The organism is Listeria grayi DSM 20601 (assembly GCF_000148995.1).
Classification (GTDB): Bacteria; Bacillota; Bacilli; order Lactobacillales; family Listeriaceae; genus Listeria; species Listeria grayi.
This window is the reverse complement of record NZ_GL538352.1, coordinates 807,258-864,806: the sequence shown is the minus strand read 5'-3', so window position 1 is coordinate 864,806 and position 57,549 is coordinate 807,258. Positions and strand designations below refer to the sequence as shown.

General features: G+C 41.4%; 59 protein-coding genes and 1 riboswitch (2 of these 60 running past the window's edge). Of the genes, 8 read left to right on the top strand and 51 right to left on the bottom strand.

Annotated features, from left to right (window positions below; genetic code table 11):
* A protein-coding gene (locus HMPREF0556_RS04370; RefSeq protein ID WP_003755903.1) for a quaternary amine ABC transporter ATP-binding protein crosses the window boundary here: on the bottom strand, window positions 1-176 show its beginning. It extends 1,039 nt beyond the left edge of the window; the window shows 176 of its 1,215 coding nt (coding positions 1-176); it begins with the start codon at window positions 174-176; its stop codon lies off the left edge, out of view.
* 167 nt (window positions 177-343) lie between these two features.
* Entirely contained in the window at window positions 344-781 is a 438-nt protein-coding gene (locus HMPREF0556_RS04365; protein WP_040486467.1) for a universal stress protein, read from the bottom strand.
* Between the two features lie 223 nt (window positions 782-1,004).
* Here HMPREF0556_RS04365 and HMPREF0556_RS04360 point away from each other — a divergent pair, with 223 nt between their 5' ends.
* Entirely contained in the window at window positions 1,005-2,402 is a 1,398-nt protein-coding gene (locus HMPREF0556_RS04360) for a 6-phospho-beta-glucosidase (RefSeq protein WP_003755900.1), read from the top strand.
* Between the two features lie 31 nt (window positions 2,403-2,433).
* Here the strand turns inward: HMPREF0556_RS04360 and HMPREF0556_RS04355 are convergent, their stop codons facing one another.
* Window positions 2,434-3,102 (bottom strand): ArsR/SmtB family transcription factor, encoded by a 669-nt coding sequence (locus HMPREF0556_RS04355; protein ID WP_050776987.1) that lies wholly within the window; start codon window positions 3,100-3,102, stop codon window positions 2,434-2,436.
* Window positions 3,103-3,183: 81 nt separating this feature from the next.
* Between HMPREF0556_RS04355 and HMPREF0556_RS04350 the strand changes: the two genes are divergently transcribed.
* On the top strand, window positions 3,184-3,777 hold the full coding sequence (locus HMPREF0556_RS04350) for a flavin reductase family protein (RefSeq protein ID WP_040486466.1): 594 nt from the start codon (window positions 3,184-3,186) through the stop codon (window positions 3,775-3,777).
* Window positions 3,778-3,784: 7 nt separating this feature from the next.
* Here HMPREF0556_RS04350 and HMPREF0556_RS04345 read toward each other — a convergent pair whose 3' ends face one another.
* Genes HMPREF0556_RS04345 through murB form a run of 3 tightly spaced genes read right to left on the bottom strand, consistent with a single transcriptional unit; the run spans window position 3,785 to window position 6,232 of the window.
* Entirely contained in the window at window positions 3,785-4,237 is a 453-nt protein-coding gene (locus tag HMPREF0556_RS04345) for a GNAT family N-acetyltransferase (protein ID WP_003755894.1), read from the bottom strand.
* A gap of 43 nt (window positions 4,238-4,280) precedes the next feature.
* Entirely contained in the window at window positions 4,281-5,312 is a 1,032-nt protein-coding gene (locus HMPREF0556_RS04340; RefSeq protein WP_003755892.1) for an AI-2E family transporter, read from the bottom strand.
* Window positions 5,309-6,232: a UDP-N-acetylmuramate dehydrogenase gene (gene murB, locus HMPREF0556_RS04335; RefSeq protein WP_003755890.1), complete on the bottom strand. Its 924-nt coding sequence runs from the start codon at window positions 6,230-6,232 to the stop codon at window positions 5,309-5,311. Before murB ends, HMPREF0556_RS04340 begins: the two co-directional genes overlap by 4 nt.
* Window positions 6,233-6,439: 207 nt before the next feature.
* Between murB and HMPREF0556_RS04330 the strand changes: the two genes are divergently transcribed.
* Both HMPREF0556_RS04330 and HMPREF0556_RS04325 read left to right on the top strand, forming a co-directional pair.
* Window positions 6,440-7,423, top strand: a complete 984-nt coding sequence (locus tag HMPREF0556_RS04330) for an ABC transporter ATP-binding protein (protein WP_003755889.1) — start codon at window positions 6,440-6,442, stop codon at window positions 7,421-7,423.
* Window positions 7,420-8,934, top strand: coding sequence for an ABC transporter permease/substrate-binding protein (locus HMPREF0556_RS04325; RefSeq protein WP_003755887.1), 1,515 nt, complete (start codon window positions 7,420-7,422; stop codon window positions 8,932-8,934). The genes HMPREF0556_RS04330 and HMPREF0556_RS04325 overlap by 4 nt, the downstream gene beginning before the upstream one ends.
* Before the next feature lie 36 nt (window positions 8,935-8,970).
* Here the strand turns inward: HMPREF0556_RS04325 and HMPREF0556_RS04320 are convergent, their stop codons facing one another.
* From HMPREF0556_RS04320 to HMPREF0556_RS04290, 7 genes are all read right to left on the bottom strand, one after another.
* Window positions 8,971-9,801 (bottom strand): hypothetical protein, encoded by an 831-nt coding sequence (locus tag HMPREF0556_RS04320; protein WP_003755885.1) that lies wholly within the window; start codon window positions 9,799-9,801, stop codon window positions 8,971-8,973.
* 160 nt (window positions 9,802-9,961) lie between these two features.
* Window positions 9,962-10,633 carry an ABC transporter permease gene (locus tag HMPREF0556_RS04315; RefSeq protein WP_003755883.1) on the bottom strand — a complete coding sequence of 224 codons (672 nt, stop codon included), beginning with the start codon at window positions 10,631-10,633 and terminating at the stop codon, window positions 9,962-9,964.
* Window positions 10,630-11,556: an osmoprotectant ABC transporter substrate-binding protein gene (locus HMPREF0556_RS04310; protein WP_003755881.1), complete on the bottom strand. Its 927-nt coding sequence runs from the start codon at window positions 11,554-11,556 to the stop codon at window positions 10,630-10,632. The genes HMPREF0556_RS04315 and HMPREF0556_RS04310 overlap by 4 nt, the downstream gene beginning before the upstream one ends.
* A 15-nt stretch (window positions 11,557-11,571) precedes the next feature.
* A complete protein-coding gene (locus tag HMPREF0556_RS04305; RefSeq protein WP_003755880.1) occupies window positions 11,572-12,225 on the bottom strand; it encodes an ABC transporter permease in 654 nt (217 codons plus the stop codon).
* Between the two features lie 3 nt (window positions 12,226-12,228).
* The gene (locus HMPREF0556_RS04300; RefSeq protein WP_003755878.1) at window positions 12,229-13,398 is read right to left on the bottom strand and encodes a betaine/proline/choline family ABC transporter ATP-binding protein; all 1,170 of its coding nucleotides are present in this window, start codon (window positions 13,396-13,398) and stop codon (window positions 12,229-12,231) included.
* 183 nt (window positions 13,399-13,581) lie between these two features.
* Entirely contained in the window at window positions 13,582-14,145 is a 564-nt protein-coding gene (gene thiT, locus HMPREF0556_RS04295) for an energy-coupled thiamine transporter ThiT (RefSeq protein ID WP_003755875.1), read from the bottom strand.
* Window positions 14,146-14,207: 62 nt separating this feature from the next.
* Window positions 14,208-14,312: riboswitch (TPP riboswitch) on the bottom strand.
* 58 nt (window positions 14,313-14,370) lie between these two features.
* Complete coding sequence (locus HMPREF0556_RS04290; protein ID WP_040486465.1) at window positions 14,371-14,784, bottom strand: MmcQ/YjbR family DNA-binding protein; 414 nt, start codon at window positions 14,782-14,784, stop codon at window positions 14,371-14,373.
* A 241-nt stretch (window positions 14,785-15,025) separates the two neighbouring features.
* Between HMPREF0556_RS04290 and HMPREF0556_RS04285 the strand changes: the two genes are divergently transcribed.
* Entirely contained in the window at window positions 15,026-16,621 is a 1,596-nt protein-coding gene (locus HMPREF0556_RS04285) for an ABC-F family ATP-binding cassette domain-containing protein (protein ID WP_003755872.1), read from the top strand.
* Between the two features lie 40 nt (window positions 16,622-16,661).
* Here HMPREF0556_RS04285 and HMPREF0556_RS04280 read toward each other — a convergent pair whose 3' ends face one another.
* From HMPREF0556_RS04280 to HMPREF0556_RS04245, 8 genes are all read right to left on the bottom strand, one after another.
* Window positions 16,662-17,330 (bottom strand): DUF4352 domain-containing protein, encoded by a 669-nt coding sequence (locus HMPREF0556_RS04280; protein WP_003755871.1) that lies wholly within the window; start codon window positions 17,328-17,330, stop codon window positions 16,662-16,664.
* 97 nt (window positions 17,331-17,427) lie between these two features.
* Entirely contained in the window at window positions 17,428-19,095 is a 1,668-nt protein-coding gene (locus HMPREF0556_RS04275) for a ribonuclease J (protein ID WP_003755869.1), read from the bottom strand.
* A gap of 20 nt (window positions 19,096-19,115) precedes the next feature.
* Entirely contained in the window at window positions 19,116-19,988 is an 873-nt protein-coding gene (gene dapA / locus HMPREF0556_RS04270; RefSeq protein ID WP_003755868.1) for a 4-hydroxy-tetrahydrodipicolinate synthase, read from the bottom strand.
* 18 nt (window positions 19,989-20,006) lie between these two features.
* Complete coding sequence (gene dapG / locus HMPREF0556_RS04265; protein WP_003755867.1) at window positions 20,007-21,212, bottom strand: aspartate kinase; 1,206 nt, start codon at window positions 21,210-21,212, stop codon at window positions 20,007-20,009.
* A 12-nt stretch (window positions 21,213-21,224) separates the two neighbouring features.
* Complete coding sequence (locus tag HMPREF0556_RS04260) at window positions 21,225-22,265, bottom strand: aspartate-semialdehyde dehydrogenase (RefSeq protein WP_003755865.1); 1,041 nt, start codon at window positions 22,263-22,265, stop codon at window positions 21,225-21,227.
* A 155-nt stretch (window positions 22,266-22,420) separates the two neighbouring features.
* On the bottom strand, window positions 22,421-24,583 hold the full coding sequence (locus tag HMPREF0556_RS04255; RefSeq protein ID WP_040486464.1) for a peptidoglycan D,D-transpeptidase FtsI family protein: 2,163 nt from the start codon (window positions 24,581-24,583) through the stop codon (window positions 22,421-22,423).
* A 139-nt stretch (window positions 24,584-24,722) separates the two neighbouring features.
* Entirely contained in the window at window positions 24,723-25,124 is a 402-nt protein-coding gene (locus HMPREF0556_RS04250; protein ID WP_003755862.1) for a hypothetical protein, read from the bottom strand.
* 131 nt (window positions 25,125-25,255) lie between these two features.
* The gene (locus HMPREF0556_RS04245; protein WP_003755860.1) at window positions 25,256-25,864 is read right to left on the bottom strand and encodes a superoxide dismutase; all 609 of its coding nucleotides are present in this window, start codon (window positions 25,862-25,864) and stop codon (window positions 25,256-25,258) included.
* A gap of 345 nt (window positions 25,865-26,209) precedes the next feature.
* On the opposite strand from HMPREF0556_RS04245, the gene HMPREF0556_RS04240 reads away from it, so the two are divergent.
* Window positions 26,210-27,001 carry a DUF1189 domain-containing protein gene (locus HMPREF0556_RS04240; RefSeq protein ID WP_040486611.1) on the top strand — a complete coding sequence of 264 codons (792 nt, stop codon included), beginning with the start codon at window positions 26,210-26,212 and terminating at the stop codon, window positions 26,999-27,001.
* A gap of 155 nt (window positions 27,002-27,156) precedes the next feature.
* Here HMPREF0556_RS04240 and HMPREF0556_RS04235 read toward each other — a convergent pair whose 3' ends face one another.
* Window positions 27,157-27,588: a Fur family transcriptional regulator gene (locus tag HMPREF0556_RS04235; RefSeq protein WP_003755854.1), complete on the bottom strand. Its 432-nt coding sequence runs from the start codon at window positions 27,586-27,588 to the stop codon at window positions 27,157-27,159.
* A gap of 118 nt (window positions 27,589-27,706) precedes the next feature.
* Here HMPREF0556_RS04235 and HMPREF0556_RS04230 point away from each other — a divergent pair, with 118 nt between their 5' ends.
* Complete coding sequence (locus tag HMPREF0556_RS04230) at window positions 27,707-28,405, top strand: tryptophan-rich sensory protein (protein ID WP_003755852.1); 699 nt, start codon at window positions 27,707-27,709, stop codon at window positions 28,403-28,405.
* A 58-nt stretch (window positions 28,406-28,463) separates the two neighbouring features.
* Here HMPREF0556_RS04230 and HMPREF0556_RS04225 read toward each other — a convergent pair whose 3' ends face one another.
* The 13 genes from HMPREF0556_RS04225 to recO form a co-directional block, all read right to left on the bottom strand.
* Window positions 28,464-28,958, bottom strand: coding sequence for a cysteine hydrolase family protein (locus HMPREF0556_RS04225; protein ID WP_003755850.1), 495 nt, complete (start codon window positions 28,956-28,958; stop codon window positions 28,464-28,466).
* A gap of 14 nt (window positions 28,959-28,972) precedes the next feature.
* Window positions 28,973-29,899, bottom strand: coding sequence for a manganese-dependent inorganic pyrophosphatase (locus HMPREF0556_RS04220; protein ID WP_003755847.1), 927 nt, complete (start codon window positions 29,897-29,899; stop codon window positions 28,973-28,975).
* Between the two features lie 16 nt (window positions 29,900-29,915).
* A complete protein-coding gene (locus HMPREF0556_RS04215) occupies window positions 29,916-30,809 on the bottom strand; it encodes a deoxyribonuclease IV (RefSeq protein WP_003755845.1) in 894 nt (297 codons plus the stop codon).
* A gap of 12 nt (window positions 30,810-30,821) precedes the next feature.
* On the bottom strand, window positions 30,822-32,129 hold the full coding sequence (locus HMPREF0556_RS04210; RefSeq protein WP_003755843.1) for a DEAD/DEAH box helicase: 1,308 nt from the start codon (window positions 32,127-32,129) through the stop codon (window positions 30,822-30,824).
* A gap of 127 nt (window positions 32,130-32,256) precedes the next feature.
* Entirely contained in the window at window positions 32,257-33,378 is a 1,122-nt protein-coding gene (locus HMPREF0556_RS04205) for a Nif3-like dinuclear metal center hexameric protein (RefSeq protein ID WP_003755840.1), read from the bottom strand.
* On the bottom strand, window positions 33,375-34,079 hold the full coding sequence (locus HMPREF0556_RS04200; protein ID WP_003755838.1) for a tRNA (adenine(22)-N(1))-methyltransferase: 705 nt from the start codon (window positions 34,077-34,079) through the stop codon (window positions 33,375-33,377). Before HMPREF0556_RS04200 ends, HMPREF0556_RS04205 begins: the two co-directional genes overlap by 4 nt.
* A 78-nt stretch (window positions 34,080-34,157) precedes the next feature.
* Complete coding sequence (rpoD, locus tag HMPREF0556_RS04195; protein WP_040486463.1) at window positions 34,158-35,288, bottom strand: RNA polymerase sigma factor RpoD; 1,131 nt, start codon at window positions 35,286-35,288, stop codon at window positions 34,158-34,160.
* 71 nt (window positions 35,289-35,359) lie between these two features.
* Entirely contained in the window at window positions 35,360-37,207 is a 1,848-nt protein-coding gene (dnaG, locus tag HMPREF0556_RS04190; RefSeq protein ID WP_003755835.1) for a DNA primase, read from the bottom strand.
* Between the two features lie 4 nt (window positions 37,208-37,211).
* Window positions 37,212-37,667 (bottom strand): YaiI/YqxD family protein, encoded by a 456-nt coding sequence (locus tag HMPREF0556_RS04185; RefSeq protein ID WP_003755834.1) that lies wholly within the window; start codon window positions 37,665-37,667, stop codon window positions 37,212-37,214.
* A gap of 104 nt (window positions 37,668-37,771) precedes the next feature.
* Entirely contained in the window at window positions 37,772-38,593 is an 822-nt protein-coding gene (locus tag HMPREF0556_RS04180) for a pyruvate, water dikinase regulatory protein (RefSeq protein WP_003755832.1), read from the bottom strand.
* 70 nt (window positions 38,594-38,663) lie between these two features.
* On the bottom strand, window positions 38,664-40,733 hold the full coding sequence (gene glyS, locus HMPREF0556_RS04175; RefSeq protein ID WP_003755828.1) for a glycine--tRNA ligase subunit beta: 2,070 nt from the start codon (window positions 40,731-40,733) through the stop codon (window positions 38,664-38,666).
* Window positions 40,726-41,616, bottom strand: a complete 891-nt coding sequence (gene glyQ, locus HMPREF0556_RS04170; protein WP_036104058.1) for a glycine--tRNA ligase subunit alpha — start codon at window positions 41,614-41,616, stop codon at window positions 40,726-40,728. Before glyQ ends, glyS begins: the two co-directional genes overlap by 8 nt.
* A gap of 290 nt (window positions 41,617-41,906) precedes the next feature.
* On the bottom strand, window positions 41,907-42,674 hold the full coding sequence (gene recO, locus HMPREF0556_RS04165; protein WP_003755824.1) for a DNA repair protein RecO: 768 nt from the start codon (window positions 42,672-42,674) through the stop codon (window positions 41,907-41,909).
* Between the two features lie 126 nt (window positions 42,675-42,800).
* On the opposite strand from recO, the gene HMPREF0556_RS04160 reads away from it, so the two are divergent.
* The gene (locus tag HMPREF0556_RS04160; RefSeq protein WP_003755822.1) at window positions 42,801-43,436 is read left to right on the top strand and encodes a hypothetical protein; all 636 of its coding nucleotides are present in this window, start codon (window positions 42,801-42,803) and stop codon (window positions 43,434-43,436) included.
* A 27-nt stretch (window positions 43,437-43,463) separates the two neighbouring features.
* Here the strand turns inward: HMPREF0556_RS04160 and HMPREF0556_RS04155 are convergent, their stop codons facing one another.
* The 16 genes from HMPREF0556_RS04155 to hemW all read right to left on the bottom strand — a co-directional run.
* A complete protein-coding gene (locus tag HMPREF0556_RS04155) occupies window positions 43,464-44,006 on the bottom strand; it encodes a DUF2812 domain-containing protein (RefSeq protein ID WP_003755820.1) in 543 nt (180 codons plus the stop codon).
* Entirely contained in the window at window positions 44,007-44,321 is a 315-nt protein-coding gene (locus HMPREF0556_RS04150; RefSeq protein ID WP_003755819.1) for a PadR family transcriptional regulator, read from the bottom strand. It lies immediately after the preceding gene.
* 98 nt (window positions 44,322-44,419) lie between these two features.
* Entirely contained in the window at window positions 44,420-45,325 is a 906-nt protein-coding gene (gene era / locus HMPREF0556_RS04145; protein ID WP_003755817.1) for a GTPase Era, read from the bottom strand.
* A 29-nt stretch (window positions 45,326-45,354) separates the two neighbouring features.
* Window positions 45,355-45,747, bottom strand: coding sequence for a diacylglycerol kinase family protein (locus HMPREF0556_RS04140; protein WP_003755814.1), 393 nt, complete (start codon window positions 45,745-45,747; stop codon window positions 45,355-45,357).
* Window positions 45,725-46,210, bottom strand: coding sequence for an rRNA maturation RNase YbeY (gene ybeY / locus HMPREF0556_RS04135; protein WP_003755812.1), 486 nt, complete (start codon window positions 46,208-46,210; stop codon window positions 45,725-45,727). The genes HMPREF0556_RS04140 and ybeY overlap by 23 nt, the downstream gene beginning before the upstream one ends.
* Window positions 46,211-46,231: 21 nt before the next feature.
* Window positions 46,232-48,397 carry an HD family phosphohydrolase gene (locus HMPREF0556_RS04130; RefSeq protein ID WP_003755810.1) on the bottom strand — a complete coding sequence of 722 codons (2,166 nt, stop codon included), beginning with the start codon at window positions 48,395-48,397 and terminating at the stop codon, window positions 46,232-46,234.
* Window positions 48,398-48,424: 27 nt separating this feature from the next.
* Window positions 48,425-49,381 (bottom strand): PhoH family protein, encoded by a 957-nt coding sequence (locus tag HMPREF0556_RS04125; protein WP_003755808.1) that lies wholly within the window; start codon window positions 49,379-49,381, stop codon window positions 48,425-48,427.
* A gap of 164 nt (window positions 49,382-49,545) precedes the next feature.
* Entirely contained in the window at window positions 49,546-49,992 is a 447-nt protein-coding gene (locus HMPREF0556_RS04120) for a GatB/YqeY domain-containing protein (protein ID WP_036104054.1), read from the bottom strand.
* Window positions 49,993-50,010: 18 nt separating this feature from the next.
* Window positions 50,011-50,184, bottom strand: coding sequence for a 30S ribosomal protein S21 (gene rpsU / locus HMPREF0556_RS04115; protein ID WP_003755805.1), 174 nt, complete (start codon window positions 50,182-50,184; stop codon window positions 50,011-50,013).
* Window positions 50,185-50,341: 157 nt separating this feature from the next.
* Complete coding sequence (locus HMPREF0556_RS04110; protein WP_003755803.1) at window positions 50,342-51,100, bottom strand: 16S rRNA (uracil(1498)-N(3))-methyltransferase; 759 nt, start codon at window positions 51,098-51,100, stop codon at window positions 50,342-50,344.
* The gene (gene prmA / locus HMPREF0556_RS04105) at window positions 51,101-52,042 is read right to left on the bottom strand and encodes a 50S ribosomal protein L11 methyltransferase (protein WP_040486462.1); all 942 of its coding nucleotides are present in this window, start codon (window positions 52,040-52,042) and stop codon (window positions 51,101-51,103) included.
* An 86-nt stretch (window positions 52,043-52,128) separates the two neighbouring features.
* Entirely contained in the window at window positions 52,129-53,268 is a 1,140-nt protein-coding gene (dnaJ, locus tag HMPREF0556_RS04100; RefSeq protein ID WP_003755799.1) for a molecular chaperone DnaJ, read from the bottom strand.
* A gap of 99 nt (window positions 53,269-53,367) precedes the next feature.
* Window positions 53,368-55,200 carry a molecular chaperone DnaK gene (gene dnaK / locus HMPREF0556_RS04095; RefSeq protein WP_003755798.1) on the bottom strand — a complete coding sequence of 611 codons (1,833 nt, stop codon included), beginning with the start codon at window positions 55,198-55,200 and terminating at the stop codon, window positions 53,368-53,370.
* Between the two features lie 18 nt (window positions 55,201-55,218).
* Window positions 55,219-55,794: a nucleotide exchange factor GrpE gene (gene grpE / locus HMPREF0556_RS04090; protein WP_003755796.1), complete on the bottom strand. Its 576-nt coding sequence runs from the start codon at window positions 55,792-55,794 to the stop codon at window positions 55,219-55,221.
* A 42-nt stretch (window positions 55,795-55,836) separates the two neighbouring features.
* A complete protein-coding gene (gene hrcA / locus HMPREF0556_RS04085; protein WP_040486461.1) occupies window positions 55,837-56,874 on the bottom strand; it encodes a heat-inducible transcriptional repressor HrcA in 1,038 nt (345 codons plus the stop codon).
* A 122-nt stretch (window positions 56,875-56,996) separates the two neighbouring features.
* On the bottom strand, window positions 56,997-57,549 hold the 3' end of the coding sequence (hemW, locus tag HMPREF0556_RS04080) for a radical SAM family heme chaperone HemW (protein ID WP_003755793.1). 575 nt of this gene lie beyond the right edge of the window; only the last 553 of its 1,128 coding nucleotides appear in the window; the start codon falls outside the window, past its right edge; the stop codon is at window positions 56,997-56,999.

The window sequence follows — 57,549 nt, the reverse complement described above, 5'->3', positions numbered from 1 at the left end:
ATGATGACAAATATTTCTCCCTCTTCCACTTCAAAGCTGACATCGTATACACCAACGGATGCACCTGTCTCTTTCAAAATTTCTGATTTCGACTTTTTGGCCTGGATCATTTCCAGTGCCTGCTTTTTACGTTTGCCGAAAATCTTAGTTAGATGTTCTACTTTTATTTTAGTCAACTTAGCTATCCTCCTTTTCTAAAGAAACAACTTCTCATTTACAACAAGTTGCCTCTTAAACAGACAATCCAATACTATCATTCGAGTTGTATGTTGTCAAACAGCTTTTTATATTTACATACAAAAAAACAGCGTTTCATTAGGAAACGCTGTTGGTAACATTCGTATCATTTTTTGACGATAAAGACATCGCACTGGGCGGTTCGGGTAACATAATCCGTGACACTTCCTAAAAGAGCCTGTTCGGTCTGCGTTAATCCAGTAGCTCCTACAACGATCAGATCGGCTTGGAAATTTTTTAATATTTTACGGACTAATGTGGATTTAGGGGTTCCAAAATGGACGAAGGTTTCGATATGTTGGACGCCAAAGCGAAGTGCTTCTTGCTTATAGATCTCTACCAACTCTTCGCCGTATGCCTTTGCTTTCTTTGCATATGTTTGTTCATAATCGATCAACGGGGCTATTCTGCGAACATCTGCAACAAAACCAATTCCCAGTACAGCATCCTCTTCTGCTTTGACAAATTGTACCGCGCGTCTGAAAGCTGCTTCTGCTTCATTAGACCCGTCAACACCAACTAAGATACGTTTATAAAGAGACATCTTCCCCCACCCTTTCCCATTACTAAAATAACTTTTCATTCTCCATATACCCTTTTTTCATTGTTTAAGACCAATCAGATAGAAACAGAATCGAATGGCTTTATTCCTAATGTTTGAAACATGTTTCAACTTGTCGGAAAAGCGTTTACAGTGGGGAACCCTAGTGCTATATTTAACTAGAAAATTGCTAGAGAAGTAGGCAAACGAGAGGAGCACGAAAATAGTGGACAAAAAATTTTTATGGGGCGGCGCAGTAGCTGCTCATCAAATCGAGGGTGCTTGGAATATAGACGGAAAAGGCCTCAGTATTGCAGATGTCATGACGGCAGGCGCAAATGGTGTAGCACGCGAGATCACTGAGGGCGTGATACCGGGCAAAAACTATCCGAATCATGAGGCGATCGATTTTTATCATCATTATAAAGAAGATATTGCATTATTTGCGAAATTAGGATTAAAATGTTTTCGTACCTCCATTGCCTGGAGCCGGATTTTCCCAAATGGCGACGAGACCGAACCAAATGAAGCGGGTCTTCAATTTTATGATAACTTGTTCGATGAATTGTTAAAATACGATATTGAACCAATTATCACGCTATCTCACTTTGAGATCCCTTATCATCTTTATACCGAATATGGTGGTTTTCGTAATAAAAAATTGATCGACTTTTTTGTCCGCTTTGCAGATGTGGTCATGAATCGCTACAAAGACAAAGTTAAATACTGGATGACATTTAATGAAATCAATAATCAAGCAAATGGATCCGAACGCTTACACAATTGGACGAACTCTGCAGTGCAGATCAAAGACGGCGAAAATGCGGAAGAAATCATTTATCAAGCATCTTTGAACGAACTGATCGCCAGCAGCAAAGTCGTAAAATTAGGTCATAAGATCAATTCAGATTTCCAAATCGGCTGTATGATGGCCTATGTTCCTGTGTATCCTTATTCTTGTAAGCCAGAAGATATGTTGGCTTCTGTCAAAGCAATGAACGAACGTTTCTTCTACAATGACATCCATGCCCGTGGCGAGATTCCTGCTTATGCTCTGAATGAATGGAAACGTAAGCAATATCATATCGATTACTCGGAAGAAGAGTTGCAGTCTCTTCGCGAAGGAACAGTCGATTACATTGGCTTCAGCTATTATATGTCGCGTACGGTTGCAGAAGAAAATGGCGAGATCGTCACGAAGAAAAACCCAAATGTGAAAGCGAGCAACTGGGGTTGGCAAATCGATCCAATCGGCTTACGTTATACAATGAATGTTGTCTATCAGCGTTATAACCTTCCGCTTTTCATTGTTGAGAATGGTTTCGGCGAATATGATAAAGTCGAAGAAAACGGCGAGATCCATGATGATTATCGCATCAGCTACATGAAAGAACACATTATCCAAATGAAAAAAGCAGTCGAAGAAGATGGTGTAGATCTACTTGGCTATACGCCATGGGGAATCATTGATATCGTCAGCTTCGGGACCGGCGAAATGGAAAAACGCTACGGCTTCATCTATGTAGATAAAGACAATGCCGGTAATGGTACACTAAAACGTTCTGAGAAAAAATCGTTTGGTTGGTATCAGCAAGTGATCGCAAGCAACGGCGAAGAATTATAAAATAAAAAGAGGCGCACCATGCGTCTCTTTTTTATATTAAAAATGGGAGCCTGTTTCTACCCTTAACTGAGAGCGTAACAGAGCGATCTGTTGGGTGACTTTCGATCCAGCCATTATCTCGAAACGTCTGATATATTGCATTGCCAAGTTTTCCAGCGAGGTGGAAATCTCTTTCCGTCCAGTCTAAGCAATCTTTACATAGCGGATCCTGCAGTTTTTCCACCTCGATCCCCCAGTTGCGGAAAAACAACAGGCCTTTTTCGGTAACTATTAAATGTCCTTTTTGACGGGAAATCAGTTGCTGCTCGCATAGATACTTCAGTAGCGCTACTCCTAACTTTCCCGCGAGATGATTATAGCAAGTCCGCGCTTCTATCAGCCGCTCCATTTCCAAACTTTTCATCAAAGTCGTATGTTTTTTTACAGGAGCTAAGATAAGGAGCTGCTCCAATAGACCAGCCAACTGCTCATCCACTAGCCGATAATAACGATATCTCCCCTGCTTATGGGTTTCCAGCCAACCTATTTCCAGTAGCTTTGTCATATGAAAGCTTGCAGTGTTGGTTTTTACTTTGCAGTATTTAGCTAATTCACTGACGGTATGGAAACGACCGTCCATAAGTATTTCCAAAATCGCGATTCGAGTTTGATCATTTAATAATCTAGTAACAGCATAAAGATCTGCCTCTTTGATTTCCAAAAAAAGCCCTCCTTTTGACACTTCGATGTGCATCGATTCATTGAGATGATATGGTTGAGTTAGAAAGTGAGGATGATAGTTATGAAACATCAAGCAGTAAAAGCAAACAGTCTATACTATGGTTTTCCGGTCCTTTTACTAACGACCATTGATCCAATTACCGGCGTAGCCAATATCACCCCTTTGTCTTCTTCGTGGACGCTGATCGATAAGATCGTTATCGGGATCGCCCAGCAAAGCCAAGGTTTCCGTAATATTCAGGCCGGATCGCAGGCAGTAATCAATGTGCCGGCAAGTCATCAGTGGAACGAGGTCGAAAAAATCGCCCAAAAGACAGGAATGCTTGAAGTGCCGGCGTATAAACAAAAAATGGGCTATACCTATGATGCCGACAAATTTGCAACAAGTGGCTTCTCGCCTAAACATATTCCTGATACAGCTGTACCGGCAATTGCTGAGTGCCCGCTACAAATAGCTGCGGATATCGAAAATATAACGGAGAGAGAGCAGTTCGCGATTGTCGAACTTTCTATCTCGCAGGTCCTAGCTGCTGAATCCATTCTAGATCAAAACGGCCAAATCAATAGCGAGGCTTGGTCGCCGCTGATCTATCAATTCAGAGCTTACAAAGCTGCTGACACCTTGCTTGGTTATAATTTTCGATATAACAAGTAGCTGGTTTCTAAATATTTTTTGCCATTGTATGATCCGTATACTGAAAGCCAGCTTTTTCATAAACATGAACCGCCTGCTTATTATGCGCAAAAACATGTAGGGATAGCTTCACCGCACCTATCTGTTTAGCTCTTTGTTCTAGGCAGGTCATGGCTTCTGAACCGTATCCTTTGTTTCGATAATCGGCGAAAATCAAGAAGTCATAGATAAATGCTGCTTGGTCTTTGTAATGTAGCCATATGTGACCAATTGGAATATTGGAGCGGTGGATCGTATATAAATACTCGTTAGGTGTATCGATTCCTTGAGGTAATAAATCAGCAAATGCATCGTTTGCTAATCCAATTGCCTCGTCTTTCGTCCAAGTTCCAGCTGTTATTTTATCAGCCGCATAATCAATAACCGCATTTGATAGGTAATTCGTATATTCTTCTCTGGACATTTGTTGTAACGTCAGCATGACGTAGCCTCCTTTTCTGTATGAAAAATGACTTAGGGATGTCCTAAGTCATTTTTTTATTTCCACCAAGCTTTCCTTCCTGCCCTGTCACTTCTAAAACATCTAAGAAGAACATTACCACAGGGATGCCGACAATCAATCCCCATATCCCAAAGAAATGTTCACCGAAAATCAAAATGATGAACGTATAAAATACAGGCAGGTTTGTCTTTGCCGACATCAATTTTGGGTTAAGGATATACGATTCGATCGCGTGGATCACCACGATCAAAATAATCACATAAATAATATATTTGATACCACCGATCGAAAACCCAACGATTGAAAGCGGGATCAATGATAAAACTACGCCGGCGACAGGTATCAATCCGAGTAAGAAGATCATGATCGATAGTGTAAGCAGTTGCGGGAAGTGAAGGAACCATAAGACGATCGTTGTCAGCACACAGTTGACTAATGCGATCAAAAATTGTGCTTCGATGACTTTTCCAAACGTCCGTACAAATTTCACGCCAAAGAATTTCATTTCTTCATAAATAAAAGCGATCTTGCTCGTTTCAAATTGTTTTGTGAATACTAATAGGTGTTCTCTGCCAAGTGAAAAGAACAGGCTCAACATCAGTGCGATAAAAATGTTCATCATTACCGTTCCCGTGCTTTTCAGCGAACTGAGCAGGAATGTAAAACCTTTATCTGTATATTTGGTGATATTGAAATCATTCCCCATTTTTACGATGTAATCAATGATTTGGTTATTACTTTTAGTTGTAAAGAAAGCATTCCCGAATTTAATCAGCTGATTCAGTTGTTCAATGATGATCGGAACATATTTGACAAGCAGCAACGTCAGACACACAACGATCAGTGCATACAAAATAATAACGATGATCGGTCTGTAGATCGACACGCGCTTTAAAATAAAGTTTTCTAACCGCGTGATCAAATAAGAGAAAATAAAGGTCATCAAAATAATATCAATCATGCTCCTAACTAGATAGAGCACGAATACTAATAGTAAAAACACTAAAACACGTGTAACACTTTTCTGCTTCACAAATCGAATTAAATCATTCACTCATTTGGCCTCTCTTCTCCGATGATTTTAACTTCCGTTTCTAAAATAACGTCAAATTTTTCTTTTATTACTTTTTGAACGTGATGAATGACATCCATATAATCTGTGGCGGTCGCATGGTCTACGTTCACGATGAAACCAGCATGCTTTTCGGAAACTTGCGCTCCGCCGATTTGCAAGCCTTGCAAGCCGGCATCTTGAATCAATTTCCCGGCAAAATAACCAGGTGGCCGCTTAAAGACGCTTCCACACGATGGATATTCTAGCGGTTGCTTGGCTTCACGCAGTGCCGTTAATTCGTCCATTTGTGCCCGAATGACAGCCATTTCGGCAAGCTCCAGCTGGAAAACAGCTTCCAAAACTATATAATTTTTATTCGCGATCGTACTGTTCCGATAACTCGCCGTCAAGTCCTCTTTCTCCAAATGAAGCAGGTTCCCAGATTGATCAAGCACCGTTGCTTCCACTAAAACTTGACTGATCTCGCCGCCGTATGCCCCAGCATTCATATAAAGTGCTCCGCCGACTGAACCAGGGATCCCACAGGCAAATTCTAGGCCGCTGAGACTCTCATTGCAGGCAAATTCCGATACAGCAATGATTTTCGCACCACTACCGGCAATGACCTTTGTCCCTTCTCTTTTGATAGAAGAAAGCAAGTCAAAATGAACCACGATCCCTCTGATGCCTCCATCTCGAATAACAAGGTTAGAGCCATTGCCGATGACAGTAAGCGGGACATCATGCTGATCGATCAAGGCAATCAATGCTTTTGCTTCTTCCATATCACGCGGCATCGCAAAAAGATCTGCTTGTCCACCTGTTTTTGTATAACTATATTTAGCCAATGATTCCTTCTCTTTCAAAGGCATTAAAGGAAATTTCGATTGTAGCATTTCCGCAAATTTTTTCATATCCATTTGTTTATTTCAAACCTTTCTTTCTAGTTGCTATGTAGCTTAGTTTATTGTAACATGTAAAATTATAAATAAAAAGAAACATCAATGGTTTACCTCGCGATTCTAGGTGTAAAAACTAAAAAAGAGGGTAAAAGAACGAAGTGACTTACGCGCACGACACGCATTCGTTTTATACGAATAAAATCCATTCCATACAGGAGGTGCAGCATGATTAAATTTGAAGATGTTTCTAAAACCTACAAAGATGGCTTAGAAGCAGTAAAAAACATCAATCTTGAGATCAAAGATGGTGAGTTTTTTGTGTTTATTGGTCCTAGTGGCTGCGGAAAAACGACGACACTGAAAATGATCAATCGACTCAATAAACTGACAAAGGGAACCATTTACATAGACGGCAAACGAATCAGTGATTATGATATTCACGAATTACGCTGGAATATCGGATATGTATTGCAGCAAATCGCACTTTTTCCACATATGACCATCGAAGAAAATATCGCGATCGTTCCAGAGTTGAAAAAATGGGATAAGAAAAAAATCCAGGAACGCATCACAGAACTGCTCGACAGCGTTGGCTTAGAACCGGAAAAGTACCGTCACCGCAAGCCAGCAGAATTATCTGGTGGCGAACAGCAACGTGTAGGCGTGGTTCGCGCCCTAGCAGCTGATCCAGATATTATTTTAATGGATGAACCATTCAGCGCGCTTGACCCGATCTCTCGTCAAAAGTTGCAGCAAGATATTTCTGATCTGCAAAAACGAATCAAAAAAACGATTGTGTTTGTTACTCATGATATGCAGGAAGCAATCGCGCTCGGCGATCGGATCTGTTTGATGCAAGATGGCGAAGTAGTACAGATCGACACGCCCGAAGAGATCTTACGTCATCCGGAAAATGAGTTTGTTCGTAATTTCTTGGATTCCGGTAATGCACATAGCCAATCTGTCTTGGGAAGTAGCTATACGGTTCAGGATCTATTAGATGAAAACCTGCATTTATCCTACCAAACAGATGACGGTAGCTTGTATGTGAATGCTTCTGATAGCCTTGATTCACTGATTCAAACTTTAGCAGACACAAAATCGATTCCTGTAAAAGATGCAGATGGCAATTTTATTGCCACTGTTACAAATCAGCACGTCTTGCGCTTCCTATCGATCGTGATGGAAAGGCAAGGTGAGCATGTATGAATACCTTTTTAAATACGTTAGCGGATCGTAAAGGAGAGCTTCTGACAGCATTGCTCCAACATGTGCAGATCTCCTTCATTGCCCTGTTTATTGCTGTTATCATTGCTTTGCCGTTAGGAATCTATCTAGCACGGCATCAGCGAATCGCAGAACCGATCATTCAAGTAGCAGCGATTTTGCAAACGATTCCCTCGCTTGCTCTGTTAGGTCTATTGATTCCATTAGTCGGCATCGGCATTTTACCAGCCATCATTGCGCTGTTCATTTACGCGCTACTACCGATTTTACGAAACACATATACCGGGATCAAAGAAGTCGACCCGGCGCTTGTCGAAGCCAGTGAAGCAATGGGGATGAACCGTAGTAAACGGTTGTTCAAAGTTCAGCTGCCCCTTGCAATGCCCGTTATTATGGCCGGTATCCGCACAGCGATGGTACTCATCATCGGGACTGCTACACTTGCTGCTTTGATTGGCGCTGGTGGCCTTGGGGATTTGATCTTACTTGGTATTGACCGTAATGACAACTATCTGATCCTCCTCGGTGCGATCCCGGCAGCTTTACTAGCAATCGTTTTTGACGCGATTTTGCGTTATTTAGAACGTGCTTCTTTCAAAAGTACCATTATTACATTGATTGTTGCAGTCCTATTAGCTGCTTCTGTCATCGCGATCCCCTATTTTTCCGGACAAAAGAAAGAAATTACGATTGCCGGTAAATTAGGCGCGGAGCCAGAGATCTTGATCAACATGTATAAATATGTGATTGAAGACGAAACGGATCTGAAAGTGAATGTCAAACCGAACATGGGTAAAACAAGCTTCTTGTTTAATGCACTCAAATCCGGAAATATCGACATTTATCCAGAATTTACCGGAACAGTCTTAGAAACTTTCTTACAGGAAAAAGCAAAATCACGGGACGAAAAAGCAGTATATGAACAAGCACGAGATGGGATCGCCAAGAAATACGATATGACTTATTTGCCTCCAATGAAATATAATAATACGTATGCACTAGCCATCTCTCCTAAATTTGCCAAAGCTAATAAGATCGAGAATATCAGTGATCTAGAAGATGTAACGGATAAACTGAAGGTCGGATTCACACTCGAATTCAAAGATCGCGGCGATGGTTATAAAGGGATCGAAAAATTATACGGCATCCACTTCCCTAATATCAAAACGATGGAGCCGAAATTGCGCTACAGTGCCTATAAGCAAGGCGACATCAACTTACTGGATGCTTATTCTACGGATAGCGAGATCAGACAATACAAACTAAAAGTACTACAAGACGATAAGCACCTTTTCCCTCCTTATCAAGGAGCACCATTGATGCTTACGAAGACGATCAAGAAATATCCAGAACTCAAAAAACCATTGTCCAAACTCAGCAATATCATTACAGACGATGAGATGCGTCAAATGAATTATGAAGTCAATGTGAATGGAAAATCTGCCAAAGAAGTGGCAAAAAACTTTCTTGAGAAAAAAGGGATTATCAAATAGAACATAAAAAACGCTCTGCCAAGTGCAGAGCGTTTTTTATTTGCGAACTAATGCTTTTACTTTCGCGATATCCGGTTTATAGAACTTCACGTAATTACCGAATTCTTTTTGGAACTCGGAGATTCGGGCTGCCTTAGAGCGTTCCTTATCCAGCATTAAGTTTTCCTCTAAACGAGGGACTAATGAAAGGATATGATCAAAAACAAGGCCAGCATTGGTATCACTAAGCAATGTCAGCAACTTATTAAGCTCTCGTCGCTTGGCAGCCGGCAGTTGTTTTTGTTGCTCTGCGGTCCACTTTTGCAACGCTTTGCGCAAGGAGCGGTAATCCTGCAAGTAAATACTTTGCGCATAAGCAGAAGTACCAAAAGCAATTGCCAAGTCTTCAGCTGCTTCCCAATCTTCACTGGTGATCTTTTGTTGCAGTTTTATTTTTTCATTTAATAAGGAAATATCTTCTTGATAGACATCCATTTTACATTGCTGCTGATCAAACACATGTAGCATCGTCTTTAAGGCATCCGCTTTTGGCTGGATTTTTTCATCAAAAAGCACTTGTTCTTCTAAGATCGCGGATTGAACTTCGATTTTTTCTGCGATACTACTGTCTTTTTCTTTTACAAGAGCCAAACGCTTCCGCAAGTATTCAAAGTAAAAATAATATTTTTGAAGTTGGAATAATATTGCTTCTGTTTCTTTTTCATCGGCAGTCTTCCCTGATTCATGTTGGATCACAATGCCACTGATTTTACCTAAGGTCGTATAAATAGTGACTTGATAGCCACCATTATCTGTGTAGAGTAGATATGGCAAAGTATGCTGTTGTTCTAATAATTTTTTCGCTTGTTTCGGCAACCGGTAGGTCATCTCATCATCACTCCTATGCGAAGCTATTTATACTCTTATTATAAAGGAAAAAAATGAAAATTTCGAGAGAAAGTCATAAGAATCTTACTTAGTTTACATAATATTATTATGTTATTCAAAAGAAAAGGAAGTGGTTTTAACCACTCCCTGTTTGAAACTATTATAGAACTTCCTGCATTTTTTTCTTCTTCGTTTTCACGGGGCTAAGAGCACGCTCTAGCCACCCTAACAGCAAGTCGGTAATAATGGCCATCAATGCTGTTGGAAGTGCGCCTGCGAGGATGATCGCCGTTCCGTTGGTAGCATTTGTACCACGAACGATGATATCCCCTAATCCACCCGCACCGATAAATGTACCGATCGCTGCGACACCAATTGCAACTACAAGTGCATTTCTAATACCAGCCATCATAACGGATAAAGCAAGCGGCAGTTCGATCATCCGCAATACTTGGAATTTCGTCATCCCCATAGCTTTTCCGGATTCTAATAGCGCATTATCAACGTTTTGGATACCGGTATAGGTGTTTTTAAGTATTGGCAACAAGGAGTACAAGAAGAGTGCTACCACTACCGTTGTTGTTCCGAGACCCATAATCAGCATTAGCACTGCTAACATTGCAAGTGCAGGGATCGTTTGGATGATATTAGCAAATTGGATCACCCAGTTTGCAAGCCTTTTATGCCTAGCAATGTAGATGCCTACTGGAATAGCTATGATCGCGGCAAATAAGACACCGTAAATACTCATTAGAAAGTGACGCCAGAATTCAAATGCGACATATGATCCATTCGTTTGGTAATAATCGATCAGTTGTTGTAAAGTATTCATTTGTTATTGCCCCCTTCCTTGTCAAAGTAATTGTTTTTCTCTAAAAACTCTTTTGCGACAACGGAAGGTTCTTTTAATTTGCCATCTGCTTCATAATTCAAGCGCTGCATTTCTTCAGTAGAGATCTTACCTTTCAACTTGTTGATGATCTTGGTCAGTTCAGGATGTTTTTTCAAGATCTTGTCGCTTGCCATTGCCGAAGCATCATATGGCGGGAAGAAATGTTTGTCGTCGTTCAACATTTTCAAATGATAGGTCGGGATACGTCCGTCTGTCGAATAACCCAATGCAACATCCATTTGATTATTCTTGAGCGCGGTGTAGATCAAACCGATCTGCATGGGGAAAATCCGTTTGAAAGAAATATTGTAGGTTTTCGAAAAACCTTGATAGCCATCCCCTTTACGGTCGATCCATGAGTTATCGACACCTGCTACTAAATCGCTTTGATGTTTTTGCATATCACTTACATTTTTTAAATTATATTTTTCTGCAGTATCTTTTCGTACTAAGAATGCATAGGTATTAGCGAAACCATAAGAATCAAACCATGTTTGATGACGTTCTTTAAAGCCTTTTTTTACGGCCGCTAATGCTTTTTTAGGATCACTGATCGGTTCTAGTCCAAGCGCTGCTATGTCTGTACCGGTATATCTCGTTGCGGATATATCGATGTCACCTGAGCTCATCGCTTGCTGCTGAACGATGGAAGAACCTAAGTTATTGACAATATCTACTTTTAAATCCGAATCATGTTCGATCAATTGGCTTAAAATATTAGTGATGATCTGTGATTCGGTGGTACTCATCGCACCTACTTTGATCGTATCTTTTGAACCACCGCCGAGCCCCGGTAAGGAACAACCAGTTAAAAGGACGGCGATCAGCATGATGGGTATGATTGATCGTTTTATAATCTTCATTTTATCTGCCTCCTCCTACCTATTATCCCTAGACTCACGAATTGCCTTCGGTGTCATTCGGTATTCTAATTTTCCAAGTGCAAATTCCACGAGCAATGCCAAAATCGTAACCGGTATGGCACCGCCGAGAATAAGATCCGGACGATATAGATTCAAACCATTGAAAATGAAATCACCAAGACCGCCAGCGCCTATGTAAGATGCAAGCGTTGCCCAAGCAATAATATATACTGCAGATAAACGAATCCCAGCCATAATAACGGAAATAGAATTCGGGATCTCCACATTGACGATCAGCTGCCAGTTAGTCATTCCCATTCCTTTACCTGATTCGATCAAATTCTTGTCGACGCCCTTGACACCGATAAATGTATTTCGCAAGATCGGCAATAAAGCGTAAATAAATAGGGAAACGACTGCCGGTAATGTCCCTACGCCCAAGAATGGAATGATGAAAGCCAGGATCGCTAAGGATGGAACTGTTTGCAAGACACTGACGATTCCGATGACTATATTTGCTAATTTTGGCGAGCGTGTCAACATAATCCCGACTGGAACTGCGATCACAATCGCAAGCAAAACTGCTAATAAGGAGATATAGAGATGCTGCCATGTTTGCACAAGCAGACTATGGCCGTTTTCGCGAAAGAAACCAAAAAATGAATCCATTCTTTATTCCCCCTCACTTGTTACTGGAGAGGCATCCTTTGCTTCTGGAATTTCTACTTCTCCCCAAATAGAATCGTAAACAATGTCGACAAGACTTGCTCTCGTTACGATCCCGACCAGTTTTTTCTCATTATCTACAACTGGAACATATTTATAACCGCGTTTCAAGATACGTTGGATCGTATCACGTACTAATGTATCTTCCGTCACAGAGAATACATCTCTTTCCATGATATCGATAACCGATGTAGCTGTGCGACGATTATTATTGATTGCTTCAACGTCGATAAAGCCTTTTAAGTTATGCCGATCATCGACAACAAGTAAGGTATCGACCCGTTTGTCTTTCATGATTTGGATGGCTGCTTGAAGCGATTTATCCGCAGTGATCGAGATCGCATTCGGATTCATGATCTGACCTACTTGCGTCACGTCTGGTCTTGCCTCGATCAAACGTTCTTTCCCGATAAAATCTGCTACAAAGTCTGTAGCCGGATTACGCAATATCTCGTCCGGTGTATCGAATTGGATGATTTCTCCGCTATGCATGATAACAATACGGTCTGCTAATTTCAATGCTTCATCCATATCATGGGTAACAAAAATAATCGTTTTGCCGAGTTCGCGCTGTAAGTTTTTGAATTGTTCTTGCAAGGCATCTCGAGTGATCGGGTCAAGTGCTCCAAATGGTTCATCCATCAAGATCAAGTCTTGATCCGCTGCTAATGCTCTGAGCACGCCGATCCGTTGTTGCTGTCCGCCACTTAGTTCATACGGATAACGATCCAAGAATTCTTCTGGTAGATCCACCAATTTGATAAGTTCCTGAGCACGTTCCCGTTTCTTTTCTTCCGACCATTTCAAAAGTTTTGGTACCAGCACAATGTTTTCTTGGATCGTCATGTGCGGCATGAGACCGATCTGTTGGATAACATAGCCGATCGATCGTCTTAATTTCACCGGATCTTCCTCAAAAATATTTTTGTCATTGATCCAGATTTTTCCTTCTGTCGGTTCGATTAGTCGATTGATCATTTTCATTGTCGTTGTTTTACCACAACCACTAGGTCCAATAAAGCAAATAAATTCACCTTTCTCAATCTCGATGTTCAAATCATTTACCGCTTTTTTACCACCTTTGTATGTTTTTGATACGTGTTCAAATTTTAACACGCCCTACACCTCCCAAGGTCATTTTCTATATAAAACTAAACTACTCTCCCTTAACATGCCCTACTTTCCCCATTTCTAAACAAAAAGGAAAGCTTATTGTGTTTTTATTTTACAATAAGCTTTCCTTTTTGAACTGACTGACCGCTTCTCTATCAAAGGGTTAGCCGTTTTTATAAAAAAGTACTATTTTTTTGAAAAAAATAAGTTTGGTGCTAATTTTATGAGATAACTAACAACGATTCCGGCCACGATCAGAGTGGCTAAAAAGCTCGCTCCGTTCATAACAATGGAGAATAATTGCGCGCTCCAACCTTTAAAGGCATAGGCTCCCCAGAAAATAACGCCAGCTACATAATGCCAAAAGTATTTTGCAAAGCCCCCTACAAACATCGATACCCACGCTAGGCTGATTGCTTTTTTGTAGGATTTTGCAATGATGAGATAGCGAATTTTACTCGAATTGATACCAGCAAATGCCACAAATACAAATGCAATGACATATTCAATGACTGCTTGCCATGGAGTCAGGATATACGCTTTCCCAACTACAAAATGCAGTAATCCCCATAATAGCCCTGTGAAACCAGCCGCCCAGAAGCCGCGGCGAATCCCGATCACATAAATCGGGATCATTCCCAGTGAAATCGAAAAACTCGAACCGATGTCGGTCGGTACTAGACTTAAAATAAGTCCGATCGCTGCAAAAATAGCACATTCCAGCAGCACTAACAATCTTTTATTGACCATAAAAAATAAACTCCCTTCTTCTTTTTGCTAAACGCACCCCAGAAGAAAGCAGTTCGATATCGAAATGCTACTTGCCACAATCCCTACGCTCGTACTAACGAACAGGTTCAAAGGGTTAGAACATCAAGTGTTCAGTCTCAGCTTATAAAGCTCCCCCTGTGGTAACGTTTATGTAATTGTCTTACTCGTATCATTATACCAGTATCTCTTCGTTTGTAAAGTATCTTACTCGCTTTTATCAAAAAGCTCTCCCCCGTATTTTAGGCGGAATGCTTGTTGTTTTTTCTTTGTCAACTTATAAAATACTAGGCGATAACTGGCTTCGATCAATTTCTGTTCGAGTTCAGCCTCCACTTCGGTCGCGGCGTCATCATGGTAGACGATCGTGATCCAATGCTGCTTATTGAGATGGTAACCCGGCATGATCGAGCGATATTCTTGCATTAGTATCTCTGCTTTGGCAGGATCACATTTTAAGGACATGTATAGTTCCCCTGTCGGCATACGATGAATCAGCGCAAACATCTTTTCGGCGAGCCGCAAGACATGCGTTTCCGCTCCGAATGGGAAGACTTCTTCTGTACCTGGTAAGGCGAGGCATTTATTTATTTTTTGCAGTAAAAGAATATCTTTTTCCATCTCCAAATCTCCTTTTAACGTTAACAGCTTCAAGTGCTGTACTATTACTATACACATCTGCTAACAATGCTATGGTGTGCTTCATCTTTTCGCCATCCTTCCATTATCTAACAGCAATTATACCGGAAAACAAGTTTTATAGACAACCGATAAATGACCTTTCTATCATTTACTGGGTTTCTTTGTGCTCTAACTCATGTTAAAATAGAACTAATTGTGTACTTTGTATGGGAGGAAAAACATGTTAACTGTAAATAACGTAGGATTACGCTACGGCGATAAAAAATTATTTGAAGATGTTTCCATTAAGTTTACACCTGGAAACTGCTACGGATTGATTGGTGCTAATGGTGCTGGTAAATCCACTTTCTTGAAAATCTTATCTGGTGAGATCGAATCTCAAGCTGGAAATGTTCACTTGCCATCTGGTGAACGGTTGGCCGTTTTGAAGCAAGATCACTTCCAATATGATGAAGAACTTGTTTTGAATACGGTCATCATGGGTCATGATGTGCTTTATAAAATCATGGAAGAAAAAAATGCGATCTATATGAAAGCAGACTTTAGCGATGAAGATGGTATCCGCGCCGCTGAATTAGAAGGTGAATTTGCGGAACTGAACGGCTGGGAAGCAGAATCAGAAGCTGCTGTTTTACTAAGCGGACTGGGAATCGATTCCAGTCTTCACGATAAACTGATGAAAGAACTTACTGGTTCTGAAAAAGTGAAAGTATTGCTTGCACAAGCGCTGTTTGGTAAACCAGATGTGCTATTACTCGATGAACCTACCAACCACTTAGACATCCGTGCCATTCACTGGTTGGAAGAATTTCTAATCAATTTTGAAAATACGATCATCGTTGTTTCACATGACCGTCACTTTTTAAACAAAGTATGTACACATATTGCGGATCTTGATTTCAGCAAAATCCAGCTGTACGTCGGTAACTATGACTTCTGGTATGAATCCAGTCAATTAGCACAACAAATGATGGGCGACCGCAATAAAAAGAAAGAAGAAAAAATCAAAGAGCTCCAAGATTTTATCGCTCGTTTCAGTGCGAATGCTTCCAAATCGAAGCAAGCGACCAGCCGGAAAAAAATGCTGGATAAAATCACACTGGAAGATATCCAACCTTCCAGCAGACGCTATCCATTCATTCAATTTTCACCGGAAAGAGAGATTGGTAACGACTTACTGACGGTAGAGAATCTTTCTAAAACGGTTGATGGTGTAAAAGTATTAGATAATCTAAGCTTTACTATCAATCGAAATGACAAAGTGGCTTTGGTCGGCGATGATGAGCTTGCCAAAACGACGTTGTTTCAAATTCTTGCTGGTGAATTAGAACCAGACGAAGGAAGCTACAAATGGGGTGTTACAACCTCGCAAACGTACTTCCCGAAAGACAACTCGGAGTTCTTTGAAGAAAATGATATGAACTTAGTAGATTGGCTTCGTCAGTTCTCTCCTGAAGATGACAGCGAAGCGTTCTTGCGCGGCTTCTTAGGACGTATGTTGTTTAGTGGCGATGAAGTGTTGAAAAAAGTCCGCGTGTTATCTGGGGGCGAAAAAGTGAGATGTATGTTGTCTAAAATGATGTTATCGCATTCTAATGTGCTTATCTTGGATGAACCTACCAACCACTTGGATCTGGAATCGATCACTTCTTTAAATAATGGCTTGGCAAGCTTTAAAGGTGCAATCCTGTTTGCTTCGCATGACCACCAATTACTACAATCATTAGCAACACGTGTGTTAAATATTTCCAAAGACGAGTTTTACAATAAGGAAATCACGTACGATGGGTATTTAGAAGAAGCTTTGCATGTATAAAAAAAAGCACTGCCGTTAAAGCAGTGCTTTTTCTATGTCATTATTTAGCAGGCAGCTTGATTTCTTCTGTTTCCGTTCGCTTCGGATCAGTTGCTTTGCCGATATAATTCAGCCAGTTTAACTGGATATGCGACACGTCCCCAACCTGTTTCAGCTTAGCAATCGGAAAAACTAATTTTCCAGTAGTTTTCTCGTTTGGTTTTAGCTTGGTTTTATCAAAATCTGATAGCAAGGCATCTGCGCCGTTAACAGTTTCTGCGTCAGTAGTCAGCTCGCCTTGTGTTGGATAAGTGTCGATGGTCTCCCCTGTTTTGTTAGTGATCGTCAGATAAACCGTAACACTCCCCGGCATGTCTTTATTTTCCATTGTGGAAAATGTTTTTCCTTTAGTAATCGTGATTTTTTTGATTTCTTTATTGATGGCGTCGTCTGTATTTTTCCAGTCTACGGAGTAATTTTTATGTATTTGCTTCGTTTCTGTATTTTCTGCAGAATCTGTCGTTTTGCTGCCATATTCAAACACTTGATTTTGAACATCCTGATAGTGTTTAAGGCTCACAACGACACCAATAATGGAGCTCACAATAGCAAGCATCCCAACAATAAGTATAATAGCACCAATTTTTTTCGTGATCGGCAAGAACAACATGACTAAACCGGCGATAAATACGAGAAAAGCAAATATCCCGATAACGATCCAAATTTCCATATAGTTGATAGCTCCTTGTCTTTATTCGTACTTCAATATATCATAAAAGCAGTAAAAAAAACAACTCTCGGCTATAGCGAGAGTTGTTTTGATTGGACTAAATTTCCATGATGATCGGTAAGATCATTGGACGGCGTTTTGTTTGTTCAAATAAATAACGGTTAAGCTTATCACGAATATCCTGCTTCAGTTTTGCCCATTCAAATTCAGGATCCGCCAAATTTTTCTCAACGATCGTGGTGATCACTTTGGAAGACTGTTCGATCAGATCTTCGGACTCTCTTACATAAACAAAGCCTCGGGAAATGATCTCTGGCCCGGAAACGATCGTTTTGCTACGACGGTTCAATGTTACCACCACGATGAAGATCCCATCTTCGGATAACAATTTCCGGTCACGCAAGACGATGTTGCCCACATCTCCCACACCTAGTCCGTCAATCAGCGTATTTCCAGCATACACACGATTACCAACAGACATCTTATTGTTTTTATATTCGACAACATCACCTTTACTGATAACGAATGTGTTTGATTGCGGGATGCCTACTTCTTTAGCTAGTTTCGCATGAGCGATCAAGAGACGATATTCTCCATGTACAGGAATAAAGTAGGTTGGCTTAAGTAGATTCATCATCAATTTCAGATCTTCTTGGCTACCATGTCCGGAAATGAACAGGTTGCTGTTCATTGTAAGTACTTTGGCGCCGGCGCGATAAAGCATGTCTAATGTTTTTGACATCACCGTTTCCAAGGCAGGTGAAGATGTTGTAGTAATGTACACTGTGTCGCCTTCCTTGATGTTGACTTGGGGATGATGTCCATTCGCCATTTGTTGCAAGCTTTTGATTGGCTCTCCTAGATTACCGGTTTCAATGATCGTTACTTCATGATCCGGCAATTTATTAGCTGTTTTCAGTGATACCAATAATTCATCATCAATCAATAATTTATTTAATTTTTTCCCGATAGAAACGACTTGTTCCAATTCTTTTCCGACGATCGCTACTTTTCTTTTTACAGCGAATGATGCGTCTAGCACTTGCTGCAGACGAATAAAGTTAGATGCAACACAAGCTACAACAACTCTTCCTTCTGCGGAGCGAAAGGCATGACGAATATCTTCATTGATTAAGTGATCGCTCGCAGTCGAGCCCGGATGTTCCGCTTCTGAACTGTCAGACAGAAGCGCAAGCACGCCTTTTTCACCCACTTCAGCAATATGGCTCAAGTTTGCTTGATAACCTACTGCAGCGGACTGATCAAATTTGAAATCGCCTGTATAGACCACGGCTCCTTCGCTTGTTTGCAGAACGATCCCAACTGAATCAGGAATCGTATGCGTCGTACGGAAAAAGGAAACATCGATCTTTTTGAAGGATAAGACACTTTCTTCATCTACGACATGGAAATTACGGAATCTTAGTTTCGGTAATGCTTTCATTGCTGATTTTGCTAAAGCGATCGTAAGTTCTGTTCCATAAACAGGGGCTTTCACTTTTTGGAGTAAGTAAGGGAGTGCGCCAATCGCATCTTCATGTCCATGGGATAAAAAGATAGCTTTTACCCGGTCTTTGTTCTCTTCTAAATATTTAAAATCTGGGATGACGACATCGATCCCTAGTAATTCATCTTCTGGGAACTTTAAGCCCGCATCTAAAATAAAGATGTCTTCATCAATTTCTACGATATATAAATTTTTACCATTTTCGTCTACCCCACCAAGCGGGATGATTTTGATGGCTTTTACTTTTTTGATAGTCAAATGTCATCCTCCTTTCTTATCTACTGATTTAACAGTTTTTCTAATTGTTTTCCGGTTTGTTCATCTACTTCGGTCAGCGGCAAGCGAACGTGACCAACACTGATTCCTTGCTTATTGAGCAGATATTTTGTTGGCGCTGGATTCGGAACACTGAAAAGCTCCTTCATCAGCGGCAATAACTGGCGGTGAAGCGCAGCTGCGCGTTTCACATCGCCATTATCAAAAGCTTTGAGCATTTCTTGCAGTTCATTGCCGGCTACGTGGCTCGCTACAGAAACGACTCCGTTTCCTCCTACTGCATAAATCGGCAGGGTCAAGCTATCATCGCCGCTATAAAGGGTAAAATCCTCGCTTGTTTCTGCAATGATTTTTGAAATGTTATCTAAGTTGCCGCTTGATTCTTTTACAGAGACGATATTCGGTAGTTTGGAAAGCGCAATAATGGTTTCCGGTTCGATGTTCACAACACTTCTGCCGGGAATATTATAAATCATTACTGGCAGCGGAGAAGCTTCGGCTACTGCTTTAAAATGCGCGTATAAGCCTTCTTGATTTGGTTTGTTGTAATAAGGTGCAACAACCAAGACAGCATCGATTCCGCCGATTTCAGCAACTTCTTGCGTGAAAGCGATCGTCTCTGCCGTATTATTCGATCCTGTACCTGCGATGATTTTTACGCGACCTGCGTTCGTCTCAACGACTTGTTTAAATAGCTTGATTTTTTCATCATGTGTCAGCGTTGGCGATTCACCTGTAGTTCCTCCGACTACAAGACCATCGGAACCAGTTTTAATGAGATGTTCGACTAAATGATGTATTCTTTTTTTGCAAACTTTATCTTTCTCTGCATGAAATGGTGTGACCATTGCTGTCACGACTTTCCCAAAATCCATGGTTGTTCCTCCTCTAAATTAACCTAAACAGAAAATATCATGCAAGGCATTTACTGCGATGATCATATCTGCTTCGTTCACTAAGACCCAAATGGTCGTATGGCTGTCTGCAGATTGTAGAATCGGAATCTGGTGCTCTGCAAGCGCACTAACTATTTTCGCAGTAACGCCTGCCACACCGGTGATTCCTGCTCCCACTACTGCGACCTTAGCACAATTATCGATTGCTTTTGCTTCTAGGTCTAAGGTTTTTAATAATTCAATAACTTCTTCTTTTTTGCTGAACGGCACTGTAAAAACAATGTTTTCTGTGGAGATATTGATGAAATCCAAACTGATAGCTGCATCAGCAAGTACTTGAAAAGCTTGTTTTTGGATAGCAGTACCATTAGCAGGTACTGTGAATTGCGTCAAGTTTGGAACATGCGCGACACCAGTCACAAGGCGGTCGCCCACATCTTTTTTCTCCGTAAGGGCTTCTTGCCCTGTTATCAATGTACCCATGCCATCTAAGTATGTAGATCGGATTCGCATTGGGATATTTCCCTTCATCGCGATCTCCACAGCTCGAGGGTGAATCACTTTTGCACCGTGGTTCGCCATATTGCTTACTTCTTCATAACTCACTTGATTAAGCCGATGAGCATGCTCGACGATCCGCGGATCTGCGGTCATCATCCCATCGACATCAGTAAAGATGTCGACGTAGTGTGCTTTTAGTGCCACACCAAGTGCTGCGGCTGAAGTATCACTACCACCACGCCCAAGCGTAGTTACGTCACCATTCGGGGCAATTCCTTGGAATCCGGCTACAACGGCGACATCGACATGTTCTAATGCAGCTAATATCCGGCCCGGGTCCACCTTTGTGATCTTTGCTTGCTGATAATCCGAAGTTGTATGGATACCTGCTTGTCCGCCCGAAAATCCTTCTGCTTTAACGCCGGCTTCTTTTAACATATTTGTGAAAACGGAAGTCGAGATCAGTTCACCCACCGCAACTAACATATCCTGTTCCCGTTCTGTAAGCTTAGTACCACCTGCACCGATCAATTCTAACAATGTGTCAGTGGCATAAGGATCCCCGATGCGTCCGATAGCGGAAACAACAACGACGACTTTTTTGCCGGAACGGATCGCTTTCTGAATATGATTGAATGCCATTTCTCTAGTTTCTTTTGATTGAACGGATGTACCACCGAATTTTTGTACGACTAGTTCCATTTGTTACACCTCTTAAATAATCGCTAAACGAATCAGACTTTCTGCAATTTGGATGGAATTCCATGCAGCGCCTTTTAATAGATTATCCGATACGATCCATAAATGAAATCCATTTGCTTGGTCTAAATCTTTTCTGATCCGCCCCACAAATACTTCCTTTTTACCGACAGCGTTTGCTGCCTGCGGGTACAGCTGCGTACTTGGATCATCTTCTAAAACAACACCAGGAGCGTTTCGAAGTTTATCTTGTAAATCTTTAGCAGTAAGGTCATCCGCGTCCACTTCGATATAAACACTCTCAGAATGACCGCTTACAACCGGAAGACGCACACATGTCGCAGAAACCGCGATCGAGTCATCTTCCATTATTTTTTTCGTTTCATTGGTCATTTTCATTTCTTCATACGTATAGTCATTCTCAGTGAAGACATCGATTTGTGGCAAGGCGTTAAACGCAATTTGATAATGCTCTTTATCGCCTTTGACTGGTAAGATCTCCGGCGTGAACGCTTCTTTATTCAAGATAGCTTGTGATTGTGTTTCTAATTCTCGAATCGCACTGACACCAGAACCCGATACCGCTTGATAGGTAGAAACAATGACGCGTTTCAGACCAAAAGCCGCACGAATCGGTTCTAAAGCTGCTACCATTTGAATCGTGGAGCAGTTTGGATTAGCAATGATTCCGTGGTGTTCGAATAATGCTTTTTCATTTACTTCAGGCACTACCAGCGGAACATTTTCATCCATGCGGTAGGCACTTGTATTATCAATAACGATTGCTCCATGTTTTACTGCTTCAGGCGCTAATTGTTTGGAAACACTTCCCCCAGCACTGAATAAAGCAATATCTACGCCTGCAAAACTTTCAGGCGTCGCTTCTTTGATTGTTACTTCTTCGCCTCGGAACGACAGTTTTTTTCCTGCTGAGCGCGCAGAAGACAAAAAAGAGATTTGCTTTATCTCAAATGTCGCCTCTTCCAATAATTTGATCATTTGGGTTCCTACTGCTCCCGTTGCTCCTACAACAGCGACATGATAGCCGGTTGTCATGGTAAATTCCTCCTTTGTGTTTGCCGATTACCTAAATCGTTTTCCTACATTCTTTAATAATACCATAATATCATGGTTTTCGCAGTGTTTTGCTGGAAGAAATTTAACAAAAAGCCTCCTGCTCAGGCGGCAAGAGGCTTTCTGCAAAAGGCATTTTAGCGGTCTTTTTTCGTTTGCTCTGATTGTGCTTTGGAAGCCGCTTTCCGATTGTTGATGGGTTGATCGACAACCGATTTATCTTTTTTCGCTTTCGCGCGTTTGGTTTTTAGTTCAAAGTATTTATCGAATACTTCGCGTGAGATGGACATATTGACTTTAGGGTCGGTGCCGTTCTCACGATACCCCCATGGAACAACCACAGAAACTGCTATTTCCGGTTTATTAGCCGGTGCGTAACCTACGAAAGTCGTATTCCATACACTTGCTCCACGACTTTCTTTTTTAGGACCATCATAAAATGCTTGAGCAGTCCCCGTTTTTCCAGCAATATCATATTTGGCATCACCAAGATAAGCTTTACCAGTACCCTCTGGACCATGTGTTACCAGATGGAAACCTTCTTTAACAGTGTCGATATCTGATTGCGTTACATTGATTCGATTCATCACTTTTGGAGCTACTGATGTTGCTAAGGTACCAACTTTGTCTCCACTTGTACTTGGGTTGCGAATCTCTTTTAACATTCGTGGTGCGATTCTATTGCCGTTATTAGCAATTGTAGAAACATATTGTGCCATTTGCAGTGGCGTATACGAATCATATTGACCGATGGCAAAATCGAGGATTTTTCCGACCGTTTTGTCATCCCCTTTAAAACCTACTTGTTCACCAGGAAGATCGATCCCTGTTTTTACACCTAAACCAAATTGGTTGTAGTAATAGCGCATTTTATTAAAGGTAGAGGGCGATGCCGAAAATGGGGTATCATAAACATAATTATACCCCGCCATTTTCATGGAAACTTGATACATATATGAGTTAGAAGATTTTTCTAAAGCACGTTGAGGAGAAAATGCTCCGCCAGTTGTGAACCAAGAGCTTTTCGGCTTCGTACCTTTAAATTGAATCGGATGGTCATCAAACACTGTATTCCGTGTAATCGCCTTATCCATAATACCACTTAATACAGTTGCTCCTTTAACAGCCGAACCCATTGCGTAGGCAGTGGTAAATGTCCCTAACGAATAATCATCAAATCCACCTTTATCATTCAACTTCTCACCCGCAAGTGCAAGAACCTCACCAGAATATGGGTCCATTGCTACCACAAAGGCACGGTCGAATAAATCCGATTGGCCAGCTTGTTTCCCTTTACTGATATTCTTTTTCAAAATATCTTCTACTGCTTTTTGGAAATCAACATCCACAGATAGCACCAGGTCTTTTCCTTTAGAGCCTTCATATTTTTGAACCGTTTCAATGATATTTCCTTGGCTGTCCAGAACGCTGTCGGATTTTGATTTTTGACCAGCTAAAATGCTTTGATATTGTGCTTCAAGGTAACTTTTCCCAACACGATCATTGCGACTATAACCTTGCGCCAAATAATAATCGACTTTGTCTTTCGGCAGTCCTTCTTTTTCGGAGGAAACCGAACCGAGGATAGAACGTAGTGTATTCTTGTAGGTGTAGTAGCGATTCCAATCGGTAGTTGTATCGACACCTGGCAAGTCCGTAAGGTTTTCACTGACGCGTGCTACTTCTTCATCCGTTACATCACTATTTTTGATGATAGCTTCCGACATCGCATAGCCGGTATTCATTCGTTTGAAGATCGTCGCTGCTTTCAAATCGTCTTGGCTTAGCCCTTTTAAGTCAGCATCGGTTACATGCGCAACTTGGTATTCATAGGTTTTTTTACCGTCTGTTGCTTGTTTTTCTTTTGCTGTTAATCGATTTAATGATTCCGTTGGATGCTTTAAGATCCAGTAATCGATCAAATCGCGTTTCGGAACTTTTTCTTTCTTTACATGAATCAATTTGTTTAATTTATTGGCAACTTTAAACATTTCCGTGGATTTTGTCTGGGTGCTCTTTGTATATGTGATCGATTTAACTGCCGAGTTCCCCACGAGCAAATTATAATTGCGGTCATAGATGACCCCGCGTGGGACATTTTTGGAGATTGATACATTATCAGTTTCTTCCAATTGTCGTTTATAGGTATCCCCTTGAACGATCTGTACGATACCTAAGCGCAAGATCAATACGGAAAACAACACAAAAATAACGAAAAACAATATATTGAGCCGCAATGGAATAATGGCACGTTTCTTCTTATCTACATCTTTTTTCTTTTTTCTAAAATTAAGTTTCACGCGTCTCGTTCCTCTCTTTTTCACTCATAGTATTATTGTAGCGGATAATGAGGTTTTTTTCCAGAGATAGAAAGTTAATTTTTCCTTAAGAAAAAACGATACTCTATAAAATAAAAAGTATCGTTTTTCAAAATTTTATTTATCTAATTACTGTAAGATAATGTTTTAATTCAGCATGAAAGGACCCATATCCCCATTCTCCATTTACAATAATATCATATTTCCCAGATTTTAAACCTTTGAGAGAAAAGGAAACCTTATAAGTTTCTTTATTTTGAACACTGATATATTTTAAAATTTTATTGCTGCCCTTTTTCATAAGTGATACTTGGACACCTGCTCCAGTAGCTTTACCTCGTACAACTATTGTGGTAGCCTTTTTAGAATAAGTGTTAGCATCCGTATGAAATGCAACTCTTGATGACCCTTTCGATTCCATAGCATAAGCACTAGGTACAAAAGTAACTAAACTTAAAATTAAAATAAGTAAAAATCCTCCCGTATAAAGTAACTTTCTCTTTCTTGGTAGTATAAAATTCATTCTAGGTAGCCTCTTTTCTGTTTTTTTTATGATGCACTTAAAAGTATAAATAAGACATCTATCAAAGTCAAGGAGGTAAGTAATGCAAAAAAGCGATGAAGCACAGAGGCTTCACCGCTTTTTAAATTCAATTATTTAGCAGCTTCAAAACGTTTGTTTACTTCATCCCAATTGACAACGTTCCAGAAAGTAGTGATGTATTCTGGACGACGATTTTGGAATTTAAGGTAGTAAGCGTGTTCCCAAACGTCTAATCCTAAAACAGGTGTTTTACCATCTGTTAATGGAGAGTCTTGGTTGGCTGTGGAAGTGATTTCCAAGTTGCCGTTATTCACGACAAGCCATGCCCAACCTGAACCAAAACGGCCAGTAGCTGCTTCAGCAAATTTTTCTTTGAAAGCGTCGAAGCTACCGAAAGTACTTTCGATCGCATCTTTAATAGCGCCAGTCGGTTCACCGCCGCCATTTGGGCTTAGGATTTGCCAGAAGAATGTGTGGTTAGAATGACCGCCACCATTGTTGCGTACTGCTGTACGGATATCTTCCGGAACGCTATTTAGATCTGCAACAAGTTCATCTACAGATTTGCTTGCTAAGTCATCATGACCTTTTAAAGCGTCATTTAGCTTGGTTACATAAGTATTGTGGTGTTTGGTATGGTGAATTTCCATAGTCTCCTTATCGAAATTCGGTTCTAATGCATCGTATGCATATGGTAATTTTGGTAATTCGTATGCCATTATGAATCTCCTCCTTAAAATGAATGAAATTGCGCAAAAAGAAAGCAATACTAAATGGTTCAAATGAACCGCCATGAGAGGCAATCTACCTACATCGCTTTTTGGTAATGCGTTTTCTTTTACTTCTTTTAGCCTATCACGCTTTCACATGTGGGGCAATTTTTCTGCTCAAAACAGAACTGTTTGCTTTTATCGGAAAATCAAGCTATCATTATACCAGTATTGCATAAATTTTTGCGCACCAGATTTGTGAAAAACAATGAAACGAGATTATGTCTCGCATTCTTTTGTTTTCCCGCTTTATTAAAAGCTAAACCAATGATTGAAGAGGTGTTGAAATTACAGATGAATATTTTTAAACGTTTTTGGAAAAGTTTGTATGCGCCGGAAACGATCGCGACCTTTCGCTCAGATAAATTAGCTAAAAGTATTATTTATTTGATCCTTTTATCTTTTGTAGCTTTTCTGCCGACTGCTTACTATACTTACAGCACCACGAAAGACGCGCTCCATGTCGGGGAAGAAACGATCAGTCAGCAAATACCTGAGTTCCAAGTGGATGCCGGGAAATTGAAAGTGACGGATTCGAAGGAGCAAAAAGAACCGATCTCTATTGACCAAGGAAACTTGCATATTTACTTTGATGCGACGGATAAAATCACTCCGAATTATGTAGATGCGCGCATTGGTTCTTATGATAGTGCGATCGCCTTTCTAACGGACGGGATTTATATCAGTGCAGCCGGGAATTCACAAAAAGTCGCCTATGAAACGGTCGGCATCACTGATAAAGCCAGTTTGATCCACGCTTATCAATCTGTTGAAAAATTAGCAACGATCTTAGTGCCATTTATCCTATTGTTTGTTTTTATCATTATTCTCTTTTCTACCGCGATGGAAGTATTGTTGTTTGCTGTCCTAGGATTTTTATTAGCTGGTGCTGGACGAAATGGTATTACCTTCAAGCAAACTTGGAATATCGGGACGTATAGTATTACATTGGCGACGATATTTACGATGGTCATGGAGATTATTCAAGTTACGGTCCCATTCAATATGGAGATCAATCTGGTTGTTTCACTGATTTTTGTTTACCTAGCGATTCGGACCATCACTGTTTCAAGCGAAAAAGAATAAGGCGTTTTCTCCCTTCTGCATCCATGTAGAAGGGATTTTTATAGGGTTTTCGGTGGTAAAAACATTTCAATAGCGCTATAATTGGAAATATCTTGCAAGGCTCAAAAAAATCGCCCCTAACTTTTCGCTAGGAACGATTTCTTTTTTTACCGGTATCAGGAAGCTTGTTTTGCGGCACAATTTGGGCAAAGACCATAAACTTCAAATTTATGACCATTGATTTGATAGCCGGGTAAGCTTTCTTGCAGGAAGTCCATTGGACAAAGCATGATTTCTTTGGTTTTACCGCACTCCATGCAGATAAAATGATGGTGATGATGCATATGCGAACACGCTAGACGGAAGTTTTTTTCGCCCGACAGTTCGGTTTCTTCAAATATTTCCAGGTCAACAAAGAGTGAAAGATTCCGGTAGATCGTATCAAAACTGATCCCGGGGAAACTGTCTTTCATATTGTCCAAGACGTCTTTAGCAGTTAAATAACTATTTTTTTTAGCAAATAAATCAAGGATAAAACATCTTTTCTCTGTTTGTTTATAGCCTTGGTCTTTCATTTTATCAATGGCTTCTGTTACTGTAAGAGTCAACTTTACTCACCTCTTAATCTCTTAAATAAACTATAGTTTCAGTATATACAACTTTTCCATACTTGTAAATCGTAATGATTATGGATTATCTCAATTTTATGATATAAAGGAGTATTTTATGCGCTTAATGTGGATGTATTTAACCTTTTTCCTCACGGTGGCTGTGAACTTTTTTGCAGAGACACTGCCGCTCAACGGTGTGACGACGGGGGAAGTCAGCAATCAAATCGATGTTTGGTTCACACCAGCAAATTTTATTTTCAGTATTTGGGGGCTTATTTATCTCTTGCTGTTTATCTGGCTGATCGCGGTGTCTTTTCGTTATCGCGACATCCAACTGCCAGTGACAGCGAACTTTATTGCCAGCAATCTACTCAATATGCTTTGGCTGATCGTTTGGCATTTTGAATGGTTCTGGTTTTCTCTTTTGGTGATGTTGCTATTATTTTCCGCGCTTTTCTTGCTTTACAAGGCGCTTCAACGATCCGTGTTACCGCGTCCTTTCCTGCTTCCGATCTCCATTTATTTCGGCTGGATCACCGTTGCCTTTTTAACGAATATCAGTTATGTATTTGTAAATAGCCATATCATCACTGGTATTCAAGGGATTTGGACGGTGCTCGCGTTACTAGTCGGCATTATCATCGCAATTGTTTTCCGCTTACGTCAGCAAGATGTATGTTATCCACTGGTGTTTGTCTGGGCTTACATAGGAATCGGTATTAAGTTATATGGGGCGCATACCGGAATCGCGATTTTCAGTATGATCGGTGCATTGCTGATTGGTTGCTCGCTTTTCCTTCGTAAGCGTTACTAGCTTGCTATAAATAAAAAAGCCATTTTTCTTGCCGCATTAGCAGGAAAACTGGCTTTTTTTAAATAAATTGTAAGAAGCGGTTATTCCAAATAGCTTCATAAAAAGTGATCGTGGTTTGAGCATCCATCTGTATATTCGTTATGGTCGAGGAAAAGCCTGGCTTCATATATAAGCGATAGCCGAGGCCGTGTGCGAACTTGACGGTGCTGTCCACGCAGTATTCGGTCTGAGCACCGCATATTTCCAGTTCATCGATTTGGAGGCTATCCAACAAGTTTTGCAGCTCCGTCTGATAAAACGCATTCGGATGTGTCTTACGAATATAGAAATCATCTGGTCTTGCCAGTAGTTCCGGTAGCAATTCCCATGCCGGTTCGCCGGCGACTAATTCTTCGTCTTCGTGTTGAACGAAAATAATTGGGGCATCGTTTTTGCGAAAATGATGGATCCGCTTGTTGATACCCGCTATTAATTCATCTAACTGATAAAGCACTTCGTCCCCACAGCAAACGCCTACCTGCATATCGATAACCAATAACGCCTGTTTACTCATCGGGATCCTCCTTTCTATGCTTCGAAAATTTTTGTTAAAACAGGAACCACTTGTTTTTTACGAGAAACGACATCTTTAAGCGGTGCAAGGTGATTTTCAAGTTTGACATTATAAGCTTGTTCCACTTTGGCTGTTTCTGTTCCAAGCGCAAGACCTACGGAGTCATTTTTCAAAATATCTGTGATCACGAATAGGTAAAGGGCTAGACCTTTCGCTTCGATCGCCTTATTGATAACGGCTTCCACTTCTTCTTGACGTGCCAATACATCTTGTACATCAACGACATTGATTTGAGCGATCTCGATTTTTTGATTATTGATGTTGAATTCTTTGGCATCCAGTAATAGTTCAGCTACCGTTTTCGAACTAACATCTGCACCTGCTTTCAACATATCAAGTCCGTATGTATCAAGGTCGAGATCTGCTATTTTCGCCAAATATTCTGCTGCAGCTTTGTCTTCTTCCGTAGAAGTTGGGGATTGGAAAAGCAGTGTATCGGAAATAATTGCCGATACCATCAATCCAGCTGTAGTTTTTGTGGGTTCTAATTTATTTTCATGGAACATTTTCAAAAGGATCGTTGCTGTACAGCCAACTGGCTCAGCGCGGTAATATAGCGGGTCGCTTGTTTCAAAGTTAGCGATGCGATGATGATCAACCACTGCTGTGATCGTGACCTCTTTCAAATCATCGACACTTTGCTGACTTTCATTGTGATCTACTAAAGCTACTTCTGCTACTTCGCCTGCAACGGTTGTAACCAAACGAGGTGTTTTTACTTGGAAATAATCTAAGACAAAAGCGGTTTCGCTGTTTAATTCGCCTAGACGAACTGCCTCGATGTCCTCACCTAATGCAGTTCGAAGCTCTGCATAGCTGATAGCCGAACAAATCGTATCAGTGTCCGGATTTTTGTGTCCAAATACAAGTTTTTTACTCATTTTACATACTCCTTTATCACTGGTTTATAATTTTCTCTAACAAATCAGGATCCCATTGCTGATCACGCAGCATCGCGATCTCGAATTTGTAAGGAGGCTTTTTATTTTTCTTGTCTTCACCGACATAGGGCGTTTCCAAGATTTTCGGGATATCTGCAAGTTCTGGATGGTGGATGATATAGTTTAATGCATCAAAACCGATTTCTCCAAAACCAATATTCGCATGGCGGTCTTTCCCTGCTCCGCGAATATTTTTGCTGTCATTAAGATGCAGCACTTTCAAGCGGTCTAACCCGATGATCTTATCAAATTGATTAAGAACACCATCGAAATCACCGACGATGTCATAACCGGCATCGTGCGTGTGACAAGTATCGAATGTGATCGACAGTTTATCATTGTGCGTCACGCCATCGATAATAGCTGCCAATTCTTCAAAGTTTCTTCCGATTTCTGTCCCTTTTCCTGCCATTGTTTCTAGGGCGATCTGAACAGACTGGTCCGCCTCTAAGACTTCGTTCAACCCTTTGATGATCTGCTTGATCCCGGCTTCTGTTCCAGCGCCAACATGAGCCCCAGGATGAAGTACGATCTGTTTTGCTCCGAGTGCCTCTGTACGGGATATTTCCGAACGCAGAAAATCGACACCCAATTCATAGGTCTCTGGTTTGATACTATTACCGATATTGATGATATAAGGCGCGTGCACAACGATCTCAGCTATGCCGTTTGCTTTCATATGTGCCATTCCTGCTTCGATGTTTAAGTCTTCGATCGCTTTGCGGCGTGTGTTTTGAGGTGCACCTGTGTAGATCATGAAGGTGTTTGCTCCATAACTAGCTGCTTCTTTACTGGAACCAAGCAGCATTTCTTTTCCGCTCATGGAAACATGGCTACCGATTCGTAGCATTCCGATTCCCCCTTATCGTTTCTTGCGGCGTTCTCTTCGTTTGATTTCCGCCATTTTATAGTTGATTTTCTTTTTATAGTTAGGTTTTCTTTTTTGTTTTGCCTTTTTGCGCATTCCAATTTCACGGGGGTCCGCTGTTTCGCGTTTTGCTTCCCGTTTATCACGTCGATTGCGATCTTCTACTTCTACAAAAGCACCTTTTTTGATAGTCATGTGCTGGAATGTGATGCCTTTCTTCTCAAGCTGAGCCAATTTATCTTCATCAGCTGGGTCATAGATTGTAAGCGCAATGCCAGAATGACCGGCCCGACCTGTACGTCCAGTACGATGGATATAGAAATCCAGATCATCCGGAAGTTCAAAGTTGATAACATGACTGATCCCTTGGATATCGATCCCCCGCGCTGCTAAATCGGTCGCTACGATGTATTGATAATCCATGTTTTCCACTTGCTTCATTGTCCGTTTACGTTCACGCGGTGATACATCGCCATGGATCTTTGCTACTTTCAAGCCCCGTTCCGTAAGTCCTGCGGCTACTTCATCCGCTGTTTGTTTTGTATTTGTGAAGACGATACCGAGAAATGGTTGGAAAATCGTCAAGGCTTCCTTTAGTAGGTCGATCTTGTCACGGCTTTTGGAAGCAAGTAGCGTATGCGTAACAGCTGTAGAAGATACTACTTTCGGCTGAATGTGTTCATAACGCGGATTTTCCATGTATTTTTTGAGGAAAGGTTTCAGTTTTTCCGGAATTGTTGCGGAAAAGACAAGCATTTGCAAGTTTGGCGGCATTTTACCAGCAATTGCATCGACATCGTTTAAAAAGCCCATGTCTAGTGCCATGTCGGCTTCGTCGATCACCAATGCTTTTGCAGTATAAACAGCAAGCGCTTTTTCCCGAATCATGTCATTGATACGTCCAGGTGTACCGATAATGATGTGGGGTTGCGTTTTAAGTTTATCCAACATGCGCTGTTTATCTGTTCCACCGATCAATAGGCGCGTTGAGATTGGTTGCTCGCTTTCTTCTGTGATCTTACGTGCTTCATTATAGATCTGCGTCGCTAATTCTCTGCTTGGTGCAGTGATCACGATTTGGATCTCGTGTTTTTCTGGATCGATTTTATTGATAAGCGGTAATAGGAAAGTATGTGTTTTCCCTGTTCCTGTTTGTGACTGTCCAATGATACTTTCACCACGCATGATACCAGGGATCAATTTTTGCTGGACTTCTGTTGGCTCATAAAAGCCGATTTTGTGAATTGCTTTGTTAATAAAAGGTTGAAACCCAAATTGGTCGAACCTTGTTGATTTCGCCATTAAATTCTCACTCCGTTCTGTTCCTAAATGCCATTATAGCATTTATTGACGTTTCTAACTACCTAAAAAATGCGGATGTCTCCAAACAAAAAAGAATGCTGTGATAAATCAGCATTCTTTTTTCTCTTTATTGGAATAAGAACGGATCTGTATTTGCTTCGGATACGATCAATTCTACATCATATTTCAAATTATCTGCTTCTTTTTGGTATTTTGTTTTTAAAACACTTTTGACGATTTTTTCGATATGATGGCCGGCGTCAACTGTGGATAATCCTAGATCTAACAAGTCGTGCCCGGTATGATAATAGATATCGCCTGTCACATAGACATCCGCACCTGTGCGTTTCACTTGATGGATGAATTTATTGCCGTCGCCACCAATGATCGCAACTTTCTCGACGTCTTTACCGATGTCGCCGATAAAGCGGACATTTTCGATCGCTAGTTCTGATTTCAAATGATCGATGAAGGCCGGCATACTGATTTTTTTCGGCAGTAAGCCGACGCGGCCAAGTCCTTGTTCATAAGTTAGATTACTGAGATCAAAGCAGTCAATGACCGGCTCCTCATAAGGATGAACGGAACGAACAGCTTTAATGACCGTTTCTTCCAAATGTTTGGGGATGATCGTTTCGATCTTGATCTCATTGACGATCGTCGGTTCGTTTACTTCGCCGATTGCTGGATCAGCATCACCAGTCGGTGTGAAATGCCCTTTGCCTTCATAGCTGAAGCTGGTGTCTTTATAATCATTCCCAACTTCTCCTGCGCCATTATTATAAAGGGCTGTCCGTACTTTTTCTTCTGCATCTTGAGGAACATAAACAGCGATTTTAACGAATGGCTCTTGGTAGGTGGAAACGATCGTTTCAGTATCGGTAAGTCCTAATGCATCTGCCAGATAGTCATTGACACCATCTGGAGCGATATCCAGATTCGTATGAGCATTATAAACGATAATATCGTGTTTGATCAATTTGCGGATCATTCTGCCTTGCCCGGTGCTAGTATCGATTTTTTTAAGAGGACGATAGAAAAAAGCGTGATGCGAAATGATCATATCGACGTTTTTTTCGATGGCTTCTTCGACCACCGGTTCCAATACATCTAATGTAAACATGATTTTCCGAACCTTCTTGCTTAGATCTCCGACTTGAAGGCCGATCACATCGCCTTCCATTGCTAAGTACTTGGGCGCGATCTTATCCAAGATCGCTGCATATTCAAAGCCGTTTGCTACTTTCATTTTAACACTTCCTCTGCTAATTGAATGTTGTTTTCCAGCTCTTTTAGGCGTTTTTTATTAGCTTCCGAGAGAACGGCGCTCTTTCTGATCGCTGTCCCGATTTTTTGCCAGTTTTCTTTTTCATGCAACCATTTTTCCCGAAAAACAGTATTTTTTTCCTGCAAGAGACATGGCCCGAATAATTTTTCGCTTTCGTTATAACTCACTTGCTCCGCCGCACGTTTTAAATGCAGCACTTCATATATTTTATTATCTTCCCTTAAAATCGCTTCTGAAACGATTTCCCAATGATTCTTTTCTGCCCAGTCTCGAATCTGCCAAGCGGCAACGTTTGGTTGCAAGACAAGTTCTTTTGCCGTCAGCAGTTTAGAAGCTCCGTTTTCCAAAATGGAACGAATCAATGCCCCACCCATTCCGGCGATCACGATCGTGTCGATTTTGTCCGTGTGGTCGATCACAGCTAATCCATCGCCGAAGCGAACATCGATTTTAGCGGTTAAAGCCGTTTTAGCAACTTGCTGGCGGGCTGACTCATAAGGTCCCTTTACTACTTCGCCAGCGATCGCATAGCTTGCGAGACCGTTATTGACCGCATAGCAAGGCAAATAAGCATGATCGCTGCCAATGTCGGCGATCCGGCTCCCTGGAGATATGTATGTTACTACTTTTTCTAAGCGTTTGGATAATTGTACTTCATTCATAGGTAGTCCCTCTTTTCAAAAAAAGGATGCTGGCAAAACAAACCATAAATCCTGTTTGCTTTGCCGCACCATCTATTTTCATTCTAAGAAATCTTTTAATTGTTTGCTACGGCTTGGGTGACGCAATTTGCGCAGCGCTTTTGCTTCGATCTGACGAATACGTTCCCGAGTAACGCCGAAAACGCGTCCTACTTCTTCTAATGTTCTCGTCCGGCCGTCATCTAATCCGAAGCGGAGACGTAAAACATTTTCTTCTCGGTCAGTAAGCGTATCAAGCACATCTTCCAACTGTTCTTTCAGTAATTCATAAGCTGCATGGTCGGATGGCGACGTTGCTTCTTGGTCTTCAATGAAATCGCCTAAGTGAGAATCGTCTTCTTCACCGATCGGTGTTTCCAAAGAAACTGGTTCTTGAGCGATTTTCAAGATCTCGCGGACTTTTTCAGTCGGCAGGTCCATCTCTTCACCGATTTCTTCTGGAGAAGGATCGCGGCCAAGGTCTTGAAGGAGTGAACGCTGAACACGAATCAATTTGTTGATCGTTTCGACCATATGCACAGGGATACGGATCGTACGTGCTTGGTCAGCAATCGCGCGGGTGATTGCTTGACGGATCCACCATGTTGCATAGGTACTGAATTTGAAGCCTTTGTTAAAGTCGAATTTTTCTACGGCTTTCATCAGCCCCATGTTACCTTCTTGGATCAAGTCGAGGAAAAGCATCCCACGACCGACGTAACGTTTCGCGATACTGACTACGAGACGCAAGTTAGCTTCTGCTAATCTGCCTTTTGCTTCGATATCGCCTGTTTCGATCCGTTTTGCCAAAGCGACTTCTTCGTCAGCTGTCAGCAAGTTGACACGACCGATCTCTTTTAGATACATACGCACTGGGTCGTTTATTTTGACACCGGGCGGTACGCTCATGTCCGTTAGATCTAATTCCTCTGTTTCCTCTTTGATCAATTCTTTTTCATCTGGATCTTCATCTTCGTCCACGTCATCAGTCACTTCGATACCATTTTGTGTCAAGTGTACTAAAAACTCGTCCATTTGATCAGAATCTAATGTGAAAGGAGCCAATTGCGCTGCGACTTTATCATAGGTCAGCGTCCCCGATTTTTTCCCTGTCTCTATCAATAATTCTTTTACTTGGTCGATACTTAGTTCAACGGTAGTTTCGTTTGTTTCTACTGTTTTCTTAGCCATAATTGTTTGTTTCCTCCTTCCAAAAATACCGCTTTGCATGTTCTACTTGTTACATACCTTTTTTAACGGTTTTAAAACGTTTCATCAAATTGTCTCGCTGTCAGCAGTTTGTCGATCCGATTGATCTCTTGAAGCGTTTCTATCAATGCCTTGGCATCATTTTCACTTTCCAATCGCTGCATTTTCTTCTGGAGTTCACTGCGCTTTTTCGTCCATACGTGCTTTTTGATGCTGGCGATATAATCACGAAATGCGGCAGTGGTTTGTTCTTCCGGAGCTTCCAGCATCTCGATCGTCGCGACTAAGTTCTTGAATGCTTGCTCTTGCTCAGGAAGATAATCCATGAAACGGTTAGTGTCCGGCGTGTTTCCTTCTGCATAAAAACCGATCAAGTACGTATAGATCGCCTGATAGTCGTCATGATAAAAATCGGTGCCCTCCATTAACTGACGGATCTGCATAAAGTTTTCACGACTGTCGAGCATTGCTTTTAGTAATTGCTCTTCCGAAATCACCAAAGCGCCTTTATTACGTTTTGATTCTTCAAATATGATTGGTTCACTGTATGGCATATCTGCATGCTGATTTGCTACCGGCTTTCTTCGTAGCGAATCGGCTAATTGTTGTCTTAGCGTTTCTAAAGACAGATCGAATTCTGTCGCCAGCTGTTTAAGATAGATCTCGCGCTCGATCGCCTGGTCGATTTTCGCAATCTCCATAATCGCTTCTTCCAGATAATTTGCTTGTTCTTGCGGATTGCTGAGATTCTTGCCTTGTTTGAGATAAGATAGTAGAAAAGCGGTCCAGGAACTGCGATTGTGCGCGTAAATATCTTCAAATTTTTCTGGACCGTAAGTCTGAATAAATTCGTCTGGATCTTTCCCTTGTGGAAGCTGTAGGACGGCTAAACCGAAATGTGGATCTGCCTCTAACATCCGCCCGGCTTTTTGCGTGGCTTCGATCCCTGCAGAGTCACCATCATAGCAAATGACGATCTGATTGGTGATTTTCCGGATCAAGCCGATATGTTCTGTCGTTAAGCTCGTCCCCATTGTGGCTACCCCATTGCCAACTCCGGCAGATGAAGCAGCGATCACATCCATGAAGCCTTCCAACAAGACGATCTCCTTACGCCTCCGGATTTCTTGCCTAGCATCCGATAAGTGGTACAAGACATTACGCTTGTTGAAGATCGGTGTTTCCGGGGTGTTTAGATATTTCGGACCGTTATCTTGGTTAAACAGCCGACCGGAAAAACCAATCGCCTGATCTCGGTCGTTCTTGATCGGAAACATAATGCGGTTGCGGAACCGGTCTACTAGATCACCATTTTCACGGCGGACAAGCAGCCCTGCGATCTCAGCCAGATCAAGATTCATCCCTCTTTTGGCTAAAAATGAAGTGATCGTCGAGGAATGGTTCGGTGCAAAGCCGATTTGAAAAGAGATGATCGACTGTTCGGACAAGCCCCGTTCTTTAAGATAAGAAAGTGCCTCGCTGCCTTCTTCTGTTTCGAGCAAGATATAATGATAAAACTTGGCGGAAAGCTGATGCATGTCGATCATTTTAAATTGATCGTTCGACTGCTCGGTTTTCTGTTCGGCCGGTTCGTCATCCCATTCGATACCTACATCGACATGGCTGAGTTCAGCGGTTTTCTTAACAGCTTCTACAAAGGACAAACCATCATGCTCCATTAAAAATGAAAAGACATTCCCACCTTTCCCGCAGCCAAAGCAGTGGAAGATCTGCTTTTCCGGTGAAATAGAAAACGAGGGCGTCTTTTCGCCATGAAAAGGACATAGACCAGAATAATTGCGTCCCGCTTTTTTTAGTTGTACATAATTACTGATAATGTCAACAATGTCGGCTTCGCTTCTGACTCTATCGATTACTTCTTCTGGAATTCTTCTAGCCATTTCGTTATCGCTTCCCTTCCTTCTGATCAAACCAGCTGACCAGCTGTTCAAAAAAAAGCGTGCGGTCTTGTTCTTCGATTGCTTTCGGACCTTTGGCATATTTCCCTTGCCGTCTTTCCTTAGCCCGTTGGTAGCGGATGTCGAGCATCATAGGCATTTCTTCTTCGGAATATGCTTCTCCGCGATTAGAGAAGACAAAAACTCCTTTTGCCAACAAGATACTTGCCAAACCGATGTCTTGCGTAAAGCAGTAGTCGCCTTTTTGAGCAAGATTAACTATCCGCATATCTGCTGATTCTTTACCAGTATCAACGTATATCCAGTTTTCCTCGCTACTAGTATGAATGGAAAAATGCGCATAGGAAGCAACGAATGTAACTTCTAGCTGATATTGCTTTCCTAAACGCAATATTTCCGGTTTCATTGGACAAGCATCTGCATCTACAATAATTTTACTCAATCAGCCTATCCTTCTTTCCATTATTAAACTCTGATAAGGTCTGATAATCTCATTTTTATCAGCATATTTATATTATTCACCGTAAAAATGAATTTCCCTTTTTTTTATTCAAATTTTTCATCAAAAATTTTGCCAATGTGGGTCAAAATCTCATTTGCCGTTTCTTCAATGGCTTTATTGGTCACATCGAGCACAAAACAGTCTAGTTTATCGGTCAATATTTTGAAAAAAGCTAATTCCTTATCAATCCGCGCATCGCTTGCATAAAGACCTGCATCTGCCATGCCGATCGACATCAAGCGCTCTTTACGGATATGAGAAAGCTTCTGTTTGCTGATTTTCAAGCCAATGATCTTATTCGGATCAATCTCGAAAAGTTCTTCGGGAATCGTGGCTTCTGGAACGATCGGAACATTAGCGATCTTTAAGCCCTTCAAAGCTAAATATTGAGAAAGGGGCGTTTTAGAGGTGCGCGAGATCCCAATCAATACATAATCCGCTTGTAAGATCCCTCGAGGATTACGACCATCATCATTTTCGACGGCAAATTCAATAGCTGCTACTTTGGCAAAATAAGCCTCGTCCATGGAGCGGACTTTTCCTGGTTCTGCTAACGGTTTGATTTTGTAGGTTGCTTCGAGTTGTTCTAAAAGCGGGCCAAATAAATCAATGATTGGCACGCCGAACGCTTTGGCTTTTTCATTAAGGGCTTGTCTGACGTCTTCCAAAACGATGGTATGCACGATAATCCCGTGATTGACGGCAACCAGATCCACAATTTCATCCAGCATCTCTGTAGAGTCGACATGATGGAAGCGGTGGATAAATTTTGGTGTTTGACCGAACTGGCTTAATGCTGCTCGAGTCACTAATTCTGCTGTTTCGCCAGTAGAATCAGAAACAACATATACAGCGGGCTGTGTCATTTGATTTCCTCTTCTCTTCTTAAAAATAGCAGGAAAGCCTTAAAAAGCAAATCCCTGCTACTTTTTTCTTTTATTTTACATTAATGACGTCGGTTTGGGCAAATTCTTTGATGAAATTAGAAAGTTCAAAAAGCAGTTCCAAACGGTTATTACGCACAGCATCGTCGCCGCTCATCACTAAGATTTTATCAAAATATGCCTCGATGGCTGGTTTTAAGGCGATCAAGCTTTCCAAACGAGCGGCCACCGGTAGAGATTGGAAATTTTGTTTTAAAGATTCCAATGCTTCAAACAATGTCTTTTCTTCTTGGTTTTCAAATAATGCGGGATCGATCACAACTTCTTTTTCATGTTTTTTTGCTAAGTTGACAACACGAGAAAGGGATTCGATCGTTTCCCGGAAGTTCCCGCTGTCGGTGGAATAATTATTTAATACGCTGGCACGTTCCAATAATTCCGGTACATTATCTTGTGTACTGTCTAGCACAGCATCGATAATATCGTAGCGGATCGCTTCTCCAAGCATGATTGCTTTTAAGCGCTGTTTTAAGAATTGAATGATTTCCTGTTGCAGTTCTTCCACGGAGAGACTTTGATCCAATTCAGCTTGTTCGATTTTAATAACTTCACGAATCAATGGCAATAAGCGGATATTCCATTTATTAGCTTTCATGATCCGCATGATGCCAAGCGCATTTCTGCGAAGACTGAATGGATCTTGTGAACCGGTCGGCACGATGCCAACTGCAAAAAAGGCGATCAATGTTTCCAGTTTATCTGCAATTGCGAGAATCGAACCTAGTTCTGTCTGCGGTAATTCTCCCTCAGCAGAGATCGGCAGATAATGTTCGCGGATCGCGGCTGCTACATCTGCTTCTTCTCCTTGTAGTAAGGCATATTTTTCTCCCATCAAACCTTGTAATTCCGGGAACTCGTCGACGATATGCGTCACGAGATCAAATTTATAGATAGCAGCTAGATGGATCAGCTTGTCTTTTTTCTCAGTGGAAAGCGCTAATTGATCTGCAAGCAAGCTGGCAACTTTTTCTACGCGTTTCATTTTTTCTGTCAATGTTCCCAGTTTTTCATGGAAGACGATATTCCGAAGTTTTGCGACGCAGTCATCGATCGATTGCTTCAAATCATCTAAATAGAAGAATTCAGCATCGGACAAACGAGCGCGCAATACTTTCTCATTTCCCTTCGCTACGATTTCTAAATGTTCTTCGTTTCCGTTGCGGACGGTAATGAAATGCGGAAGTAGCGTTCCGTCTTGTGAAAATGCCGGGAAATAGCGTTGGTGTTCTTTCATCGTTGTAATCAGGATCTCTTCTGGAAGTGTCAGGTATTTTTCTTCAAAATCGCCTGTCAAAACAGTTGGATATTCAACTAAATTATTGACTTCTTCAAGTAGCGTTTCGTCGATTTCGATTTTCCAGTTCTCCACAAGTTCGATTTCATGTAGCTGTTCACGGATCGCAGCTTTGCGTTCCTCACTGTTTGCTACGACAAACTGTTCCAGTAATCGTGCTGTGTACTCGCTTGGCTCATTGATCTCTGCTTCTTTTCCAAGGAAACGATGGCCGCGAGTTACCTTGCCAGTAGAAACGCCGGCGATCTCAAAAGGAATGACGTCCTTATCGAAAAGTGCGATCAGCCATTTGATTGGACGGATGAAACGCATTTCATTGCTTCCCCAGTGCATGCTGACAGGAAAGTTCATCGCCGTGATGCATGCTTTGATCTCTGGGAGTAGCGAGATGGTTGGTTGTCCCGGTACTTCTTTCTTCACAAAAAGATAATCGACACCTTTAAACGCTTGAAATCCTAATTCACTTGGATCGACTTGCTGACTTCTGGCAAAGCCCAGCGCTGCTTTTGACCAGTCACCATTTTCGTCTAAAGCGATTTTCTTTGCAGGACCTTTTGCTTCTTCTATGCGGTCTTCTTGCTTGTCAGCCATTGCTTTTACGATCAGTGCAAGGCGTCTTGGCGTCGCATATGTTTCGATGTTCTCATAACTGATTTTATTTTCCAATAGCCAATCGGCTACGCGTTCTTTTAATTGACGGACGGAGGAAGTTACGTATTTTGCGGGCATTTCTTCTAAGCCGATCTCCAGTAAAAAATCTTTACTCATTACTTGCCGCCTCCTTTGCTTTTAATAATGGGAATCCTAATTTTTCCCGTTCTTCATAGAAAGTTCGTGCGATTTTACGCGCCAATTTACGAATGCGACCGATATACTGCGCACGTTCAGTGACAGACACGACACCTTTGGCATCCAGCAAATTAAAGGTATGCGAACATTTCAACACATAATCATAAGCCGGGAATACCAGACCTTGTTCCATTTGCTTGTCTGCTTCTCGTTCATACGTATCGAACAAATGCAGCAACATATCTGTAGAAGATGTCTCAAAGGCATATTTGGAGTTTTCATATTCTGCTTGATAAAAAATGTCGCGGTACGTAAGCCCTGTTGTCCACTCCAGATCAAAAACGTTTTCTTTGTCTTGGATGTAGCTCGCCAAACGTTCTACGCCATATGTGATCTCAGAAGTGACTGGCGAACATTCGATTCCGCCAACTTGTTGGAAATAGGTGAATTGAGTGATCTCCATCCCGTCGAGCCAAACTTCCCAGCCAAGCCCTGCACAACCAAGCGATGGATTTTCCCAGTTGTCTTCTACAAAGCGAATGTCATGTTCGAGTGGATCAATGCCTAATTTTTCCAGTGATCCTAAGTACAATTCCTGAATATTGTCCGGGGACGGTTTCATTACGACTTGAAATTGATGATGCTGGAAAAGACGATTTGGGTTCTCTCCGTAACGTCCGTCTGCTGGTCTTCTTGATGGTTCTACATAACCTGCTTTCCATGGTTCAGGACCGATCGCTTTTAAGAATGTATAGGGACTCATTGTTCCCGCACCTTTTTCTACATCATAAGATTGCAGCATGACGCAGCCTTGTTCTGCCCAATAGTCTTGCAATGTTCGTATCATTGTTTGTAAATTCATCCTATTCGCACCTCCATTTAATTTAGCGCATATAAAGACTCCCGCCTCTATATGCAAAATCTATGCATATAGGGACGAGAGCTGCTCGCGGTTCCACCCTATTTGGAATTACAGCAGATCGCTGCAAATCCCACCTTCGTTCGTTCATGCTCCAGAATGCCTTCGCAAAAAGATATTGTACCGGCTTCCACTATCCCGATCTCGCTATGCAACAGTGCTTTTTACTACTTAATTTCTTTCATCGCATGCATCTATATTAATTACTAAGATACTGCATATTGTGATAAATGTCAATCGCTCTTTTTATTATCCAAGACTTCAAGCCACTTTTCCATATCCAATAAGAACTTCTTGCTTTTAAGATATAATCCAGTTTTTTCTTGATAATAAGTATCGATCACTTTACGCAGCAATTTTTTCGTTTCTGGTTTCACGTCGATGTTACCAAGTCGATCTAAACGAAAAATATAAAATAAACGCAGTAATTTCACAACTTTTTCCGGCAAGTGCAGACGATAAGGATCTTTTTCAAAGCAGCGGTGGCAGATGATACCGTCACTGTGAGTGGAGAAATCAAAATGGCCAGTCGTTTCTCCGCAAATCGCACATTTGTCCATGACAGGATAAAATCCCATTACCGGCAGCATCTTCATCTCAAATAGCTGGACTAAGATTTCCGGATCGTAGCCCTCATCGATATCGCGTAAAATCTGAAAGACCAACTCATATAAGGACGGATTCGCTCTTTTTTCATCCGTGGCTTTATCCAGAAGTTCGCAGATATAGGCAGCATAAGCTGTCAGGAAGATATCTTGTTGGATAGAGGAAAAATTCTGGATCAGCTCGCCTTGCTGGAGTGTGCCAAGCCCGCTGCTTGCAAAAAACGTGAAATAGCCGTTCACGAATGGTTGAGTAACTGCAGCTAAGCGGCTTTTTGTTTTTTTTGCGCCTCTAGCAACAACACCGATCTTGCCGAATTCTCTCGTGTACAAGACGACGATCTTATCCGATTCGCGATAATCCGTTTGACGAATGACGATCCCTTCACATTTCTCCATTGTTTCAGCCTCTTTCTTTTTTGGTTCCTTTATTATACCATGTTACAGTCTACTTTCTAAAATATGTCAAACTTTCATTTTTGTGGTACTATCAGTATATATTATTAGTCAAAGGACGTGACCACCATGCCACTTTTGTTTTTACTTTTAGGTTTCGTAGTTATGGTCGCATTTATCGGGATCGTAACAGGTATTATTTTGATTTTCGTTTTAAAAACCAAGTATCTAGGAATCATCTTGACAGGATTCTTCAGTATGATGCTCATTGGTGGATTACTATTTTCAGTTGGTTCGATCGCCTTTTTCGGAATGTCAGGAATGAATCATATGAGCACGAGTTCTTCTTCAAAAGAGGATTTATTGGATGGCGGTTCTTCTTTCGATGACACAGATGGTGATACTGATAGTTCAGAAAGTACGGATTCACTTACCAAATCATTCGGTCAAAGTTATCTCTATGAAGACAATGCACAGATAACGGTCCAAAAACCAACGACATGGACGACAACGCAAAAATCGCTCAATGGCGGTGGTTTATACAAGGTAGTTGTTAAATTTCAAAATAAATCTTCCAAGACATTAGCTTTTTCGCCAGCAGATATCGAGCTCGCTGATCGAAATGATGAAGATGCGGAATTGATTGACAGCAAGCCGAAAGTTTCGCAGATCGCTCCAGGTGAAACAGAGCAGTACACGCTTTATTATGATAGTTATGATACAAGCCCCTTTGCGGTGTATTATGGATCGGTGATGTGGGAATGAAACGCGCTCGTTTGAGAGGGCGTTTTTTTATTCTTTCAGTTGTGTAAATCTGATTTTCCGCGTTAAGTTGATATACATTTTACCGTATAATAGCACAATCAGCACAGTCATAAGTAAAATAATGATTCCGGATATCTGCTGTGCTCTGAAAATAAGAAATGTTGAAATACAGAGTAGCAAAAATATCATGGCTAAACCAAATACTGTCCATCTGTGGCGTATTTTTTTCCACAGCGTAATAAAGGACTGACGATCTGTAAAGATCTGTTCTTTTTGCGTTTCATCTGTTTCTTCCTTGCGAAAGTACATCCACTTCCCGCGAAGGATCGGGTAAGCATAAACATTTTCCCAACCTGCATCCTCAAAAAGCTGCAGATAGCTCGTTTCATCGTCCTTCTCTTCTTTATAATCAATGCAATATGTATATTTCTTTGGCGTTCCTTGTTCAAAATGATAGATTCCAGATGTATACTTACTAAAATACCAGCCTTTTTGAGCCATTTCTTCTAGAAATACTTCTTCTTTTTCAAAGTTGTCGACGGTTATCAGCTTAAAAATTTTTTTAGTCATTTAGAATGCCTCCTTGGCGTTTTGATATAACTCCGTAATCCGTTTACGTTCTAGTTCAAGCAATTCTTTTCCAAGTGCGGTGACTTGATAGATTTTCCGATTGTTTTCTTCTGCTGTAATTTGGATCAATTCAGATTGACTCATTTTGCTTAAAGTACCATAAATCGTTCCAGGCCCAAGCGTAATCCGACCATCAGTCATTTTGTTGACGTTTTTGATGATCGCGTAGCCATGCCGTGGCTGCAGGAGCGAAAGTAAGATATAAAAAGCTGTTTCGGTCATTGGAATCTGATTCTCGTTTTTTTTCTTTACCATAACTATAACGCACCTCGATATATTTGATAGTTTGATTATATCATGGCGCGATATAATTAAGCAATAAAAAACTGCATCTAACGGATGCAGTTTTTTGATCAATATTCTTCTTTATCAAAACCATAATCTTGCAAATAGCGTTCTTTATCCCGCCAGTTTTTCTGCACTTTGACCCAGATTTCCAAAAAGACTTTGGAACCCATCAATAATTCGATTTCTTTTCGGGCCCGCATGCCGATCTGTTTGAGCATTTGTCCTTGTTTTCCAATGATAATGCCTTTTTGCGTACTTCTTTCGACAATAATCGTTGCCATGATCGTTAATTTCTCGGTTTTGGGGTTCTTTTCGATTCCTTCAATGACAACAGCCACGGAATGCGGTACTTCCTCGCGAGTCAGTTGCAATACTTGTTCGCGGATCAATTCGGAAATAATGAAGCGTTCTGGATGGTCGGTGATTTGGTCTTTCGGGTAATACATTGGTCCTTCATCTAAATGCTCATTCGTTTCAGTAAGTAAATTCGGCACGTTGTTCCCTTGTAGTGCAGAAATCGGGATTATCTCTGTGAATTCCATCTTTTCCCGGTAGCTGGCAATCAATTCAAGCAATGCGTCTGGTGAGATCAAGTCGATTTTGTTGATCAGTAAGAAAACAGGGGTATCGACGTTTTTCAGTTTTTCAATAATAAATTCATCTCCGCGTCCTAAACCAGTGCTTGCATCGATAACAAAATAGATAAGATCAACTTCTTGAAAAGTATTGAATGCGATTTTCACCATGAAATCGCCTAATTTATGCTTTGGTTTATGGATTCCCGGTGTATCAATGAAAATAATCTGGGATTCATCTGTAGTATAGACCCCTTGGACTTTATTTCTAGTGGTCTGTGCTTTATCACTCATAATGGCGATTTTTTGGCCGATAATATGGTTCAGTAAAGTGGATTTCCCGACGTTTGGACGTCCGACGATCGCTACGAAACCTGATTTGAATGTTTCAGTCATATTTTTTCCCCCAATAATTTAAAATAACGTTAAGAAAAATGCAGAATATGCGGAATAAAAATAATTAATCCGACAACTACGGCGCAAGTCGATACTAATAATACCGAGCCGGCAGCAATATCTTTGGCTTTTTTTGCTTCTTCCATAAAGCGTTCAGTTGCAACATCTACCGCACGTTCAATGGCCGTATTGGTCATTTCAGCGACTAGAACGGCAAAAATACAAAGTACAAGGACAAGCCATTCTGTTCGTGTGATAGAATAGAAAAATCCTAATCCAATGACAACGACTGCTGCACAGAAATGGAACCGTAAGTTTCTTTCTTCAATAACAGCTGTTTTGATTCCTGTATAGGCATGCTTAAAGGAATCGGCATAATTTTTACTTCGCTTATACTTCCTATCTTTGTAATCCATAAGCATCCAACACTTCTTTTTGGAGTCCGAACATGACCTTTTCTTCTTCTTTTTCCATGTGGTCGTATCCCAGTAGATGGAGCAAGCCATGAACAGCTAAAAATCCTACTTCTCTTTCTTTTGTGTGCCCGTAACTAGCAGCCTGTTCTTCTGCTTTTTCTGTAGAAATAATAATGTCGCCTAAATTCCGAGGTACTTCTACCTCCAATTCGCCCCAATCGATTTCTGTTTCCCCTTCGCCTAATTCTTCCAGTGCAAAGGAGATTACGTCTGTAGCTTGATCTTTGTCGCGGTATTCGCGGTTGATTTCCCGAATGCGTTCATTATCAGTAAACGTGACGGACATTTCCGTACCTTCTTCTAATTTTAAATAATCAGCGGCAAACTGGAGAATATCAAATACTAGGGCATTTGTTTCTTTTGGTAGTTTCTCTGTCTCGTCGATCATATCTAATTCTAATCTTGGCATGCTGTGTCTCAGCCCCCTTCTTTATTTGTCGTCCGGATATTGGATCCGTTGATGATAGATACCGTTTAGTGTCGTGATAAGCGTATCTTGGATCGTATGCAGTTCTTTGATGGTGATATCACACTCATTGAACTGGCCATCTAAGATTCGTTCATCAATAATGCTCTTGATGATCGTCTTGATCTTGTCCATCGTTGGTTCGGACGATGCTCTTACAGCAGCTTCTACGCTGTCTGCAATATTGATGATCGCTGTTTCCTTCGTTTGTGGCTTCGGCCCTTTATAACGGTAATCCGCTTCTTTGGTATCCGGGTCGTTTTCCTTTGCTTGGTAATAAAAATATTTTAATAACGTTGTGCCATGATGTTCCAGCGCGATATCAATGATCGGCTGCGGCATATGATGTTCTCTAAGCATCTCTGCGCCGTCAACAGTATGGGCCAAAATAATATCGCGACTTTGACTTGGCTGCAGGCGGTCATGTGGATTGATGCCTTGCAATTGATTTTCCACAAAATAAGGCGGACGTAATGTTTTGCCGATGTCGTGGTAAAAACAACCAACGCGAACGAGCAAACCATTTGCACCGATTTTATCCGCACATGCCTCTGCTAGATTGGCGACCATCATACTGTGATGATAAGTCCCGGGTGCTTTCATCAAGATCCGTTTTAAAAGCGGATGATTGGGATTGGCAAGCTCGACTAAGCGAGTTGTTGTGAGTAATCCAAATGTGATCTCAAACAGCGGAATCAATCCGATCCCCAGAACAAAAGCGCCAAATCCACCTAAAAAGCCATATCCCATTGTGCCTAGATTTGCACCTTGCCATATCGGGGAATTATTCGTCAATAATAGCAGCAGAACAAATACGATGTTCAGCCCTCCGACAATCAGCCCCGATAACAAGATCATGCCTCTTCTGCTTTGATTACGCAATGCAATCAGACTGGCTACAGAACTTAATAAGTAAAAAACGGTTATTAGTGTATTGATATTGGTCGAACTGTCGCTGATAAAAAGCAGCAAGCTCGTCACAGCGCTAAAAATAATGCTTAGAAAAGCATATCTGGTATTCAACAATATCTTGATCACCATAGGCGCAAAGGCGGCTGGGAACAAGAAGGATATCCCGCTGACATTCATTGATTCGAGATAGATAACGATCATTAAAAGCAGCAGATTGATCAAGTAGACGGTACTGAAAATCAGCATAGAGCGAAGTCTGTTCTCCAGTGAAGTACGTTCTTTTTTCGCAAACACATATAATAGCGATGCTAATGTCAGCAAAAACAACCCATAACCGATATATTGTTTGACTGGCATGCGTTTATCCAAAAGATGTAGCAATTTCAGCTGACGATAGGTATCCCGGTCGATGATCTGACCTTCTTGGACGATAACCTGTCCTTGCAGGATACGAACCGGAGCAATGCTTTGGACTGCCTCTTTTCGCTGTGCTTCTGTTTGTTCCTTATCCAGCTGCTCATTGGCGACGATGCCATAAGAAACGATATTTTTAGAAATATTCTTATATTCACTCGGGATGTTAGAAAGTTCGATATTGTCCCGTGCTTTGATTTTTTCAGACGTCAATTCGTCGGAACGAATACTGCTTCCCATCCGCTTCGAGATTTCGTCCGTGATCACTTTTTGCATGGTCGCTAAATCGGATTCCGGTGCTTGGAGCAATATCCGCAAGACATTGTCCGATAACCCTGCTGTGATGTCTTCAGAAACATTGTCGGAAAGCTTGCTTTTTAATAATTTCAATTTATCATTGACAGATGAAGCTTTCGGCGCTGACTTATCGTCTTTTTTCGCCTTTTCTCGTGCTGCTTTGTCTTTATTCTTTATTTCATCATTCACTTCATGGACGTAGTCAAAAATCGATTGGATGAGCGCGACCCGATTTTTTCCGGTGTCGGCATTATAAGAATACACATTTTCGACGCTGTCTGCTGCTTTTTTCTGTGATTCCTTTGTTTTTGCTGTGTCTTCGATCGTTTGCGGGGCGCGGATCGTTTTTTCAGCAACTTGGAATAACTTCACATCGCTTGTTTCTGGTCTAGTGACTTGGATCAAAAGAAAAAAAGCAATAAGAAGGGAAAGAATAAGTCCGATTTTATAAAACAGCTTTTTATGATCGGCATGACGCCATTTTTCTTTAAGTGTTTTTTGTTTCATAAAGCCACTCCTTCCCTTATCTTTTGATTACTGCTTTTCATATGCCTTGATGATTTCTGCAACCACCGGATGGCGTACAACGTCTGTATGTTCAAAGTAAACGAAACTAATGCCTCTGATGCCTTGTAAGACGCGTTCTGCATCCACAAGTCCGCTAGTAGCTCCTTTAGGCAGATCGATCTGGGTACTGTCGCCATTGACGATCATTTTGGATTCATAACCAAGTCGTGTTAGGAACATTTTCATTTGGGCGATCGTAGTATTTTGAGCTTCATCGAGAATGACAAATGCATTATCGAGTGTCCGACCACGCATATAGGCAAGCGGAGCGATCTCAATAATGCCGCGATCCATCAGTCTTGTCGTATGTTCCATTCCTAAGATGTCATAAAGTGCGTCATAAACGGGACGAAGATAGGGATCCACTTTTTCCTTCAGATCACCAGGTAAAAAACCGAGATTTTCGCCTGCTTCAACTGCTGGTCTGGTCAAAATGATTTTACTCACATTTCCTTTTCGCCATGCTTCTACCGCCATCACGACTGCTAGATACGTTTTTCCTGTTCCGGCAGGGCCGATTCCGAAAACGACATCATGACTCCGTACTTTTTGGACATAATTCCGTTGACCGAATGTTTTTGGACGAATCGGTTTGCCTTTGGTCGTTTTCGTGATCTCTTCTGAGAAAATAGCGGGGAAATATTCTAATGTGCCGTTTTTCGCCATTTTGATCGCTTGAGCAATATCTCTGCCATCAATATGGACGCCGCTTTTCAGCAGATTGATGCACATTTGCCAGATCTCTTTTGCTAAGCGCACATTTCCTTCTTCGCCTTGGATGCTGATTTCTTCACCACGTGTAACCAGCTGGATATCGAGCGCTTCTTCCATGATCTGCAGGTGACTATCATTATTGCCAAATAAATCCCTTGCATCTATTTGGGCTTCTAGTTTGACAACTTCTTTATAATTTTCATTTTGCATTGTCTAACCCCTTTGTACATTCTCTTTATTCGCTTTCTATTATACACGAAAAGCGGTTTGTTGAAAAATATAGCCTGACAATCTCAATCTATTTTAAAAAAATTAGGTATTCCTTCCTTATTTATACAAAAAAATACCCATCTCCAAGGAGACAGGTATTTTTCTCATGAAAGATATTTTTTAACAAGCTGGTTGACAATCGATCCATCGGCTTTGCCTTTGACTTTCGGCATGATGTTACTCATAACCTTACCAAAGTCAGCTTTAGATGTTGCTCCAACTTCATTTATACTCGCTTTTACAATATCTTCAACTTCTTCAGCGGTTAATTGTTTTGGCGCATAGTCCATCGCAATCTTGATTTCATCGCGTACTTTATCGGAAAGATCCGTACGACCTGCTTTATCATACTCTGTAACAGAGTCGCGACGTTGCTTCAGTTCTTTTGCAAGGACGTTCACTTCATCTTCAGGCGAAAGTTCTTTCTTTCCTTGATGAATCGCTTCATTTTGTAAAGCGGCTTTCAACATACGAATAACGGAAAGTTTTTCTTTCTCTTTATTGCGCATTGCCTGTTTCATATCTTCATTCAGCTTGTCAAGCAAAGTCAATGAAATCATCGCCTTTAATTAGAATTTACGTTTTCTAGCTGCTTCCGATTTTTTCTTGCGTCTTACGCTTGGTTTTTCATAAAATTCGCGCTTTCTGGATTCTTGCAAAGTTCCACTTTTGGAAACAGTACGTTTAAAGCGACGAAGAGCATCTTCAAGCGATTCGTTTTTACGAACTACTGTTTTTGACATCTCTCTTTCCCTCCCTCCGGCACTTATATGCACTCACTTAAAATCCATAATTTAAGTTTCAAAGTATTTGACTTTGAAGTAATAATGCAAATAAGCATTCACTCAATAAAAATTATAAACGATAGCTGCTCATGCGTCAATAAGTAACCACTAACTTTTATTCATTATTTAATTCAAACTGATAAGAAGCTGCAGCAAGCAGATAAAGTGGGGCTGTTTCCGTCCGAAGAATTCGTGGCCCGAGCCCGGCAAAATGCGCCTTTTGAGCTTTGAATAGTTGGATTTCCTGCTCGCTGATACCGCCTTCTGGTCCAAAAATAACTAATAGACGCATACCGGGTCTCAGCGCCGCAAATACAGATGCCAGTACAGCTTTTTCATTTGCTTTAGCACTCTCTTCATATGCTACGACGACCGCGTCGTACTCCCCGCACCTTTCAGCAAGTTGTTTCCCACTTGCAAGGGTAGTGATCGTTGGTACGTGGACGCGATGCGATTGTTCGGCTGCTTCTTTCGCGATTTTTTGTAGACGTTCGCGTTTTTTCTCGGTTTTTTTGGCATCCCATTTGACGATCGAACGGTCACTTGGGAAAGCAATAAAAGAATCTGCGCCTAGCTCTGTCCCCTTTTGAACGATCCATTCCAGTTTATCTCCTTTTGGGAGCCCGCTGGCAATTGTGATCGCGATTGGAAGTTCAGGATTATTGGTTTGCCATTCGACCAACTTTAAAAGTGTCTTATCTTCGGAAACAGACACGATTTCTGCCGTGCAGAACTGATTATCGGCAAAAACGATATAGACTTGGTCACCGGTGGTCATTCGCATGACTCTTGCCAAGTGGTGATGATCCGCCGCTTCGATATAAATCGGATCATCGTCTGTTGTCAGCACTTGATCTACGAAATAGCGCTGCATTTAGTTCCCTCCTTGTTTGGAAATGATCGCGATCCAATCTCCCTGTTGTTTTGTCGCAATGATTTCCAGACCTGCTTTTACTAAAGCTTCTTTGACAAATTCTTCCTTGTCTTTAATGATTCCTGACGCAATAAAGAGGCCGTTCGGTTTAAGTAGTCGGCGGACATCTTCTGGGAACAAGACGATCACTTCTGCCAGGATATTGGCCACAATAACATCTGCTTCTTCTTCAATGCCCTTAAGAAGATCATTTTGTTTCACTGTAACGACATTTTCGGTATTATTAAGGGCGATATTTTCTGCAGCTGCACGCACAGCGACTTCATCCAGATCCGTTGCTAAGACTGTTTCCGCGCCTAATTTCGCACTGACAATACTCAATACACCGGAGCCTGTTCCCACGTCTAAAATGGTTTCGCCGCCTTTCAGCTGCGTTGCTAATTCCCGGATACATAGCTGTGTCGTTGGATGTGTGCCGGTACCGAATGCCAAACCAGGATCCAGCTCAATAATGATTTCATGCTCAGAGGGTGTATATGATTCCCAGCTTGGAACGATCGTGATCTGTTCGGTTACTTGAACTGGATGGTAATATTTTTTCCAAGCCGTCGCCCATTCCTCATCGGATACATCATTCACTTGAAATTTCAAATCACCCAGCGGAATATCAAAAGTCGCTAGGTGCTGCACCGCTTTTTCCAAAGCAGGGATCTGCTGGATAAATTCCGATGTTTTCAAAAAATATGCTTTGATAATAACACCGTCTTCTGGATAATCTTCTCTTGCAAGTTCGTAGATTTCGCCAAAGCGATCTTCTCGTTCTTTGAAAAAATCAGCTACGTCTTCAATCGAAACACCGCTCGCTCCATGTTCAGTAAGCACATTTGCCACCGGTTCTACTGCTTCATTGATCGTATGTATTTCCACTTCTGACCAATCCATACTTTGATCCCTCATTTCTAATAAAAAATGCCCGAAACAAGCTATTGCATGATTTTACAATATATACCTGTTTCGGACACTTGGTTTTATTCGCCTTTAAATGCTTTTCTCATTTTATCAAAAAAACTTGATGTCTGCTCGTCTACTTTATCGCCAGTCGTAGTAGCAAATTCGCGCAGAATGTCTTTTTGTTTTTGATCTAATTTCTTCGGTACGATGACTTTGACGATGACATGCTGATCACCTGTCCCGGATCCGCGTAAGTGCGGAACACCTTTGCCGCGCAAACGGAAAGTAGTTCCTGATTGCGTGCCAGCCGGGATCTTCAAGCGGACTTTGCCATGGACTGTCGGAACATCGATTTCATCGCCTAGAGCTGCTTGTACGAATGTTAATGGTACTTCTGCATAGATATCTTCCCCATCACGCTCGAAGAAGTCATCTGGCGCTACCACAAATACAACATATAGATCGCCGTTTGGTCCGCCGTTGATACCAGCTTCGCCCTCACCAGCTACGCGCATTTGTTGCCCATCGTTGACACCAGCGGGAACTTTGAGTTTGATTTTTTTGTTTTTGTTGATGCGTCCGCTGCCGTGACAATCTGGACATTTTTCTTTGATTTCTTTCCCTGTTCCGTGACAGTGTGGACATGTTCGTTTATTAACTACACGACCAAACGGTGTATTTTGTTCCACATTGATGGAACCTTTACCACCACAATGTTTACATGTTTCCGGATGAGTACCTGGTTTGGCACCTGTACCATGGCAGGTATCGCAGTTTTCTTCGCGTGGGATCTCAATCTCTTTTTCCGCGCCAAAGATCGCTTCTTTGAATTTCAGATTCATCTGATATTGCAGATCGCTTCCTTGTCTTGGCGCATTAGGATCTTGCGTTCTTCCGCCGCCGCCGAAGAACGTATCAAAAATGTCTTCAAATCCAGAGAATCCGCCGCCGCCAAAGCCGCCGGAGAATCCACCGCCTCCACCACCGAAACCTTGATTAGGATCGACATGACCATATTGGTCGTATTGGGCGCGTTTTTGTTCATCGCTAAGCACTTCGTATGCTTCAGAAATTTCTTTGAATTTCTCAGGTGCATCTGCATCTTTATTGATGTCTGGATGATATTGTTTCGACAGTTTTCGATATGCCTTTTTTATTTCTTCTGGGGTTGCGCTTTTTGATACGCCAAGCACATCGTAATAATCACGTTTTGCCAACTCTGCATCACTCCTCTTCTAGATATTACTCCATTATCAGCCAAAAAAGTCAAAGTCAGGATAGACTTTGACTTTTTGGGGATAAGGCATCCAAACTACTTATTTATTTTCTTTATCGTCGTCATTTACTTCTTCAAATTCTGCATCGACAACGTCATCTTTTTTCTCGCCAGCTTCGCCTTCATTTGCTTGTTGCTCCGCTGCTGCTTGTTCGTAAAGTTTTACAGTAAGTGCTTGGACGATTTCGTTAAGCGCGTCATTTTTCTCTTTGATCACGTCATAGTCTTCGCCTTTCAATGCTTCTTGTAATTCATCACGAGCTGCTTCTGCTTTTTTCACTTCTTCTTCATCCACTTTACCTTCTAAGTCTTTCAATGTTTTATCGACACTGAACACTAGTTGGTCTGCTTGGTTGCGAAGTTCTGCATTTTCTTTTACTTTTTGGTCGGATTCCGCATTTGCTTCTGCATCTTTGACCATTTTCTCGATTTCTTCGTCTGTTAGACCTGAAGAGGATTTGATAACAATATTTTGCTCTTTACCAGTTCCAAGGTCTTTCGCACGAACTGTTACGATACCATTTTTATCGATATCAAAAGATACTTCGATTTGCGGAACACCACGTGGAGCTGCTGGAATGTCAGCCAATTGGAAGCGACCCAATGTCTTATTGTCTTTCGCCATTGGACGTTCCCCTTGAAGAACGTGGATATCTACAGCTGGTTGGTTGTCAGCTGCTGTAGAGAAGACTTGTGATTTCGATGTTGGGATCGTCGTATTGCGCTCGATCAACGTCGTCATCACGCCACCCATTGTTTCAATACCTAGAGAAAGTGGTGTTACGTCTAGCAATACAACGTCTTTTACATCCCCAGTGATTACGCCGCCTTGAATAGCTGCGCCCATTGCAACAACTTCATCCGGGTTCACACCGCGGTGAGGTTCCTTCCCTAATTCTTTTTTGATCGCTTCTTGAACAGCTGGGATACGTGTAGAACCCCCAACCAAGATAACTTGATCGATATCGCTTGCGGATAGGTTCGCATCTTTTAGTGCTTGACGAGTTGGTGCGATCGTGCGTTCTACAAGATCTTTAGTTAATTCATCAAATTTAGCACGTGTCAACGTTACTTCTAAGTGAAGTGGTCCAGCTTCTCCTGCTGTGATAAATGGCAAGCTGATTTGTGTGCTTGTTACGCCGGAAAGATCTTTTTTCGCTTTTTCAGCAGCATCTTTCAAACGTTGCAATGCCATTTTATCTTGACCTAAGTCAATGCCATTTTCTTTTTTAAATTCTGCTACTAGGAAATCAATGATTTTTTTATCAAAATCATCGCCACCTAGCAAGTTGTCGCCGGCTGTAGAATGAACTTCAAATACGCCGTCACCAAGTTCAAGGATCGATACGTCAAACGTACCACCACCCAAGTCAAATACTAATACCGTTTGGTCTTGCTCTGTTTTATCAAGACCATAAGCAAGTGCTGCTGCTGTTGGTTCATTGATGATACGTTCTACTTCCAACCCTGCGATTTTACCAGCATCTTTTGTTGCTTGACGTTGCGCATCATTGAAATAAGCCGGAACGGTAATAACTGCTTTATCTACTTTTTCACCAAGATAATCTTCTGCATAGCCTTTTAAGTATTGTAAAATGATCGCGCTGATTTCTTGCGGTGAATATTCTTTGTCTTCTACTTTTTCTTTGTAGTCTGTACCCATGTGGCGTTTGATCGAGCTTACTGTATTCGGGTTTGTGATTGCTGCACGTTTGGCAACTTCCCCGACTTGACGTTCGCCATTTTTAAAACCGACAACAGAAGGGGTCGTTCTTGCACCTTCTGGATTTGGGATGATTTTTGCTTCGCCGCCCTCTAAAACTGCCACGGCTGAGTTTGTTGTACCTAAGTCAATACCAATAATTTTACTCATGTTAAATTCCTCCTGTTTTTACTGATTTACTTTAACCATTGACGGGCGAATAACCCGATCTTTCAATTTATAACCTTTTTGAAGTTCTGCGGTAACGCTATTGCTTTCTGCGCTATCATCGCTGTCCTGCATCACTGCTTGGTGATAATTAGGATCAAATTGTTCGCCGACCGCTTCGATCGGTTCGATCCCCTCATTTTTAAGTGCTTGCAGAATTTGTTTATATACCATTTCCATACCAGTAAGCAGTGCTTTTGTTTCTGGTGTTTCACTAGCAGATGCCAATGCTTTTTCAAAACCATCAAGCGCTGGCAAAAGATCTTGTGCCAAATTTTGGGAACGGTATTTTTGGATCGCTTCACGCTCTGCAATATGACGTTTTTTGATATTGTCAAAATCCGCTTGCAGACGAAGATAGCGATTTTCCTGCTCTTCTAATTGTGCTTTGAGCGTTTCGATTTCTTCTTTTAATGGATCTGTTTCTGTTTTTTCAGTTGTAGCTCCTTCTTCCGCTAAAACTTCTTCCAAATCTACTTGCGCTTCTTTTTCAATTTCTTCTTCTACTTTTTCTTGCTTGTTTTTTGATTCAGACACTTTTTGTCACCTCCTGAAAAACGTTCGCCTTCCAGTCCTCTCTTAATTTTGGTTCTCTAAATAGAGTTTCGTCAAAACATTTGTCAAATCGCGGCTGAAAACATCTACCAGTCCCATCATCCTGCTGTATTCCATATGTGTAGGGCCAAGCAAAACGATTCCGCCAACACTTTCCCCGCCTACTTTATACGTAGCCGTAATAATGCTACAATCATCCATCACTCGATTATCGATCTCGCGTCCGATCTTCACTTGCAGGCTGTCTGGGATATCGCGAAACAATTCATAAATGTTTTGTTCCTCTTCCAACAAACCTAGAAAATCGCGGACCTTATCGATGTCATGGAATTCCGGTTGGTGGAGCATATTGGTCTTTCCGCCAAAATAAACTTTGTTTTGCATAAATTGCTGCAAAGGGTTATCTAGTATCCCAAGCAGTTTTTCATGATTGGCTACATGTTTTTCAAGCAATTTCGTTACTTCCACTGGTATCTGAGAACGAAGTCGTTCGACCGGGACACCAACTAAGCGTTCATTGAAAATATTGACCATCTTTTCCAGATCGCTTAACGAGATGCCTTCCGGGATAGATACCAAATGATTATCGACGTGCCCCTGATCCGTTATCAAGATCAACATCGCCTGATGCTGATTGATCGGTACAAAGCGAAAACCGCTAAGGCGATTCGTCGCTGTGGCAGGTCCTAGCAGAATGGAAGTATAATGTGTCAAGTTGGACAACATCGAAGCTGAATTTTGGATCAGCTGCTCCATTTCCACGTAATCATTGGAAAACAAAGATCCGATGATCTGTCTGTCTTGGCTAGTCAATGTTTGTGGTTGGGACAAATAATCGACGTAAAAGCGATATCCCTTTTCAGAAGGAACTCTTCCGGAAGAAGAATGGGTCTTTTCAATCAGACCATGCTCCTCCAAGACACCCATCTCATTGCGAATCGTCGCTGAACTGTACGGCAGATTCTTTTCTTTTATCAAGTTTTTGGAACCTACTGGCTGCACGGTCCAGGTAAAGTGATCAATAATTGCACGAAAAATCAACAGCTGTCTTTCCGTTAACATGATTATCACCTCTATTTTTAGCACTCTGAACTTCTAAGTGCTAAATACAATTATTAATTTACCAAACAATATGGTGATAGTCAACAGAAAACACTTGTTTTTTTATATTTTGTCAAAGAAGGTCAAATAAATTCTTGGAAAACATTATTTCCTAAAAAACGACCGTCACGAGTAAGAGCGATCCGCTCCTCATTTTCATATAATAAACCTTCCGCAAGCGTCTTTTCGATTGCATGCGGGAAGACATCATTCAAATTCTGTCCAAATTTTTGCAAAAAATGCGCTTTTGATACGCCGTCCACTTTCCGCAAACCTAGGAACATCTCCTCTTCCATTTTCTCTTGGAGCGGCAATACTCTACTTTGGAAAACAGGAAGTTCCCCGTTTTCGAGCGGTTCCATATATTTTTTGATCGGTCCAAAATTGCTGTAACGCTGTTCGCCCAGATAACCGTGCGCTCCTGCACCGAAACCATAATAATGTTCATTGCTCCAGTAAACGATATTGTGTCTACTTTCAAAACCCGGTTTAGCAAAATTGCTGATCTCATATTGTCTGCGGCCGTGTTTTTCCATTTCATTCATTAAGGTATCGTACATATTCGCCTCGATTTCTTGTTTCGGCAAGATCAACTGCCCTTTTTGCATCAAGTTATAAAAAATCGTTTTTGGCTCG

Excerpts from the sequence above, each read along its gene's own strand:
- dapG (WP_003755867.1), bottom strand. The coding sequence starts at position 21,212 with ATGGAACTAGTCGTACAAAAATTCGGTGGTACATCCGTTCAATCAAAA.
- glyS (WP_003755828.1), bottom strand. The coding sequence starts at position 40,733 with ATGAGTAAAGATTTTTTACTGGAGATCGGCTTAGAAGAAATGCCCGCA.
- HMPREF0556_RS04110 (WP_003755803.1), bottom strand. The coding sequence starts at position 51,100 with ATGCAGCGCTATTTCGTAGATCAAGTGCTGACAACAGACGATGATCCG.
- dapA (WP_003755868.1), bottom strand. The coding sequence starts at position 19,988 with ATGGATTTTGGGAAAGTCGTGACAGCAATGGTCACACCATTTCATGCA.
- HMPREF0556_RS04225 (WP_003755850.1), bottom strand. The coding sequence starts at position 28,958 with ATGAGTAAACAGGCGTTATTGGTTATCGATATGCAGGTAGGCGTTTGC.
- rpsU (WP_003755805.1), bottom strand. The coding sequence starts at position 50,184 with ATGTCAAAAACAGTAGTTCGTAAAAACGAATCGCTTGAAGATGCTCTT.
- HMPREF0556_RS04205 (WP_003755840.1), bottom strand. The coding sequence starts at position 33,378 with ATGAAAGTAGCAAACGGCTTTGAATATGCAGCGATCTTGGATAAGATC.
- HMPREF0556_RS04140 (WP_003755814.1), bottom strand. The coding sequence starts at position 45,747 with ATGCTTATGGATTACAAAGATAGGAAGTATAAGCGAAGTAAAAATTAT.
- prmA (WP_040486462.1), bottom strand. The coding sequence starts at position 52,042 with ATGGATTGGTCAGAAGTGGAAATACATACGATCAATGAAGCAGTAGAA.
- era (WP_003755817.1), bottom strand. The coding sequence starts at position 45,325 with ATGACTGAAACATTCAAATCAGGTTTCGTAGCGATCGTCGGACGTCCA.
- HMPREF0556_RS04305 (WP_003755880.1), bottom strand. The coding sequence starts at position 12,225 with ATGGATTCATTTTTTGGTTTCTTTCGCGAAAACGGCCATAGTCTGCTT.
- glyQ (WP_036104058.1), bottom strand. The coding sequence starts at position 41,616 with ATGAATTTACAAACAATGATACGAACATTGCAAGACTATTGGGCAGAA.
- recO (WP_003755824.1), bottom strand. The coding sequence starts at position 42,674 with ATGGAGAAATGTGAAGGGATCGTCATTCGTCAAACGGATTATCGCGAA.
- HMPREF0556_RS04330 (WP_003755889.1), top strand. The coding sequence starts at position 6,440 with ATGATTAAATTTGAAGATGTTTCTAAAACCTACAAAGATGGCTTAGAA.
- rpoD (WP_040486463.1), bottom strand. The coding sequence starts at position 35,288 with ATGGCTAAGAAAACAGTAGAAACAAACGAAACTACCGTTGAACTAAGT.
- thiT (WP_003755875.1), bottom strand. The coding sequence starts at position 14,145 with ATGGTCAATAAAAGATTGTTAGTGCTGCTGGAATGTGCTATTTTTGCA.
- HMPREF0556_RS04345 (WP_003755894.1), bottom strand. The coding sequence starts at position 4,237 with ATGCTGACGTTACAACAAATGTCCAGAGAAGAATATACGAATTACCTA.
- HMPREF0556_RS04125 (WP_003755808.1), bottom strand. The coding sequence starts at position 49,381 with ATGCAAAATGAAAATTATAAAGAAGTTGTCAAACTAGAAGCCCAAATA.
- HMPREF0556_RS04310 (WP_003755881.1), bottom strand. The coding sequence starts at position 11,556 with ATGAAGATTATAAAACGATCAATCATACCCATCATGCTGATCGCCGTC.
- HMPREF0556_RS04245 (WP_003755860.1), bottom strand. The coding sequence starts at position 25,864 with ATGGCATACGAATTACCAAAATTACCATATGCATACGATGCATTAGAA.
- HMPREF0556_RS04180 (WP_003755832.1), bottom strand. The coding sequence starts at position 38,593 with ATGACACAGCCCGCTGTATATGTTGTTTCTGATTCTACTGGCGAAACA.
- murB (WP_003755890.1), bottom strand. The coding sequence starts at position 6,232 with ATGGATATGAAAAAATTTGCGGAAATGCTACAATCGAAATTTCCTTTA.
- HMPREF0556_RS04155 (WP_003755820.1), bottom strand. The coding sequence starts at position 44,006 with ATGACTAAAAAAATTTTTAAGCTGATAACCGTCGACAACTTTGAAAAA.
- HMPREF0556_RS04315 (WP_003755883.1), bottom strand. The coding sequence starts at position 10,633 with ATGAATACTTTACAACAACTGATCGATTATTACCAAACGAATGGATCA.
- HMPREF0556_RS04210 (WP_003755843.1), bottom strand. The coding sequence starts at position 32,129 with ATGGCGAAATCAACAAGGTTCGACCAATTTGGGTTTCAACCTTTTATT.
- HMPREF0556_RS04230 (WP_003755852.1), top strand. The coding sequence starts at position 27,707 with ATGCGCTTAATGTGGATGTATTTAACCTTTTTCCTCACGGTGGCTGTG.
- HMPREF0556_RS04325 (WP_003755887.1), top strand. The coding sequence starts at position 7,420 with ATGAATACCTTTTTAAATACGTTAGCGGATCGTAAAGGAGAGCTTCTG.
- HMPREF0556_RS04240 (WP_040486611.1), top strand. The coding sequence starts at position 26,210 with ATGAATATTTTTAAACGTTTTTGGAAAAGTTTGTATGCGCCGGAAACG.
- HMPREF0556_RS04290 (WP_040486465.1), bottom strand. The coding sequence starts at position 14,784 with ATGGAAAAAGATATTCTTTTACTGCAAAAAATAAATAAATGCCTCGCC.
- HMPREF0556_RS04130 (WP_003755810.1), bottom strand. The coding sequence starts at position 48,397 with ATGAAACAAAAAACACTTAAAGAAAAATGGCGTCATGCCGATCATAAA.
- hrcA (WP_040486461.1), bottom strand. The coding sequence starts at position 56,874 with ATGTTAACGGAAAGACAGCTGTTGATTTTTCGTGCAATTATTGATCAC.
- HMPREF0556_RS04150 (WP_003755819.1), bottom strand. The coding sequence starts at position 44,321 with ATGGTAAAGAAAAAAAACGAGAATCAGATTCCAATGACCGAAACAGCT.
- dnaG (WP_003755835.1), bottom strand. The coding sequence starts at position 37,207 with ATGGCTAGAAGAATTCCAGAAGAAGTAATCGATAGAGTCAGAAGCGAA.
- HMPREF0556_RS04350 (WP_040486466.1), top strand. The coding sequence starts at position 3,184 with ATGAAACATCAAGCAGTAAAAGCAAACAGTCTATACTATGGTTTTCCG.
- HMPREF0556_RS04285 (WP_003755872.1), top strand. The coding sequence starts at position 15,026 with ATGTTAACTGTAAATAACGTAGGATTACGCTACGGCGATAAAAAATTA.
- HMPREF0556_RS04320 (WP_003755885.1), bottom strand. The coding sequence starts at position 9,801 with ATGACCTACCGGTTGCCGAAACAAGCGAAAAAATTATTAGAACAACAG.
- dnaK (WP_003755798.1), bottom strand. The coding sequence starts at position 55,200 with ATGAGTAAAATTATTGGTATTGACTTAGGTACAACAAACTCAGCCGTG.
- HMPREF0556_RS04220 (WP_003755847.1), bottom strand. The coding sequence starts at position 29,899 with ATGAGTAAAAAACTTGTATTTGGACACAAAAATCCGGACACTGATACG.
- HMPREF0556_RS04215 (WP_003755845.1), bottom strand. The coding sequence starts at position 30,809 with ATGCTACGAATCGGTAGCCATGTTTCCATGAGCGGAAAAGAAATGCTG.
- HMPREF0556_RS04200 (WP_003755838.1), bottom strand. The coding sequence starts at position 34,079 with ATGAATGAAGTACAATTATCCAAACGCTTAGAAAAAGTAGTAACATAC.
- HMPREF0556_RS04250 (WP_003755862.1), bottom strand. The coding sequence starts at position 25,124 with ATGAATTTTATACTACCAAGAAAGAGAAAGTTACTTTATACGGGAGGA.
- HMPREF0556_RS04260 (WP_003755865.1), bottom strand. The coding sequence starts at position 22,265 with ATGACAACCGGCTATCATGTCGCTGTTGTAGGAGCAACGGGAGCAGTA.
- HMPREF0556_RS04365 (WP_040486467.1), bottom strand. The coding sequence starts at position 781 with ATGTCTCTTTATAAACGTATCTTAGTTGGTGTTGACGGGTCTAATGAA.
- HMPREF0556_RS04280 (WP_003755871.1), bottom strand. The coding sequence starts at position 17,330 with ATGGAAATTTGGATCGTTATCGGGATATTTGCTTTTCTCGTATTTATC.
- ybeY (WP_003755812.1), bottom strand. The coding sequence starts at position 46,210 with ATGCCAAGATTAGAATTAGATATGATCGACGAGACAGAGAAACTACCA.
- HMPREF0556_RS04160 (WP_003755822.1), top strand. The coding sequence starts at position 42,801 with ATGCCACTTTTGTTTTTACTTTTAGGTTTCGTAGTTATGGTCGCATTT.